53 protein-coding genes, 1 tRNA gene and 2 pseudogenes (1 of these 56 cut by a window edge) are annotated in these 56,563 nt (G+C 63.0%); 29 read left to right on the plus strand and 27 right to left on the minus strand.

The window, feature by feature from the left end; all coding sequences use genetic code 11:
• The first annotated feature begins 69 nt into the window (after positions 1–69).
• From nirC to rraA, 4 genes are all read left to right on the plus strand, one after another.
• A complete protein-coding gene (gene nirC / locus AB5Y89_RS10445) occupies positions 70–882 on the plus strand; it encodes a nitrite transporter NirC (RefSeq protein WP_368223719.1) in 813 nt (270 codons plus the stop codon).
• Between the two features lie 12 nt (positions 883–894).
• Entirely contained in the window at positions 895–2,301 is a 1,407-nt protein-coding gene (gene cysG, locus AB5Y89_RS10450; protein ID WP_368223720.1) for a siroheme synthase CysG, read from the plus strand.
• Between the two features lie 132 nt (positions 2,302–2,433).
• Positions 2,434–3,858 carry a magnesium transporter gene (gene mgtE, locus AB5Y89_RS10455; protein ID WP_368223721.1) on the plus strand — a complete coding sequence of 475 codons (1,425 nt, stop codon included), beginning with the start codon at positions 2,434–2,436 and terminating at the stop codon, positions 3,856–3,858.
• A 154-nt stretch (positions 3,859–4,012) separates the two neighbouring features.
• Positions 4,013–4,498 (plus strand): ribonuclease E activity regulator RraA, encoded by a 486-nt coding sequence (gene rraA / locus AB5Y89_RS10460; RefSeq protein ID WP_005306574.1) that lies wholly within the window; start codon positions 4,013–4,015, stop codon positions 4,496–4,498.
• Between the two features lie 271 nt (positions 4,499–4,769).
• Here rraA and AB5Y89_RS10465 read toward each other — a convergent pair whose 3' ends face one another.
• From AB5Y89_RS10465 to AB5Y89_RS10475, 3 genes are all read right to left on the minus strand, one after another.
• Positions 4,770–5,444 (minus strand): 7-cyano-7-deazaguanine/7-aminomethyl-7-deazaguanine transporter, encoded by a 675-nt coding sequence (locus tag AB5Y89_RS10465; RefSeq protein ID WP_010676046.1) that lies wholly within the window; start codon positions 5,442–5,444, stop codon positions 4,770–4,772.
• Between the two features lie 144 nt (positions 5,445–5,588).
• A complete protein-coding gene (locus AB5Y89_RS10470; protein WP_124245089.1) occupies positions 5,589–5,876 on the minus strand; it encodes a DUF3630 family protein in 288 nt (95 codons plus the stop codon).
• A gap of 10 nt (positions 5,877–5,886) precedes the next feature.
• Entirely contained in the window at positions 5,887–7,314 is a 1,428-nt protein-coding gene (locus tag AB5Y89_RS10475) for a YdiU family protein (protein WP_263309331.1), read from the minus strand.
• A 104-nt stretch (positions 7,315–7,418) separates the two neighbouring features.
• Here AB5Y89_RS10475 and AB5Y89_RS10480 point away from each other — a divergent pair, with 104 nt between their 5' ends.
• A complete protein-coding gene (locus tag AB5Y89_RS10480; RefSeq protein ID WP_368223722.1) occupies positions 7,419–7,721 on the plus strand; it encodes a cytochrome c in 303 nt (100 codons plus the stop codon).
• 99 nt (positions 7,722–7,820) lie between these two features.
• Here the strand turns inward: AB5Y89_RS10480 and recQ are convergent, their stop codons facing one another.
• Positions 7,821–9,656, minus strand: a complete 1,836-nt coding sequence (gene recQ / locus AB5Y89_RS10485) for an ATP-dependent DNA helicase RecQ (RefSeq protein ID WP_039039660.1) — start codon at positions 9,654–9,656, stop codon at positions 7,821–7,823.
• A gap of 131 nt (positions 9,657–9,787) precedes the next feature.
• Between recQ and AB5Y89_RS10490 the strand changes: the two genes are divergently transcribed.
• Both AB5Y89_RS10490 and AB5Y89_RS10495 read left to right on the plus strand, forming a co-directional pair.
• On the plus strand, positions 9,788–10,252 hold the full coding sequence (locus AB5Y89_RS10490) for a thioesterase family protein (RefSeq protein ID WP_039039661.1): 465 nt from the start codon (positions 9,788–9,790) through the stop codon (positions 10,250–10,252).
• A 123-nt stretch (positions 10,253–10,375) separates the two neighbouring features.
• On the plus strand, positions 10,376–10,903 hold the full coding sequence (locus AB5Y89_RS10495) for a hypothetical protein (RefSeq protein ID WP_010676052.1): 528 nt from the start codon (positions 10,376–10,378) through the stop codon (positions 10,901–10,903).
• A gap of 238 nt (positions 10,904–11,141) precedes the next feature.
• Here the strand turns inward: AB5Y89_RS10495 and AB5Y89_RS10500 are convergent.
• From AB5Y89_RS10500 to AB5Y89_RS10540, 9 genes are all read right to left on the minus strand, one after another.
• Positions 11,142–11,218: transfer RNA gene (locus AB5Y89_RS10500), tRNA-Pro, on the minus strand.
• Positions 11,219–11,358: 140 nt separating this feature from the next.
• Positions 11,359–12,084, minus strand: a complete 726-nt coding sequence (locus AB5Y89_RS10505) for an MOSC domain-containing protein (RefSeq protein ID WP_323950913.1) — start codon at positions 12,082–12,084, stop codon at positions 11,359–11,361.
• A gap of 48 nt (positions 12,085–12,132) precedes the next feature.
• A complete protein-coding gene (locus tag AB5Y89_RS10510) occupies positions 12,133–12,975 on the minus strand; it encodes an ABC transporter permease subunit (RefSeq protein WP_010676054.1) in 843 nt (280 codons plus the stop codon).
• Positions 12,972–13,877 carry an ABC transporter permease subunit gene (locus AB5Y89_RS10515; protein ID WP_010676055.1) on the minus strand — a complete coding sequence of 302 codons (906 nt, stop codon included), beginning with the start codon at positions 13,875–13,877 and terminating at the stop codon, positions 12,972–12,974. Before AB5Y89_RS10515 ends, AB5Y89_RS10510 begins: the two co-directional genes overlap by 4 nt.
• Positions 13,874–15,028: a polyamine ABC transporter ATP-binding protein gene (gene potA / locus AB5Y89_RS10520; protein ID WP_010676056.1), complete on the minus strand. Its 1,155-nt coding sequence runs from the start codon at positions 15,026–15,028 to the stop codon at positions 13,874–13,876. The genes AB5Y89_RS10515 and potA overlap by 4 nt, the downstream gene beginning before the upstream one ends.
• A 76-nt stretch (positions 15,029–15,104) precedes the next feature.
• Complete coding sequence (locus tag AB5Y89_RS10525) at positions 15,105–16,190, minus strand: polyamine ABC transporter substrate-binding protein (RefSeq protein WP_043153440.1); 1,086 nt, start codon at positions 16,188–16,190, stop codon at positions 15,105–15,107.
• Between the two features lie 117 nt (positions 16,191–16,307).
• The gene (locus AB5Y89_RS10530; RefSeq protein WP_041214238.1) at positions 16,308–17,405 is read right to left on the minus strand and encodes a polyamine ABC transporter substrate-binding protein; all 1,098 of its coding nucleotides are present in this window, start codon (positions 17,403–17,405) and stop codon (positions 16,308–16,310) included.
• A gap of 54 nt (positions 17,406–17,459) precedes the next feature.
• A complete protein-coding gene (locus AB5Y89_RS10535) occupies positions 17,460–18,821 on the minus strand; it encodes an aspartate aminotransferase family protein (RefSeq protein WP_010676059.1) in 1,362 nt (453 codons plus the stop codon).
• A 291-nt stretch (positions 18,822–19,112) separates the two neighbouring features.
• Complete coding sequence (locus AB5Y89_RS10540; protein WP_010676060.1) at positions 19,113–20,444, minus strand: glutamine synthetase family protein; 1,332 nt, start codon at positions 20,442–20,444, stop codon at positions 19,113–19,115.
• 462 nt (positions 20,445–20,906) lie between these two features.
• Between AB5Y89_RS10540 and AB5Y89_RS10545 the strand changes: the two genes are divergently transcribed.
• The 9 genes from AB5Y89_RS10545 (at position 20,907) to malZ (ending at position 29,573) form a co-directional block, all read left to right on the plus strand.
• Positions 20,907–21,293 (plus strand): TraR/DksA C4-type zinc finger protein, encoded by a 387-nt coding sequence (locus AB5Y89_RS10545; RefSeq protein ID WP_010676061.1) that lies wholly within the window; start codon positions 20,907–20,909, stop codon positions 21,291–21,293.
• A gap of 156 nt (positions 21,294–21,449) precedes the next feature.
• The gene (locus AB5Y89_RS10550) at positions 21,450–22,310 is read left to right on the plus strand and encodes a hypothetical protein (protein ID WP_010676062.1); all 861 of its coding nucleotides are present in this window, start codon (positions 21,450–21,452) and stop codon (positions 22,308–22,310) included.
• A gap of 191 nt (positions 22,311–22,501) precedes the next feature.
• A complete protein-coding gene (locus AB5Y89_RS10555; protein ID WP_113069206.1) occupies positions 22,502–22,948 on the plus strand; it encodes a DUF962 domain-containing protein in 447 nt (148 codons plus the stop codon).
• Between the two features lie 21 nt (positions 22,949–22,969).
• Positions 22,970–23,449 carry a CreA family protein gene (locus AB5Y89_RS10560; protein WP_041214236.1) on the plus strand — a complete coding sequence of 160 codons (480 nt, stop codon included), beginning with the start codon at positions 22,970–22,972 and terminating at the stop codon, positions 23,447–23,449.
• Between the two features lie 77 nt (positions 23,450–23,526).
• A complete protein-coding gene (locus AB5Y89_RS10565; RefSeq protein WP_042878605.1) occupies positions 23,527–24,516 on the plus strand; it encodes a 2-hydroxyacid dehydrogenase in 990 nt (329 codons plus the stop codon).
• A 104-nt stretch (positions 24,517–24,620) separates the two neighbouring features.
• Positions 24,621–25,982, plus strand: coding sequence for a molecular chaperone (gene yegD, locus AB5Y89_RS10570; RefSeq protein ID WP_368223723.1), 1,362 nt, complete (start codon positions 24,621–24,623; stop codon positions 25,980–25,982).
• Between the two features lie 178 nt (positions 25,983–26,160).
• Complete coding sequence (locus AB5Y89_RS10575) at positions 26,161–26,580, plus strand: META domain-containing protein (protein WP_010676067.1); 420 nt, start codon at positions 26,161–26,163, stop codon at positions 26,578–26,580.
• Positions 26,581–26,649: 69 nt separating this feature from the next.
• On the plus strand, positions 26,650–27,498 hold the full coding sequence (locus tag AB5Y89_RS10580; RefSeq protein ID WP_128272652.1) for an HDOD domain-containing protein: 849 nt from the start codon (positions 26,650–26,652) through the stop codon (positions 27,496–27,498).
• A 245-nt stretch (positions 27,499–27,743) separates the two neighbouring features.
• Positions 27,744–29,573 carry a maltodextrin glucosidase gene (malZ, locus tag AB5Y89_RS10585; protein ID WP_368223724.1) on the plus strand — a complete coding sequence of 610 codons (1,830 nt, stop codon included), beginning with the start codon at positions 27,744–27,746 and terminating at the stop codon, positions 29,571–29,573.
• 154 nt (positions 29,574–29,727) lie between these two features.
• Here the strand turns inward: malZ and AB5Y89_RS10590 are convergent, their stop codons facing one another.
• Positions 29,728–30,261, minus strand: a complete 534-nt coding sequence (locus tag AB5Y89_RS10590; protein WP_151028353.1) for an ATP--cob(I)alamin adenosyltransferase — start codon at positions 30,259–30,261, stop codon at positions 29,728–29,730.
• A 94-nt stretch (positions 30,262–30,355) separates the two neighbouring features.
• On the minus strand, positions 30,356–31,477 hold the full coding sequence (locus AB5Y89_RS10595) for a DUF5610 domain-containing protein (RefSeq protein WP_042016467.1): 1,122 nt from the start codon (positions 31,475–31,477) through the stop codon (positions 30,356–30,358).
• A 169-nt stretch (positions 31,478–31,646) separates the two neighbouring features.
• Here AB5Y89_RS10595 and trmA point away from each other — a divergent pair, with 169 nt between their 5' ends.
• From trmA to AB5Y89_RS10625, 6 genes and pseudogenes are all read left to right on the plus strand, one after another.
• Positions 31,647–32,780 (plus strand): tRNA (uridine(54)-C5)-methyltransferase TrmA, encoded by a 1,134-nt coding sequence (gene trmA, locus AB5Y89_RS10600; RefSeq protein WP_368223726.1) that lies wholly within the window; start codon positions 31,647–31,649, stop codon positions 32,778–32,780.
• Between the two features lie 262 nt (positions 32,781–33,042).
• Positions 33,043–33,750: a two-component system response regulator RstA gene (gene rstA / locus AB5Y89_RS10605; protein WP_010676073.1), complete on the plus strand. Its 708-nt coding sequence runs from the start codon at positions 33,043–33,045 to the stop codon at positions 33,748–33,750.
• A 25-nt stretch (positions 33,751–33,775) separates the two neighbouring features.
• A pseudogene (locus tag AB5Y89_RS10610) lies at positions 33,776–33,865 on the plus strand (two-component system response regulator RstA); the annotation flags it as partial.
• 25 nt (positions 33,866–33,890) lie between these two features.
• Positions 33,891–33,980, plus strand: a pseudogene (locus AB5Y89_RS10615) (two-component system response regulator RstA); the annotation flags it as partial.
• 113 nt (positions 33,981–34,093) lie between these two features.
• Positions 34,094–35,419, plus strand: a complete 1,326-nt coding sequence (rstB, locus tag AB5Y89_RS10620) for a two-component system sensor histidine kinase RstB (RefSeq protein WP_368223728.1) — start codon at positions 34,094–34,096, stop codon at positions 35,417–35,419.
• 54 nt (positions 35,420–35,473) lie between these two features.
• Positions 35,474–35,656, plus strand: a complete 183-nt coding sequence (locus AB5Y89_RS10625) for a hypothetical protein (RefSeq protein WP_010676075.1) — start codon at positions 35,474–35,476, stop codon at positions 35,654–35,656.
• 73 nt (positions 35,657–35,729) lie between these two features.
• On the opposite strand, the gene AB5Y89_RS10630 is transcribed toward AB5Y89_RS10625, so the two are convergent.
• The 3 genes from AB5Y89_RS10630 to rpmE form a co-directional block, all read right to left on the minus strand.
• The gene (locus tag AB5Y89_RS10630) at positions 35,730–36,986 is read right to left on the minus strand and encodes a malic enzyme-like NAD(P)-binding protein (protein WP_368223729.1); all 1,257 of its coding nucleotides are present in this window, start codon (positions 36,984–36,986) and stop codon (positions 35,730–35,732) included.
• 179 nt (positions 36,987–37,165) lie between these two features.
• Positions 37,166–38,599 carry a DUF2867 domain-containing protein gene (locus AB5Y89_RS10635; protein ID WP_104454971.1) on the minus strand — a complete coding sequence of 478 codons (1,434 nt, stop codon included), beginning with the start codon at positions 38,597–38,599 and terminating at the stop codon, positions 37,166–37,168.
• Between the two features lie 116 nt (positions 38,600–38,715).
• Positions 38,716–38,931 (minus strand): 50S ribosomal protein L31, encoded by a 216-nt coding sequence (gene rpmE / locus AB5Y89_RS10640; protein ID WP_010676078.1) that lies wholly within the window; start codon positions 38,929–38,931, stop codon positions 38,716–38,718.
• A gap of 147 nt (positions 38,932–39,078) precedes the next feature.
• Between rpmE and priA the strand changes: the two genes are divergently transcribed.
• Positions 39,079–41,286, plus strand: a complete 2,208-nt coding sequence (priA, locus tag AB5Y89_RS10645; protein ID WP_368223731.1) for a primosomal protein N' — start codon at positions 39,079–39,081, stop codon at positions 41,284–41,286.
• Here the strand turns inward: priA and AB5Y89_RS10650 are convergent.
• Positions 41,283–41,822 (minus strand): helix-turn-helix domain-containing protein, encoded by a 540-nt coding sequence (locus tag AB5Y89_RS10650; protein WP_323924547.1) that lies wholly within the window; start codon positions 41,820–41,822, stop codon positions 41,283–41,285. The two genes, priA and AB5Y89_RS10650, sit on opposite strands and share 4 nt — an antisense overlap.
• A gap of 150 nt (positions 41,823–41,972) precedes the next feature.
• On the opposite strand from AB5Y89_RS10650, the gene AB5Y89_RS10655 reads away from it, so the two are divergent.
• Positions 41,973–42,368: an HPP family protein gene (locus AB5Y89_RS10655; protein WP_183150027.1), complete on the plus strand. Its 396-nt coding sequence runs from the start codon at positions 41,973–41,975 to the stop codon at positions 42,366–42,368.
• Positions 42,369–42,420: 52 nt separating this feature from the next.
• On the opposite strand, the gene ompA is transcribed toward AB5Y89_RS10655, so the two are convergent.
• From ompA to ilvG, 6 genes are all read right to left on the minus strand, one after another.
• Positions 42,421–43,551, minus strand: a complete 1,131-nt coding sequence (gene ompA, locus AB5Y89_RS10660; RefSeq protein WP_043153418.1) for a porin OmpA — start codon at positions 43,549–43,551, stop codon at positions 42,421–42,423.
• A gap of 241 nt (positions 43,552–43,792) precedes the next feature.
• A complete protein-coding gene (gene ilvA / locus AB5Y89_RS10665) occupies positions 43,793–45,325 on the minus strand; it encodes a threonine ammonia-lyase, biosynthetic (protein WP_041211987.1) in 1,533 nt (510 codons plus the stop codon).
• A gap of 64 nt (positions 45,326–45,389) precedes the next feature.
• Positions 45,390–47,231 carry a dihydroxy-acid dehydratase gene (gene ilvD / locus AB5Y89_RS10670; protein ID WP_202044772.1) on the minus strand — a complete coding sequence of 614 codons (1,842 nt, stop codon included), beginning with the start codon at positions 47,229–47,231 and terminating at the stop codon, positions 45,390–45,392.
• 146 nt (positions 47,232–47,377) lie between these two features.
• A complete protein-coding gene (locus AB5Y89_RS10675; protein WP_052815778.1) occupies positions 47,378–48,322 on the minus strand; it encodes a branched-chain amino acid transaminase in 945 nt (314 codons plus the stop codon).
• Positions 48,323–48,334: 12 nt separating this feature from the next.
• Positions 48,335–48,592: an acetolactate synthase 2 small subunit gene (gene ilvM, locus AB5Y89_RS10680; protein ID WP_010676086.1), complete on the minus strand. Its 258-nt coding sequence runs from the start codon at positions 48,590–48,592 to the stop codon at positions 48,335–48,337.
• Complete coding sequence (ilvG, locus tag AB5Y89_RS10685; protein ID WP_368223733.1) at positions 48,589–50,235, minus strand: acetolactate synthase 2 catalytic subunit; 1,647 nt, start codon at positions 50,233–50,235, stop codon at positions 48,589–48,591. The genes ilvM and ilvG overlap by 4 nt, the downstream gene beginning before the upstream one ends.
• A 384-nt stretch (positions 50,236–50,619) precedes the next feature.
• On the opposite strand from ilvG, the gene AB5Y89_RS10690 reads away from it, so the two are divergent.
• The 3 genes from AB5Y89_RS10690 (at position 50,620) to AB5Y89_RS10700 (ending at position 54,133) form a co-directional block, all read left to right on the plus strand.
• The gene (locus AB5Y89_RS10690) at positions 50,620–52,137 is read left to right on the plus strand and encodes a YifB family Mg chelatase-like AAA ATPase (protein ID WP_052815775.1); all 1,518 of its coding nucleotides are present in this window, start codon (positions 50,620–50,622) and stop codon (positions 52,135–52,137) included.
• 132 nt (positions 52,138–52,269) lie between these two features.
• On the plus strand, positions 52,270–53,169 hold the full coding sequence (locus AB5Y89_RS10695; RefSeq protein WP_221436309.1) for an acyltransferase: 900 nt from the start codon (positions 52,270–52,272) through the stop codon (positions 53,167–53,169).
• A gap of 7 nt (positions 53,170–53,176) precedes the next feature.
• The gene (locus tag AB5Y89_RS10700) at positions 53,177–54,133 is read left to right on the plus strand and encodes an acyltransferase (RefSeq protein WP_043153397.1); all 957 of its coding nucleotides are present in this window, start codon (positions 53,177–53,179) and stop codon (positions 54,131–54,133) included.
• On the opposite strand, the gene AB5Y89_RS10705 is transcribed toward AB5Y89_RS10700, so the two are convergent.
• Both AB5Y89_RS10705 and AB5Y89_RS10710 read right to left on the minus strand, forming a co-directional pair.
• Positions 54,079–54,564, minus strand: coding sequence for a DUF523 domain-containing protein (locus tag AB5Y89_RS10705; protein WP_368223735.1), 486 nt, complete (start codon positions 54,562–54,564; stop codon positions 54,079–54,081). The genes AB5Y89_RS10700 and AB5Y89_RS10705 overlap by 55 nt on opposite strands.
• Before the next feature lie 100 nt (positions 54,565–54,664).
• A complete protein-coding gene (locus tag AB5Y89_RS10710; RefSeq protein ID WP_368223736.1) occupies positions 54,665–55,315 on the minus strand; it encodes a DNA mismatch repair protein MutT in 651 nt (216 codons plus the stop codon).
• 74 nt (positions 55,316–55,389) lie between these two features.
• Here AB5Y89_RS10710 and AB5Y89_RS10715 point away from each other — a divergent pair, with 74 nt between their 5' ends.
• Together AB5Y89_RS10715 and pncB are read left to right on the plus strand one after the other, a co-directional pair.
• A complete protein-coding gene (locus AB5Y89_RS10715; RefSeq protein WP_368223738.1) occupies positions 55,390–56,025 on the plus strand; it encodes a nicotinamidase in 636 nt (211 codons plus the stop codon).
• 101 nt (positions 56,026–56,126) lie between these two features.
• Positions 56,127–56,563 carry the start of a nicotinate phosphoribosyltransferase gene (gene pncB / locus AB5Y89_RS10720; protein ID WP_010676094.1) on the plus strand. Its footprint extends 742 nt past the window's final position, so the window shows 437 of its 1,179 coding nt (coding positions 1–437); it begins with the start codon at positions 56,127–56,129; its stop codon lies beyond the right edge, outside the window.

The following is a 56,563-nucleotide window of genomic DNA, read 5'->3' on the forward strand; positions in this document are numbered from 1 at the left end:
GGGAGGCTGGGAGGGGGTTGAAGAAACAATCAGGGTTGCCTGCGGGCGGCCCTCTTGAAGGAACCAAAGATGTATACCGAAACCATCAACAAGTGCGCCGCCAACGCGGCCCGCATCAACCGCTTCGAGCGCAGCGACAAGCTCGGCTTCTGGCTCAGCTCCGCCATGGCGGGGGCCTATGTGGGCCTCGGCATCATCCTCATCTTCACCCTCGGCAATCTGGTGGATCCCGCCATCCGGCCGCTGGTGATGGGGGCCACCTTTGGCATCGCCCTGACGCTGGTGATCATCGCCGGCTCCGAGCTGTTTACCGGCCACACCATGTTCCTCACCTTCGGGGTGAAGACGGGCAAGATCACCATGGCCGACCTGCTGCGCATCCTGCCGCAGACCTGGGCCGGCAACCTGATTGGCTCCGTCGTGGTGGCGCTCATCTACTCCTACGGCGGCAGCCTGCTGCCGGATGCGGGCAGTCTGGCCCACAAGGTAGCGCTGGCCAAAACCCAGGCTCCGGCCCTGACCCTGTTTATGAAGGGGATCCTCTGCAACTGGCTGGTCTGCCTCGCCATCTGGATGGCGCTGCGCACCGAGGGTGCCGCCAAGTTCATCGCCATCTGGTGGTGCCTGCTGGCCTTTATCGCCTCCGGCTACGAGCACTCGGTCGCCAACATGACCCTGTTCGCCCTCTCCTGGTTCGGTGCCCACTCCGAGGCCTACACCCTGGGTGGCATCGGCCACAACCTGCTGTGGGTGACCCTGGGCAACACCGTCTCCGGCGCCCTCTTCATGGGCCTCGGCTACTGGTATGCCACCCCCAAGGCCGAGCGCCCGGTTGCGGTGAGCGAGACCACCTCCACTGCCAGCCAGACCCAAACCGCCTGATCAGGAGGCCCCATGGACTACTTGCCCATCTTTTGCCGACTCGACAACAAACCCGTGCTGCTGATCGGCGGCGGCGAGGTGGCGGAGCGCAAGGCGCGCCTGCTGCTGGATGCCGGTGCCCAGCTCACCGTGGTCGCGCCCGAGCTCGACCCCGAGCTGGCAGAACTGGCTGCCAACGGCAGCATCGAGTGGCTCGCCGGTGAATTCGCGCCGCAGCAACTGGCGGGCAAGTGGCTGGTGGTGGCCGCTACAGATCGGCGCGAGGTGAATGCGCTGGTCTACCAGAGCGCCAATCAGGCGCGGATCTTTGCCAACGTGGTGGATGACCCGAAACGCTCCAGCTTCATCATGCCGTCGATCATCGACCGCTCGCCGCTGATGGTGGCCATCTCCTCCGGTGGCAAGGCGCCTGTGCTGGCCCGTCTGCTGCGGGAAAAACTCGAGGCCCTGCTGCCGCAACATCTGGGGGCCGTGGCGACCTTCGCCGGCAGCCTGCGGGAGCGGGTCAAGGCGCGCTTCGCCAGCATGGGAGAACGGCGCCGCTTCTGGGAACGGTTGCTCGGGGCGGATCGGCTCGGGCAGGCGCTGGCCCGCGGTGATAGTGCCTCTGCCAATCAGCTGGCCGACAGCCTGTTTGCCGACGAAAGCCAGACCGGTGGCGAGGTGGTACTGGTGGGAGCTGGCCCCGGCGATCCGGGTCTGCTCACCCTGCACGCCCTGCGCCAGATGCAGCAGGCGGACGTGGTGGTCTATGACCGGCTGGTCTCGGACGAGGTGATGGCGCTGGTGCGCCGCGACGCCAAACGCATCTTCGTCGGCAAGCAGGCGGGCAACCACTGCGTGCCCCAGGAGGGGATCAACCAGCTGTTGCTGGAGGAGGCTAAAAAAGGCCAGCGGGTGGTGCGGCTGAAGGGGGGTGACCCCTTCATCTTCGGCCGGGGCGGCGAGGAGCTGGAGACGCTGGTTGGCACAGGCATCGGCTTTCAGGTGGTGCCGGGGATCACCGCGGCCAGCGGCTGCGCCGCCTACGCCGGTATTCCACTGACCCACCGCGACCACGCCCAGAGCGTTCGCTTCGTTACCGCGCACGGCAAGGGGGGCGCCCGGGATCTCGACTGGCCGCTGCTGGCCAAAGATCGGCAAACGCTGGTCTTCTACATGGGGCTCTCCTCCTGCGCCACCATCCGTGAGCAGCTGCTGGCCCACGGCAAGGCAGGCGACACCCCGGTGGCGCTGATCGAGCGCGGCACCCAGCCCTGCCAGCGGGTCATTCGCGGCACTCTCGATGAGCTGCCCGAACTGGCGGTGGGGGTCGAGAGCCCGGCCCTCATCATGGTGGGTTCGGTGGTGACCCTGGCCGACCAGCTTGCCTGGTTCGGGCAAGGATGCACCGCCGACGCGGCCCTGGCCTCGGCCTGATCGCTGCATCCATTCCAACGCCACCCTCGGGTGGCGTTTCTTTTTCTGCATCTACTGTCATAACCTCTTGTTTTGAGTCTGGTATCCTATGGGGACTGTCCGCCGGATCACCGAATTCAGGAATTCTGCTTCATGTCCCTCCCCGCCAAGAACAGCGCCAAACAGCGTGAACACGACAGAGCCCGCATCCTCACGCTGCTGCTGGCCGATGACGCCCTCACCGAGAGCCTGCTCGACCCGCAAGGGGAGCAGGACGCAGAGCTTCGGGACCAGACCAGCGAGCTGACCCGGCTGGTCAACAGCCTGCCCGCCGCCGATATCGCCGATGCGCTGGAATCCCTGCCGCCGGACGAGCGCCACGTGCTGTGGCAGCAGGTGGATGCAGACAAGCACGGCCAGATCCTGGTGGAAGCGTCGGAGACGGTGTGGGACAGCCTCATCAGCGGCATGAGCGACAAGGAGCTGCTGCACGCCCTGAGCACCCTCGACATCGACGACCAGATCTACCTGGGCCAGCACCTGCCCCGCAACCTGATGGGGCGGCTGCTCACCTCCATGGCGCCGGTGGACAGGGACAAGGTGCGGGAGGTGATCCGCTACGGCAAGCACACGGTCGGCGCCATGATGGACTTCGAGCTCATCACGGTGCGGCCCGACGTGACCCTGGCCACCGTCCAGCGCTATCTGCGCCTGCGCGGCCAGATCCCCGAGAACACCGACAAGCTATTCGTCACCGATCGGCGCAACCGGCTGCAGGGGGAGCTGCCCCTCACCGCCGTGCTGCTGCACAAGCCCGAAACCCTGGTGAGCGACGCGATGGAGAAGGATCCGGTCACCTTCGATCCGGAAGACAACGACGAGGCCGCCGCCCGCACCTTCGAGCGGGACGACCTGGTCTCCGCCGCCGTGGTGGATGCCAGGGGCAAGCTGATGGGACGGCTCACCGTCGCCGAGGTGGTGGACCTGGTTTATGAGGAGAGCGACACCGACCTGCGCCGCATGGGGGGGATCAGCGAGGAAGAAGACGTGTTCGCCCCCGTCTCCAAGGCGGTCAAGACCCGCTGGGCCTGGCTCGCCATCAACCTCTGCACCGCCTTCGTGGCGTCGCGGGTAATCGGCCTGTTCGAGCACACCATCTCCCAGCTGGTGGCGCTGGCAGCCCTGATGCCCATCGTCGCGGGGATCGGCGGCAACACCGGCAACCAGACGATCACCATGATAGTGCGGGCGTTGGCGCTGCAGCACATCCAGACAGGCAACGTCTCCTTCCTGCTGTGGCGCGAGCTGGGGGTGGCCCTGATCAACGGCCTGGTGTGGGGCGGCATCATGGGCATCGCCACCTTCCTGCTCTATCAGGATGCGGCGCTGGGCGCTGTGATGACGCTCGCCATGATCCTCAACCTGCTGGTGGCGGCCCTGATGGGTGTCATCATCCCCATGACCATGAGCCGGCTGGGGCGCGACCCGGCGGTGGGGGCTAGCGTGATGATCACCGCCATCACCGACACCGGCGGCTTCTTCATCTTCCTGGGGCTGGCGACCCTGTTCCTGCTCTAGGGCCCGAGGCTGACCGTCTGCGGCTCCTGCCATGACGCGGGGCCGCTTTCGCGCAAAAACGGCATTTCCCGCCACAGGGCAAGGAATAGTCGTTGAAATGCCAACCCCACTCCTTATACTGGATCCACCTGTTTCCAGCGGTGGATCTGACACAATGGAATACAACACTTCAGAACTGTGCGACATCTATCAGGACATGGTGGATGTACTCGAACCCATGCTCTGCTCCTTCGGCGGCCGCGCCTCTTTCGGCGGCGTCATCACCACGGTCAAGTGCTTCGAATCGAACGGTCTTATCCGTGAACTGGTCAAGGAGAACGGCGTTGGTCGCGTGCTGTTGATCGACGGCGGTGGCTCCATGCGACGTGCCCTGATCGACAGCGAGATCGCCACCACGGCGGCGGAAAATGAGTGGGAAGGGATCGTCTGCTACGGTTGCGTCCGTGAGGTCGATATCCTGGAAGATCTCGACATCGGCATTCAGGCCCTGGCGGCCATTCCGGTGGGCGCCGACAGCAAGGACGTGGGCGAGACCGATCTGCCGGTCAACTTCGGCGGCGTTACCTTCCTGCCGGATGACCACCTCTATGCCGATACCACAGGGGTGATCCTCTCCCCCGATGCCCTCGACATCGAGTAAACAGCGCTGAGTGAAAATGGGAGCCCTGGCTCCCATTTTTTATGCCCGCTGATGGCGGAAAAGACGCAAAAAAAGAGGGCCAGTAAACTACTGGCCCCTTAACTGGAAGCAATGTGAGCAATGTCGTGCCTTCACAAGAAGTCCATCACGTTGGAACAAATGAAGTCTTTCCCGGAAAACAAGTTAACAATAATCATTCTCATTTAACTGTGCAAGCCTTATTTGTGAAGATCACAAAAAAATTGACCACCCATGGGGGTGGTCAATCTCATCAGGCTTGTCGCGTAGCAGCTTGCAGGCCAGCCAATCCGGCCTCCCCCACCAGCTTGCGGCTGAGATAGCGCAGCAGCACACCGTAAAGCGGCACAAACAACCCCAGACTTATCAGCAATTTGAATACGTAATCCACGGTCGCGATCTCGACCCAGTGCTCGGCCATGAAGGGATCCGTGCTGCGCCAGAAGGCGATGCTGAAGAAGGCGATGGTATCCACCAGATTGCCGAACAGGGTGGAGGCCGCCGGAGCCACCCACCAGGCTTTCAGCAGGCGCAGGCGGTTGAACACCACCACGTCCATGAACTGGCCCACCAGATAGGCCATAAAGCTGGCTAACGCGATCCGGGCAACAAAGAGATTGAACTCTGCCAGATTGCCCACCCCCTGGAAGCTCCCTTCGAAGAAGAGCACCGAGAGCACGTAGGACACGGTCAATGCCGGCAGCATCACGGTCTGGATGATCTTGCGCGCCAGGCCTGCGCCGAAGATCCGCACCGTCAGATCGGTGGCCAGGAAAATGAACGGGAAGCTGAAGGCACCCCAGGTGGTGTGGAAGCCAAAGATGGTGATCGGCAGCTGCACCAGGTAGTTGCTGCTGGCAATGATCAGGATGTGGAACAACGAGAGACGCATCAGTGCCGTCTGGTACTGAGCCGGAGTCAGGTTCATATTGTGACCTTTTTGGTTAATGGGGTTAGGGAACCCATATCGCCACCATGGCGATAATCAAGGGGCGAGATTATACGCCCCAAAATTGATAGTTCAATCTTTATGCGGTTATCTCAAGGGATTGACTCGCATCGCACGCCAAGCTTACTCCTGGGACTGCCGAGCCAGCCAGAGCAGCGCCTCCGCGTCGTCCGGCTGCACCGCCGCCAGCCAGCAGCCGCTGTAATGTTCGTACTCGAGCCGAAAGCGGCTGCCTTCAAACTCCAGCAGCCAGCTGTGGCGATCCGCCCCCCACTCCCGCTCGAGTGCCGCCAGCTCCCACTCCTGCAACAGGGCCTCTGCCAGAGTCGGGAAGCTGTCCCAGTCAAGGCCCGGGCAGGTCAGCATCACCACCCCGGCTTCCCTGTCTGTCTGCGTGATACGCCAGTTCATCCGTTGCTCCTCAACTGCTGCACGAGAGCTCGCCCCCGCAATACCATGCGGGGGACGGGGTGGCGAGATCCTCGTATTCGGCTTGCTCATCATAGGGGTGCTGCAGGGCCGCAAACAGCCGCTCGAACGGCGCCATGTCGCCCTGTTCTGCCGCCTCGATCACCTGCTGGGCCAGGGCGTTGCGCAGCACATACTTGGGATTGACTGCGTCCATCTGCCCCTTGCGCACGCCATCCACGCTCCCTTCCCGGGCGAGGCGCGCCCGATAGGCCTCAAGCCACCCCTGCCAGACGGCAGGATCGGGCAGCAGCGCCAGCAGGCGGGCGGGCCACGCTCCCTCTCGCGTCACCTCACCGAGACGTCGCAGGAAGAGGTGGTAATCCACCTTGTGCGCCGCCAGCAGCCGGAACAACTCGCGGAACAGCGCCGGATCCTCCTCTTCCCACACCGCCAGCCCCAGCTTGGCGCGCATCAGCTCGGAGTAGTGCAACATCAGCTGGTGCTCGTACTGGGCCAGGGCCGACGCGAGCGCGTCGCCATCCACATGGCCGGCCAGCGCCTGTGCCAGCTTCTGCAGGTTCCAGTATCCGACCGCAGGCTGCTGATCCAGCGCATAGCGACCGTCCGGATCCGAGTGGTTGCAGACGAAGTCCGGCACATAGGCGTCGATGAAGCCGTAGGGGCCGTAATCCAGGGTCAACCCGAGCAGGGACATGTTGTCGGTGTTCATCACCCCGTGACAGAACCCCGCCGCCTGCCACTTGGCGATGAGCCGCGCGGTGCGGCGCACTACTTCGGCAAACAGCTCGGCGCCATCGGCCAGCTCGGGGAAGTGGTAACGCCGCGCATAGTCGATGAGGGCGGGGATCTTCTCCCCCTGCCTGCTCCAGGCGAAATACTCGAAATGACCGAAGCGCAGATGGCTCGGCGCGGTGCGCAGCACGGTCGCCCCGCTCTCCACCTGCTCCCGGTAGACAGGCTCGTCACTGCCCAGCAGCACCAGAGCCCGGGTGGTGGGAATGCCGAGGGCATGCAGCGCCTCGGAAGCCAGGTACTCGCGAATGCTGGATCGCAGCACGGCACGGCCGTCGCCGAAGCGGGAGAATGGCGTCTTGCCCGCCCCTTTGAGGTGCAGGTCCCAGCGGCTGGCATCAGGCGCCAGCTGCTCCCCCAGCAGCAGAGCGCGGCCATCCCCGAGGCGCGGGCTGTAACCACCGAACTGGTGGCCCGCATAGACCTGGGCCACCGGCTGCATGCCCGGCAGGGGCTGCCCCTGGCCGCAACAAGCGAGCCACTGCGCCTCGCTCACCTCCCCGAGCCCCAGCTCACCAAGCAGCGCACGGTTCAGATGCAGCAATCTGGGGCCATGCAGCGGCTGCGGGGCAACGGGCTCGCAAGCCCAAGGGAGTTCGGTGGCAAAAGTGTTGATCAACTTCATGGTGATGGAGGTTGTCCCTGCGTATGCTCGTGTCACTCTTTATACCGCCGTCGGCTCGTCGAGGCTAACAGGCGATCACGATTATTCATTTCAAGGAGAAGACGATGCCAAAGTGGGTCTATACCCTGCCCCTGCTGGCGCTTGCCTGGGGCCATCAGGCCAAGGCGGCCGACATAGACGCAGGCAAGGCCAAATCCTTGGTCTGTGCCGCCTGTCATGGCGCGGATGGCAAGGCGAGCGTCCCGACCTACCCCCACCTCGCGGGCCAGAACCAGGCCTATTTGCTCAAGCAGATGAAAGCGTTCAAGGAGGGTTCCCGTACCGAGCCGCTGATGGTTCCCTTCATGGCGATGCTGACCGAGGCGGACATGGAGAATCTGGCAGCCTATTACGCCAGCCTGAAATAATGCATGGCGCCGACCAACGGGCGCCTTTCCACTGTTTGTTGTGCCAGCCTACCGGCCTGGGCCTGCAGCGGTCGATGACAAGATCTACCTGGGCCGACCCTACCGGCGGCAGTAGTCGATGATCAGGTCCATAAAGGCCTCACCGAAGCGCTCCAGCTTGCGGTGACCGACACCGTTGACCGCCAGCATTTCCTCCTCGGTCATCGGCATCAGCTGCGCCATCTCAACCAGGGTGGCGTCGTTGAACACCACATAGGGCGGCACCTCTTCATCCTCGGCGATCTGCTTGCGCAGGGCGCGCAGCTCCTTGAACAGCCGCTTGTCGTAGTTGGCGTTGTCGAGCAGGCCGTTGCGCTTCTCCTTGCGACTGGAGATGGGCTGCAGGCGGGGGACTGCCAGTTCAAGCTTCATCTCGCCACGCAGCACGGGTCGAGCCGCTTCGGTCAGCTGCAACACCAGATTGCGGGTGATGTTCTGGGTCAGCAACCCCTTGTGGATCAGCTGGCGGATGACGCTCATCCAGTATTCGTGGCTCTGATCCTTGCCGATGCCGTAGGTCGACAGCTTGTCGTGACCGTGATCCTTGATGCGCTGGTTCAGCGATCCGCGCAGCACCTCCACCACATAACCCACCCCGAAATTCTGTCCCACCCGCCAGACGCAGGAGAGCGCTTTCTGGGCGTCTTCGGTGCCGTCATAACTCTGGGGCGGATCGAGGCAGATGTCGCAGTTGCCGCACGGCTTGTCGTTGTACTCGCCGAAGTAGTTGAGCAGCACCTGACGGCGGCAAGTCTGCGCCTCGGCGAAGGCCGCCATCACGTTGAGCTTGTACTGCTCCACCTGCAACTGCTGTGGGTTTTCGATGTTGTCGAGCAGCCGGCGCACCCGACCGATGTCGGCGGGATCGTAGAGCAGCAGCGCCTCGGCCGGGGTGCCGTCGCGCCCGGCACGGCCGGTTTCCTGATAGTAGGATTCGATGTTCTTCGGGATGTCGTAGTGCACCACGAAGCGCACGTTGGGCTTGTCGATGCCCATGCCGAACGCCACCGTCGCCACCACGATCTCGATGTCATCCTTGAGGAAGGCCTCCTGGGTCTGCTGACGCAGCTCCAGCGGCAGACCGGCATGATAGGGTGCCGCCTTGCAGCCGTGACGGGATAGCCGCTCGGCCACCTCCTCCACCCGATTGCGGCTGGAGCAGTAGACGATGCCGCAGTTGCCCTTCTGGCTCTGCACGTAGCGCAGCAGCTGCTCCGCCGCCTTGAACTTTTCCACCAGGCTGTAGCGGATATTGGGCCGATCGAAGCTGGCGGTGTGGATGAAGGGATCGTTCAGTTCCAGCCGGTGCAGCATGTCGCTGCGGGTCGCCTCGTCGGCGGTGGCGGTGAGCGCTACCACCGGCACCTGGGGGAACCACTGCTTGAGCCGTCCCAGCGCCGCGTATTCCGGCCGAAAATCGTGCCCCCACTGGGAGACGCAGTGCGCCTCGTCGATGGCGAACAGGCCGAGGGGCAGCTCCGCCAACCGGTCCATGAACTCGTGCTGCAGCAAACGCTCGGGGGAAACATAAACCAGCTTGATCTCGCCCCGGCGCATGGCGGCGAAGTTCTGGATCATCTCTTCCCGGCTCAGTGCCGAGTTGATGTAGACCGCCGCCACGCCGTTGGCGCGCAGGGTGTCGACCTGATCCTTCATCAGCGAGATGAGGGGGGAGACCACCACACCGAGCCCGGGTCGCAGCAGCGCCGGGATCTGGTAGCAAAGCGACTTGCCGCCGCCGGTGGGTTTGAGCACCAGGGCATCGCGCCCCGCCACTATCTGCTCGATGATCTCGAGCTGGCCCGGCCGAAACTGCTGATAGCCAAACACCGCCTGCAACAGGGCAAGGGGATTCTCTGGCTGAGGGTCAGGCAGGGTTTCGGCAATGACGGTCATGGGCTCTCCTTTGGGGTCGCCATTCTAAAGCAGCCGCCGCCCACAATAAACCTGCCATTGCGAGTGTTAAGGAAGTGTTGCAGACTGGCTGGAGTTTTTACTCGGCTTTGATGACAGGGCGGACTCAAGGAATGAAACAGATGCTCAAGAAGATGGCGCTCAGTGGCATAGCCAACCTGTTCGCCGAAAAGATGCCCTTCAACAAGCTGATCGGCATGCAAGTCACCCACTACGACTTCGATAAAGTGGAGCTGCGCATCAAGATGGAACAGAAGCTCATCGGCAACCCTTTCCACAACATACTGCACGGCGGCGTCACCGCCAGCCTGCTCGACGTGGCGGGCGGCATGATAGTCGCAGCCTCCTGCATCGACGAGCTGGAGGACTTCTCCCCCAGCTATCTCAAGGAGCGCTTCTCGCGGCTTGGCACCATCGATCTGCGGGTGGACTATCTTCGTCCCGGTCGCGGCAACGAGTTCATCGCCACCGCCCACATCATCCGGGCAGGCAGCAAGGTCGCGGTCGCCCGCATGGAGCTGCACAACGAAGAGGGCACTCACATCGCCTTCGGCACGGGGACCTACCTCGTCGGCTAATGGTTTTTATTGCATAAAAAGTGCGCTTCTAAGCTGATTTTAATCATTAGAATTCTTACCCCCTCCTCCGCTCAAGGTCCATACTGAAAGTCGGGATTCTGTGCAGAGGGAGGATTGCAGACGATGAGCGCGATACTGGCTACCCAACCATCCAGAGCCTTGCTGACACGACTTGAGGCCATGCGCGAAGAAGTGCAGACCCCAGAGTGCCGTCACTGGTTGGAGCAGGAGCTGGAGGGGTATTCTCTCTGTTCACCCCTGCCTTGGTATCGCATCATTGCCTGTCGGCAACGCGGTCACTTCCTGAATCTGAAGACGGGAAAATATCTGACTTGCCATATCGGCAGCCAAACGCTAAGCCAACGCGACCTGGCCCAAGTTCAGTTCATCTATGCCCGTGAACCCGCCGCCCACTATTTACTGCGTCACGATTCCCATATCGAGCCCTGGCCGGAATCGCTGCTGGAAGCGTATCGAGAGCAGCTGATCCCTGGTCATCTCTGCCTGCAAGCCTGGCATGAGCCCGTGTCTTCGCTGCGTTCACAACTGATGGAGGGAATAGCACATTTCATTAGTGAGTACCCCAAGCATGCGGCCCTGCAAACCCAACACGGTTTCAAGGCATTGCGGCATCAACACTGGCATATCTGAATGAGCGCCTGGGGCGCAAGGAGGGCACCATCGACAAGACCCATAACGAGATTGTCACAATCTAGAGTGCCGGAGTCAGGATCAGACTCCACCAGTGGGGCCACCGAGCGGTGGCCCTTTTAGTTGGGCAAATGAGGAAGATCGGAGCAGCAGCTGCAGCAATCGACAATGGAAATGTCAGCTTTTCTTCAACAGACCAAATGCGAAAAGGCCGCTCATTGAGCGGCCTTTTCAAATGTGGTCGGTGTGAGAGGATTCGAACCTCCGACCCCTTCGTCCCGAACGAAGTGCGCTACCAAGCTGCGCTACACACCGATGTCTGCGGGGCGAGAATTTACCGAAAGCCCCGACCCGACACAAGCCTTTTTTTTCATTCACTCTAAAAAAATGGCTTTACGCTCAATAATTCAGCGAGTCGCAGCAAAAATCGCCACAAGGCATCTTTCCGCCTGCCTTCAGCCCTGTCGAGGCAACCTGAACTCGGTCGGCCCCAGCAAACGCCGGCTCCAATCCGCCACCACTCCATGTTCCAGCCAATGAGCCGCATGCTGGCGCCAATTGGGAGAGAGCGCCGGGTTCTCCAGCAGCAGTTGCAGGTCTTCCTCGTTGCGAACCTGGTTGAACAGGATGTCGGCAGTGCGCTTCACCGTCAGCTCAGGGTAGGGTCTGTCCACCAGTGTCAGCTCCCCCTGCGGCTCCACCCTTCCCTCTTCCAGCACCCGCAGCAGCCAGCCACAGCGGCCACTCAACTGCATCACCTGGGAGAGCTGGCCATAGCCAAAGCGCTGGTTGAGCTTGAAACAGGGGGATCTGGGCTGGCTTATCTGGATAAGCGCCTCTCCAAGTCGATAGACATCGCCGATGCAGGCCTGCGCCTCCGTCAGCCCCGAACCAGAGAGATTCTCGCCAAAGGCAGCAGGCTGCCAGGGTGTGCGTGGTACAGGCAGTCCCAGCGCGGTTTGCCAGGTTTTCCACCAGGCGTAATGCTCCGCAGGGTAATGGTGCAGGGCCCGATCCGGGCCGCCATGATGGCGTCTGTCGCTCTGCTCATCCCCGCGAAGGCCGAGGAAATCGCACCACAGAGGGGCGTTGGCAGGCTGCTTGTGGATGGCACTGATGAGGCCGGGGGCCTGCTCTGGGTTCAGTTCGACGCTCTGGCCGATGAAGAGGGAGATCCGCATTCCATTCTCCTGACGGATGGGGGAATGCGGATCTTATCACGGGGCAAGTCAGGCAACTGCCTGCATCTGGGTGGTCATGGCGATTTCGGCACGGCGGCGTTTCTCCGCCCGGGCCATCAGATACCAGCTACCGAAGGTGAACAGGGATACCGACAGCAGGATCAGACTCGCGATGGCGTTGATCTCGGGCTTCACGCCGAGACGCACCGCCGAGAACACCTCCATCGGCAAGGTGGTCGAACCCGGGCCGGAGACGAAGCTCGCCAGCACCAGATCATCCAGCGACAGGGCGAACGACATCATGCCACCCGCCGCCAGCGACGGGGCGATCATCGGGATGGTGATCAGGAAGAACACCTTCCAGGGCTTGGCTCCCAGGTCCATGGCCGCCTCCTCGATGGAGAGATCCAGCTCCCGCAGCCGCGCCGACACCACGATCGCCACATAGGCGGTACAGAAGGTGGTATGTGCTATCCAGATGGTCAGCATGCCCCGCTCCGCGGGCCAACCCACCAGCTGGGCCATGGCCACGAACAGCAGCAGCAGGGAGAGACCGGTGATCACCTCGGGCATCACCAGCGGCGCCGTCACCATGCCGCCGAACAGGGTCCGGCCACGGAAGTGAGGGATCCGGGTCAGCACGAAGGCCGCCACTGTCCCCAGCGCCACCGCCGCGATGGCGGTGTAGAAGGCGATCTCCAAGGAGCGGAACACGGACCCGATCAACTGTTTGTTGTCGAGCAGGCCGAAGTACCACTTGAGCGACCAGCCTCCCCACACCGTCACCAGCTTGGAGGCGTTGAAGGAGTAGATGACCATGATGATCATGGGCAGGTAGATGAACAGCAGCCCCAGCCACAGCATCAGCTTGGCAAAACCGAAACGTCTCATGCCTTGCCCTCCAGCTCTTTGGCCTGGTTGCGGTTGAACAGGATGATGGGAATGATCAGCACCGCCAGCATCACCACCGCCAGGGCGGAGGCCACCGGCCAGTCACGGTTGTTGAAGAACTCCTGCCACAACACCTTCCCGATCATCAGGGTCTCTGGGCCACCCAGCATCTCGGGGATGACGAACTCGCCCACCACCGGGATGAAGACCAGCATGCAACCGGCGATGATGCCGTTCTTGGAGAGTGGCACCGTGATCTGCCAGAACCGGGTCAGGTTGCGGGCACCCAGATCGGAGGCCGCCTCCAGCAGGCTCTGGTCGTGCTTGACCAGGTTGGCGTAGAGCGGCAGCACCATGAACGGCAGGTAGGAGTAAACGATGCCGATATAGACCGCCAGGTTGGTATTGAGGATCTGCAGCGGTTCGTCGATCACCCCGATGCCCAGCAGGACACTGTTGAGCAGGCCGTTGTTGCTGAGGATCCCCATCCAAGCGTATACCCGGATCAGGATCGCCGTCCAGGTCGGCATCATGATGAGCAGCAGCAGAACGGTCTGGGTCTCCTTGTTGGCCCGCGAAATGGCGTAAGCCATGGGATAACCGATCAACAGGCAGAGCAGGGTGCTGACCAGGGCTATCTTGAGGGACCCCAGATAAGCCGCGATGTAGAGCTCATCCTCCTGCAGCAGCAGGTAGTTGCCCAGGTTGAGCAGTATGGTGAGCTGATTGTCTGCCCAGCTCACCACGTCCGTGTAGGGCGGGATGGCCACGTCCGCTTCGGCGAAGCTGATCTTCACGACGATGATGAAGGGCAGCAGGAAGAAGAGGAACAGCCAGAAGAAGGGGATGCCGATGACCAGCTGCCGCCCTCCCACCTGTTTGAGTCGTCTCAATGCCTTCATGATTGCAGCACCACGCCGCTGTCATCTTCCCAGTAGAGGAACACCTGGTCATCCCAGGTCGGCCGTTTGCCGTGGCGTTCGGCATTGGCGATGAAAGCCTGAACGATTTTGCCCGAGGGCAACTGGATGTGATACACGGAATGGCCGCCCAGATAGGCGATGTCATAAACCTCGCCCTTGGTCCAGTTGAAGTCCGGATGCTCGATCTCTTCCGGCTTTTGCAGGCTCATCAGCAATTTTTCCGGACGCAGGGCATAGGTGACCTTCTTGTTCTCCGCCCGGGAGCTGATGCCGTGACCCACATAGATGGGCTGTTCCAGATCCGCACAGGCGATGATGGCGTGGTCCTGCTCATCCTCCACCAGCAGGCCGTCAAACAGGTTGACGTTGCCGATGAACTCGCACACCAGCCGGCTGGCCGGGGTCTCGTAGATGTCCATCGGGCTGCCGATCTGCTCGATGCAACCGAGGTGCATGATGGCGATCCGCTCGGCCATGGTCATGGCTTCTTCCTGATCGTGGGTCACCATGACGCAGGTCACGCCCACCCGCTCGATGATCTCGACCAGCTCGAGCTGCATGGTGGAGCGCAGCTTCTTGTCCAGCGCCCCCATGGGCTCGTCCAGCAGCAGCAGTTTCGGACGCTTGGCCAGGGAACGAGCCAGGGCCACCCGCTGACGCTGACCACCGGAGAGCTGGTGCGGCTTGCGGCGGGCGTACTGGGTCATCTGCACCAGCTTGAGCATCTCTTCCACCCGGGCATCGATCTCCGCCTTGGGCAGGCCATCCTGCTTGAGGCCGAAGGCGATGTTCTGGGCCACCGTCATGTGGGGGAATAGGGCATAGGACTGGAACATCATGTTGATGGGGCGTTCATAGGGCGGCATGTCGGTAATGTCGACGCCGTCGAGGAACAGCCGTCCTTCCGTGGGTCGCTCGAACCCGGCCAGCATCCGCAGCAAGGTGGACTTGCCGGAGCCGGACCCACCCAGCAGGGCGAAGATCTCGCCCTTGTGGATGTTGAGAGACACGTTGTCGACCGCCAGCGTTTCGTCGAACTGCTTGCTTACCCTGTCTATTTTGACCAGCACTTCTTTACGCTGCTGGCTGCCCTCGAGGGCTTTCTTGTAGGCACTGGAGGCTATCGCCATTACCAAACTCCCAAAGGTGATTCCGGCCTGGGCCGATCCATCAATACAATCTGGCGCCCCGGGATGGGCGCCAAGGTTAGGTTCCGGATTTGATTTTGGTCCAACTCCGGGTGATCAGGCGCTGCACCGAACGGGGATGTGCTTCCTGCACATACAGACGCTCAAGCACCGCCTGGGGGGGATAGACTGACTCGTCCTCGCGAACGGCCTTGTCCATGAACTCTCCCGCCTTGATGTTCGGGTTCGCGTAACCCACATAGTCGCTCACCTTGGCGATGACCTGCGGTTCGAGAATGTAGTTGATCAGGGCGTGAGCCTCTTTCACGTTGGTGGCATCGGCCGGGATCGCCATCATGTCGAACCAGAGATTGCCACCCTCCTTGGGGATGCTGTAGGCAATATTGATCCCCTTGCCCGCCTCCTCGGCCCGGGACGCCGCCTGCAGGATGTCGCCGGAGAAACCCGCCGCCACGCAGATGTTGCCGTTGGCGAGGTCACCGATGTACTTGGAGGAGTGGAAGTAGGCCACGTAGGGGCGCACCTTGAGCAGCTGCTCTTCGGCCCGCTTGATATCCGCCGGCTCATGGCTGTTGGGGTTGAGCCCCAGGTAGTTGAGGGCAGCCGGGATCATCTCGTCCGCCGAATCGAGGAAGGCCACGCCGCACTGGGAGAGCTTCTTCATGTTTTCCGGCTCGAAGATGGTCGCCCAGGAGTCAATCTTGTCGACACCCAGCACTTCCTTGATCTTGTCGACGTTGTAGCCGATGCCGTTGGTGCCCCAGAGGTAGGGCACGGCGTACTGATGGCCCGGATCCACCTTCTCGAGCTGCTTGAGCAGCATGGGGTCCAGGTTGCTCAGGTTTGGCAGCAGGGTGAGGTCCAGCTTCTGGAAGGCCCCCGCCTTGATCTGCTTGGCCAGGAAATTGTTGGAGGGCACGACCAGATCGTAGCCGGTGCGTCCGGTCAGCAGCTTGCCTTCCAGCGTCTCGTTGGAGTCAAACACGTCGTAGACGGTCTTGATCCCGGTCTTCTGCTGAAAGTCACTGAGGGTGGTCTCGCCGATATAATCGGACCAGTTGTAAAAATGAACCACAGGGGCTGCCTGGGTCAGATTTGCAAACCCCAGGGTCAGGGCCAGCGTTGCCATCTTGGTCATGTGCACTTATCAGTCCTCATTTGTGTGATTTTGCCAGTCGCGCATCCATACGCGCCGTCCAACCTGTCGGGTGGTCACCACCCTCCCGGCCGAACTGCGGACCGGGAGGGGTACTCGTCACTCTTACTTGCCTGACTTGATCTTGGTCCAGCTGCGGGTCATCAGACGCTGCACCTTGGCCGGCAGATCCGGGAAGGTGTAGATCTTCTTGAGGGTATCCGGCGTCGGGTAGATACCCGGGTCGGTACGGATCGCCTCGTCCACCAGCGGCGTGGCCGCCTTGTTGCCGTTCGGGAACTGCACCACGTTGGTGATGTTCGCGATCACGTCCGGCTTCATCAGGTAATTGATGAAGGTGTGGGCCGCCTCGACGTTCTTGGCATCCGCCGGGATGGCGATCATGTCGAAGAAGCTGCCTGCCCCCTCTTTCGGAATGGTGTAAGTCAGGCTGACACCGTTCTTGGCCTCGGCGGCACGCGCCTTGGACTGCTGCAGGTCACCGGAGTAACCGACCGCCACGCACAGGTTGCCGTTGGCCAGATCCGAAATGTACTTGGAGGAGTGGAAATAGGCGGTATAGGGACGGATGGAGAGGAACAGCTCCTCTGCCTTCTTCAGTTCATCCGGCTTCTGGCTGTCCGGCTTGAAACCCAGGTATTGCAGGGCGGCCGGCAGCATTTCGGTCGGCGAGTCGAGGAAGGAGACACCGCACTCCTTCAGCTTGGCCATGTTCTCCGGCTTGAACACCAGATCCCAGGAGTTGACCGGCGCATCGGCCCCCAGCACGGCCTTCACCTTCTCGGCGTTGTAGGCATAGCCGATGGTGCCCCACAGGTAAGGGATGGAGTATTGGTTGCCCGGATCGCTCGGTTCGAGCGCCTTGAGCAGGTCGACGTCCAGGTTCTGCCAGTTGGAGAGTTTGGACTTGTCCAGCTTCTGGAAGACACCTGCCTTGATCTGCTTGGCCAGGAAGGGGTTGGACGGTACGACGATGTCATAGCCCGACTTGCCTGCCAGCAACTTGGCTTCCAGCACTTCGTTGCTGTCGAACACGTCGTAGACCACCTTGATGCCCGTCTCCTTCTGGAAGTTTTCCAGCGTATCCGGCGCGATATAGTCGCTCCAGTTGTAGACGTGCAGCACCTTCTCGTCGGCCATCGCCCCGGTACTCATCATGACCAGCGCCACGGAAGCAGCCATCATTCCCTTTTTAAAAGACATAGTCCTTGTCTCCTAAGCAAATTGTATGCGTAAGCCAACCTGCCCGGTTCCCGCCTATTCCCGCAGCTTTGCAGCCGTCAGGTCCAGACTGAGCCTGGCCAGTTTGACCAATTCATCCACCTGTTCCTCGGTGATCACCAAGGGGGGCGATATGATCATGGTATCGCCGACAGCCCTCATCACCAAGCCATTGTTAAAACAGAACTCCCGACAGGTCATCCCGGCATGGAGCTCGGCCGGGAAGCGACGTTTCGTCTGCTTGTCCTGCACTATTTCCAGCGCGGCGACCAGGCCTTTTCCACGGGTTTCCCCCACCAGCGGATGGTCCGCCAGCTCAGCCCAGCGGCGCTGCAAATAGGGGCCGATACTATCATGAACTCGCTTAACTATGCTCTCCCTTTGCATAAGCTGGATGTTGGCAATGGCCACGGCGCAGGCGACCGGATGGCCGGAATAGGTGAAGCCATGGTTGAACTCCCCCCCCTCTTCCACCAGCACCCTGGCGACCCTGTCCCCCACCATCACGGCGCCCATCGGCAGATAGCCGGAGGTAATGCCCTTGGCCAGGCACATGAGGTCGGGTTTGATGCCAAAACCTTCACTGGCAAACCAGTGACCGGTGCGGCCAAAGCCGCAGATCACCTCGTCGGCGATAAGCAGGATGCCGTACTGGTCGCAGATGCGCTGGATCTCGGGCCAGTAGCTCTCGGGGGGAATGATGACCCCCCCCGCACCCTGGATAGGCTCGCCGATGAAGGCGGCCACCTTGTCCACCCCCAGTGCCAGGATCTTCTCTTCCAGCTGGCGGGCACGGGCCAGACCGAACTCGTGGGCGCTCATGCCCTCTCCCTCACCGAAGTGATAGGGCTGGTCGATGTGTACTATGCCGGGAATGGGCAAGCCGCCCTGGGCGTGCATCCCCTTCATGCCGCCCAGACTGGCCCCCGCCACGGTGGAGCCGTGATAGGCATTGTGGCGGCTGATGATCACCTGCTTGTCAGGTTGTCCCTTGCTGGCCCAGTAGTGGCGCACCATGCGCAGCACGGTGTCGTTGCACTCCGAGCCCGAGCCGGTAAAGAAGACGTGGTTGAGGTGGGAAGGCGTGATCTCGGCCAGCAGGGTGGCCAGCTCGGCAGCAGGGGGGTGGCTGGTCTGGAAGAAGAGGTTGTAGTAGGGCAGTTGCTGCATCTGGCGAGTGGCGGCATCCACCAGCTCCTGACGGCCGTAGCCCATGTTGACGCACCACAGACCCGCCATCCCGTCCAGAATGCGCTTGCCTTCGGAGTCTTCCAGATAGACGCCTTCGGCCTTGGTGATGATGCGACTGCCCTTCTTGTTCAGGGCCTGAAAATCGGTAAACGGATGCAGATGATGGCTGGCTTCCAGTTGCTGCCACTCACGGGTGGTGTGCTGCATTGCTTGCTCCTCGGTTCCTTCGATTCGGCGAATCTTGTCGCCATTCATGAGGGCACGGGTGGCCTGCCCGGTCACTGCCATTCACGGGGCTGGCGCTCTCTTGCCTGCTCGATGCCTTTCCATGGGGCGAACATCGTCGCCAGTTGATTGCAGGTGACGCCCCTCTCCATTGCGGGAGCGGGCCTCACCTATACTCGGTGCCTTCCGGGTCGCGGGCGCCCCCGCCAGACGGGCCTTCGGCCCCTTGCTTGCGATATGACGGGGAGAGGCCTCGCCTCCCCCGGGGACAGATCAGACGTTCAGCAGCAGGAATTCCCGTTCCCAGCGGCTGATCACGCCGAAATAGGTCTCGTACTCCTTGCGCTTGACGGCCACGAAGGCGCGGATGAAACGCTCCCCCAGCATGTCCTTGATGGGTTCACACTGCTCCAGGTGGCTCAGCGATTCCTCCAGGGAGCGGGGCAGGCTGTAGGGCAGGTCATAGGCACTCGCCTTCATCTCCTGCATGGGTTCGAGCTTCTCCAGCATGCCGAGGTAGCCGCAGGCCAGGGTGGCGGCCAGGGCCAGATACGGGTTGGCATCGGCCCCGGCGAAGCGGTTCTCGACCCGACGTGCGCTCGGTTCGGAGAAGGGGACCCGCAGGCCGCAGGTGCGGTTTTCCACACCCCACTGCACGTTGCGCGGCGCACTCTCGCCAAAGGTGAGGCGGCGGTAGGAGTTGACGTTCGGCGCCAGCAGAGCGGTCACTGCCGGGGTGTATTTCTGCAGGCCGGCGATGAAATGCATGAACAGATCGGAGTTGCCCCCTTCGCTGGTACCAAACAGGTTGTTGCCATCCATGTCTTCCAGGCTCTGGTGGATGTGCATGGCGGAACCCGGTTCGTTGCTCATGGGCTTGGCCATGAAGGTGGCATAGATGCCGTGGCGATGGGCGGCCTCGCGCATGGTGCGCTTGAACAGAAACACCTGGTCGGCGAGATCGATGGCATCCCCGTGCAGGAAGTTGATCTCCATCTGGGCGGCGCCGGATTCGTGGATCAGGGTGTCCACCTCCAGCTCCTGGGCCTCGCAATAGTCGTACATGTCCTCGAAGATGGGGTCGAATTCGTTCACCGCATCGATGCTGAACGACTGGCGGGCCGTTTCCGGGCGGCCGTTGCGGCCCACCGGCGGCACCAGCGGATAGTCGGGATCTTCGTTGCGGGTCACCAGGTAGAACTCCAGCTCCGGCGCCACCACCGGCTTCCAGCCCTGCTTCTCGTAGAATGACAGAACCCGGCGCAGCACGGAGCGGGGAGCGATGTCGATGAGCTTGCCGTTGACGTCAAAGCAGTCGTGGATCACCTGGGCGGTGGGCTCCAGCGCCCAGGGTACGAAACGAATGGTGTTGGGATCGGGATAGAGCTGCATGTCCCGCTCCAGCGGGTCTATCATGCTGTCGTCATCCGGGTACTCGCCGGTCACCGTCTGGGTGAAGATGACCTCGGGCAGCCGCATGCCCCCCTCGCGCAGAAACTTGTTGGCTGGAATGATCTTGCCTCGGGCATTGCCGGTGAAATCCGGAAACAGGCACTCCACTTCCGTGATGCGATTGCTCTCCATCCAGCCCTTGATACTGTCCATGTTAAACCCCGACTTTACGGTTGCCATTGTCAAGGGTGTCTAATATAAGGAACACCCTTGTTAAGAAAATGTAATCGACCACACCATAAAAGCCCGTGATAAAGGCCTTTGTCAAGCAGCGGTGTTTAAAAAACTATAAACAACGGCCTGTATAATGACCAGCGCGGCACCAAATACTAAACACTTTGTGTCACGATCAGCCCACTGCAAGCTCGATGCCAACGGCGGCGGGATCTCGTTCGATACTCAGTCAGACCCTGTCGGAGAAGGCCCATTTCTTTGCAAGGGCGCACACTCCTTATCCAATTTCCTTTGCATGTCTGCATTTTTTTGGTACAAGGCCCGCCCTGATTTGCACTCTCCTGCATGGATTTGGTGCAAAACGGGATACAAGGGCTTGGTCTGACGACAGACAGCCCCCATCAATGGGTAACATTGGGAAACTGACTGGTAGCAAACCGTATGTGTGATTTCATGACAGAAGACCAACTGACCTTCTACAAAGGCCAGATCGAGCGACAAATCCTTGAGCTCGAAGAACGTCTCAACTCCCAGGCCAGCCAGGCTATCGCCACCGATACCAACGAGATGGCGGATGAAATTGACCGTGCCAGTGTCGAGGAGGCCCGTCGCCTGGAGCTGAACCGCATCGAGCACGACAAGTTGCACCTGCGCAAGCTGAAAGGGGCGTTGAAGCGGATCAATGAAGGGGATTTCGGCTATTGCGAATCCTGTGGCGACGAGATCTCTCTCAAGCGGCTGCAGGCCCGTCCTGAATCCCGCTTCTGTGTTGAATGCCAGAGCACCAAGGAATTCAACGACACTCACGTGTTCCGTCGCGTCGCCTGATGCGGCGAACAAGCCCGGCCTCGGTACGAGCCGGGCACAGGGCAGGCCATGCCCGAAGATGACGCGGCCGGGTGATCCCCGGCCCCTTTCACAGCAAGAGCGTGACAACTTCTGTTAGACTCCGGGCAAGTCCCGGATCCTACAGGAGATCAAAGCGTGAAATGGCTCATCAGGCTGTGCTTGTGCCTGCCATTGCTGGCACAAGCACAGACGCTCACCGTCAAGGTCCCCAGCCGACCGATCAACGATCTCGACAACGAATACCAGCTCAAGCTGCTGGAACTGGCGCTCAACCACGCCGGGCAGCCCTACAAGCTGGAGCGGGTCGACCTCAATCTCAACCAGTACAGCCTCCAGCAGGCGCTTGCCAAGGGCAAGGTCATCAATGTGTTCTGGATGGGTACCTCCAGCGCGCTGGAATCCTCCCTCACCGCAGTGCCAATCCCGCTGTTTCGTGGCCTGGAAGGGCTGCGCCTCTCCTTCATCCACGCCGATGCCCAGGAGCGGTTCAACCAGATCAACACCCTGGCAGACCTCAAGAAACTGAAAGCCGCCCAGGGGGTGGGCTGGGCCGACAACAAGATCCTGGAACTGGCAGGCATTCCCACCTATGCCGGGCGCTACAGCAACCTGTTTCGCCTGATGAATGACGGCGACAAGCTGGACTTCTTCCCCCGTGGCCTGGTGGAAATCTTCGCCGAACGCAGCGAGCTGGCGGCACAATATCCCAACCTGGTGATCGATCAGCACCTGCTGATCCGCTACCCCTTCGCCGAGTTCTTCTTCGTCAGCCCGGAGTCGCCGAAGCTGGCCAAGGCGATCCAGACCGGCCTCGAGCGTGCCTATGCCGACGGCAGCTTCATGGCGTTCTTTCGGGAGAACCCCAAGATCCGCGAGGCCCTGGCCAGCGCGAATCTGGAGCAGAGAGTCACCATCGCCCTGCCCAATCCCGACATGACCCCCTTGCTCAAAAGCATTCCGGCCCAATATTGGGAATATCCACCGTCGCAGGAGTAAACGGACAAGATATCCGGCGTTGAGAATATCCACCGCTGCGAGCATAAACGGACACGGTATCCCGGCATTGGGAATATCCGCCGCCGGGAGCGTGATCAGCCGCGGGTCATCCCATCCGGTGGGCGCAGCCCGCTGCAGACGCACAGGAACGCGAGGTCGCCCGGCCTCAATACGCGCACCAGGGAGGTGCCATGAAACGACTGGATGACTGGTTTCGCGACTACGGCCAGAGCCATCAACACCCCGTCAATGTGGCCATCCACAAGGTGGCGGTGCCAGGCATCTACCTCTGCATCCTGGCACTGCTCTGGTGCCTGCCCGCCGGTCCCCTGCCAGCGCCCTTCAACTGGGCGGGGCTGGTGGCCATCCCGGTGCTGGTCTTCTACCTGCGGCTGTCGTTGACGATCTTTACGGGGATGACGGCCCTGACCGCCCTGGGACTGGCCTTCTGCCACGTCTGGCAGGGGCCGCTGCTGTGGCCTGCCCTCATCGGGTTCGTGCTGTTCTGGATAGCCCAGTTCGTCGGTCACCATATCGAGGGGAAACGCCCCTCCTTTCTCACCGACCTGCAATTTCTGCTGGTAGGCCCCGCCTGGGTGCTGGCCAGCCTCTATCGTCGTTTGGGCATCCCTTTCTGAGGGAGGCCAACAGGAGAGACCATGAGACATCTTCAGACCCTTGCTCGCACCCTGCCCCTGCTGCTGGGGGCACTGATGGCCGGCCCGGTGCTGGCCGACAAGGCAGATCCCGTCGGCGAGGTGAGCACCGCTTTCAAGCTGCTCGGACCCAACCACAAGATCCTGGTGGAGGCGTTCGACGACCCTAAAATCGCCGGTGTCGCCTGCTATCTGGCCCGCCCCAAGACCGGCGGCGTCAAGGGTGGCCTTGGGCTGGCGGAAGATCCCTCCCACGCCTCCCTCTCCTGCCACCAGATCGGCCCCATCACCCTGCCCGCCAAGCTGAAGGCGGGGGAAGAGGTGTTCGACGTCAGCACCTCGCTGGTGTTCAAGGAGCAGAAGGTGGTGCGTTTTTACGACGAGAAGCGCAATGCCCTTGTCTATCTGACTTACAGCACCAAGTTGGTGGATGGTTCGTACAAGAGTGCAGTGAGTGCCGTCCCCATCATGCCCTGGGGTTGAAACAGCACCACTTATCCCGTGATGACGGTCACTATTTGTTGTAATTTAACCACATCATTATCTACGGAGAGCGCACCATGAGAGTCGCCGTTTTCAGTACCAAGAGCTACGACAAGGAACATTTCCACCAGGCCAACGCCCAGTACGGTTTCGATCTGGAGTTCTTCGACGTGCGGCTGGAGGCCAAGACGGCCCGTCTCGCCCACGGCTTCCCCGTGGTCTGTCTGTTCGTCAACGATGATGCCGACCGCGAAGTGCTGACCGAGCTGGCGCAGTACGGCACCAGGGTCATCGCCCTGCGCTGCGCCGGTTACAACAACGTGGATCTGGCCGCCGCCAAGGAGCTGGGACTCAAGGTGGTGCGGGTGCCGGCCTACTCCCCCGAGGCCGTTGCCGAACATGCGGTGGGCCTGATGATGACCCTCAACCGCCGCATCCATAAGGCGTATCAGCGCACCCGGGACGCCAACTTCTCCCTGGAAGGGCTGGTGGGCTTCAACATGCATGGCCGTACCGCCGGCATCATAGGCACCGGCAAGATCGGCATCGCCACCTTGCGCATCCTCAAGGGGTTCGGCATGCGCCTGCTGGTGAGCGATCCCTATCCGAACCAGGCGGCCATCGATCTGGGCGCCGAGTACGTGGATCTCGATACTCTGTTCCGCCAGTCCGATGTCATCAGCCTGCACTGCCCCCTGTTCAAGGAGAACTATCACCTGCTGAACAAGGAGGCCTTCGCCAAGATGAAGGACGGGGTGATGATCATCAACACCAGCCGGGGCGGCCTGCTCGACTCCAACGCCGCCATCGAGGCCCTCAAGACCTCCCGCATCGGCGCCCTGGGGCTGGACGTCTACGAGGAGGAGGAAGACCTCTTCTTCGAGGACAAGTCCAACGAGGTGATCACCGACGACGTCTTCCGCCGCCTGTCTGCCTGTCACAACGTGCTGTTCACCGGTCACCAGGCCTTCCTGACACGGGAGGCGCTGCACGCCATCGCCGACACCACCCTCAGCAACATCCAGGCCATCGAGAGCCAGGGCCGCTCTGACAACGAAGTGGAGTGATCCCTGAGACGTTGTCGCCACGCCATTGATCCCGCCGCCGGGTTGTGAGACCCGGCGGCATCGGGTAGGCTACCAGCCCTTTTTTGTACAGGAGTCTGGCCAGCATGTTCATCGGATTTGATTACGGTACCTCCAACTGTGCCGTCGCCGTGATGGAACAGGGCAGCCCCAGGCTGCTGACCCTCTCCGGTTCCCATTACCTTCCCTCCACCCTGCACGCCCCCCACCGGGACGCCATCGCCGGCCTCCTGGCCGAAGGGCTGGCCCCCGTCCAGCAGAGCGAATACCTCAAGCTGCGCGGTCCCATGGTGACCCGGGCACAGGCGGTGCGCCGCCAGATGCGCGAAGAGGGACTCATCGACGAGCTGAGCTTCGGCGGTGCGGCGCTGGCGCGCTATCTGGAAGAACCGGACGAGGGCTACTACATCAAGTCCCCCAAATCCTTTCTCGGGGCCTATGGCCTCAAGGCTCCCCAGATCGCCCTGTTCGAGGACATCGTCTGCGCCATGATGCTGCACGTGCGCCGGGAGGCGGAGCAGCAGACGGGCAGCACCATCCGCCAGGCGGTGATCGGCCGACCGGTCAACTTCCAGGGACTGGCGGGGGAAGAGAGCAACCGCCAGGCCATCGCCATTCTGAGCGAGGCGGCACGCCTCGCCGGGTTCGAGCGGGTGGAGTTCCTCTATGAGCCGGTGGCCGCCGGCTTCGAGTTCGAGGCGCGCCTCACCGAGGATGCGGTGGTGCTGGTGGTGGACATCGGGGGCGGGACCACCGACTGCTCCGTGCTGCGCATGGGCCCGAGCCACCGTGACCAGCTGGATCGCAGCGGCGACCTGCTCGGTCACAGCGGCCAGCGCATCGGGGGCAACGACTTCGACATCCGCCTGACCGTTGAGGGCATGATGCCGCTGCTCGGCATGCACGAGACCCTCAAGACCGGCAAGCCACTGCCCCATCCCCTGTTCTGGGACGCCGCCGCCATCAACGACGTCAGCGCCCAGAGCCGCTTCTACAGCCTGGACACCGCCCGCCAGCTGCAGGATCTGCAGCTCGACAGCCAGCCGGGCAGCAAGCTCTCACGGCTCGCCAGCCTGCGGGCCCACAAGCTGAGCCACCAGCTGGTGTGGCGCGCCGAGCAGGGCAAGATCGCCCTCTCCGACCACGAGCTCAACCACCAGACCCTGAACGAGCTGGAGAAGGGGCTGGCAGCGGAGCTCACGCGCCCTCAGCTGGCCAGTGCCTCGGCGCCGCTGCTGGAGAAGATTGGCGAGCTGATGGACGAGGCGATCGCCGCCGCCGGCGTGGCGCCGGATCGGGTCTTCGTCACCGGTGGCAGCGCCCGCTCCCCCCTTATCAAGGCCTTCATCCAGCAGAAACTGCCCAAGGTACCGCTGGAGGGGGGTGATGACTTCGGTTCGGTGGCCTCGGGCCTCGCCCGCTATGCCGAGCGGCTGTTTGCGGACTGAAACAGCCAGGGGAGCCATGGGGGACCTGTAGACAGGTTCGCTCGGGGCGGGTGTTGCCATTTGCCGACACCCCCTCTTCCCCCGGGGCGACAGAAGCGGTCGGGCTCCTCCCCCCTCGCCCTGCCGCCTGGGCCCGGGGACGGGTATGCTTGTCATACCCACCACCGGAGCCCCTTCAATGCCCAGATACCTGCTACTGTTGCTCGCCCTGCTTCTGCTCAGCGCCTGCAGCAGTGCTCCCCGCTTTGCCTCGCAAGACCTGCAACACCATCACTGGGTGCTCGATCGGCTGGATGGCCAGGCCATCGCCAGCCGCCGCAGCAATCCCCCCGACATCGAGATCGGTGAGCACTTCACCGTCAACGGCATCGCCGGTTGCAACCGCTACTTCGGCCAGGGTCACCTCAAGGGGAACAAGCTCTGGGTCACCAGCCTCGGCAGCACCGCCATGGCCTGCCCCCCCGAACTCGATCTGATAGAGCAGGCCGTGCTCGCCACCCTGACGGAGGGGGCCACACTGAGCGGTTCCACCCAGACCCTGATCCTCCAGGGAAAACGGCACCGTTTGGAATACAGGCTGCAAGACTGGGTGTACTAGGGCTCACAAAACCGCTCGCCAGCAGGAACAACTGGCCAGGCTGTGGCACAATATGAGGCATTGTTAGCAATGGAGGCTGCCTCAGCCATGTCGATGGATCGCCTGTTTGGCAAGATCAAGCAACTGCCCACAATTCCGAAACTGCTGCACGAGCTGATGCAGAGTTTCAACGACGAGAATGCCCGCATCGACGAGATCGCGGCCAAGATCGCCATGGACCAGGTGATCAGCGTCAAGGTACTGCGGATGGCCAACTCCGCTGCCCTGCGCCGTGGCAATGAAATCACCTCCATCGAACAGGCGGTGATCCGCCTCGGTTTCAACCGCCTGCGCTCCGTGGTGGTCGCCTCCGGCATCATCAGCAGCTTCAAGGCCCCCCCCGGCTTTGACAAGCTCCACTTCTGGACCCAGACCTTCCAGGTCGCCACCATTGCCCGCACCCTGGCACAGCAGACCACCTCGGTGGATCCCGAGACCGCCTTCACCTGCGCCCTCATTCACAACATCGGCGAGCTGCTGATCCAGAGCACCCTGCCGGAAGAGGCGGGACTCATCAATCTGGCCATCGAGAAAGGCAGCAGCCGGGTCGATGCCCAGCGGGAGATGCTGGGTTACGACTATGCCCAGCTCGGCGCAGAGCTGGCGCGGCGCTGGAGCCTGTCGCCCGCCTTCGTGGATGCCATCGCCCAGCAGCTCGACCCCCTCTCCCACGATCCGGTCAGCAAGGAGGCCGTGCTCATCCGGCTCGCCGTCTTCGTCTCCTTCGCCTGGCAGGCCGGCGTACCGGCCCAGGCCATCATCGCCCGTTTCCCCAGAACCCTGGCTGACCAGCTGGGGCTGGATCCCGCCAGCCTGGCGGATCAGCTGGAGCAGCTCCACGAGCAGGGCAATGCCCTGGCCGATTTGCTGACCCAGTAGATGTACAACGGCCGATCAGCAGGAGCCGGATCCCCGTCTCATTCTGGCGGATCAGCTCGAACAGCTGCACGAACAGGGCAACGCCCTTGCCGATTTGCTGACCCAATAGCGTCACGGCAGACCGCCCAGCCAAGCCGGAAGCACCGTCTCATTCTGGCCGGTCGTCACATACACACGCCCATGGACGGGATAAGATGGCCTGCGCCCATCCCCCACTCCTGAGCCTCTCTGACACAGTAGATACCATGACCCATCCCTTCCTGTTTCACCCCCAGGCGGCACCCTGGTTCAAAGAGAGTGCCGACACCCTGCAGCTCACCCTGTTCAGCGAGCTGGACGCCCCCATCCGCGAGGTGTGGCTGCGCCACGAGCCGGACAACGAGGAGTATCTGGTCGCCATGACGCCGGTCGCCACCCGGGACAGGCTTCAGGTCTGGCAGGTCGAACTGCCGCTGGCCAGGGGGCAGGAGATCCACCTCTACTGCTTCAAGTGCCTCACCGACAAGGAGCAGTGGTGGCTGCACGGGGCGGGCGTCAGCGCCGCCATGCCGCCGCGGGAGCAGCATTTCCGCTTCAACAGCCATCACCAGCCCCCGGCCTGGGTACAGGATCAGGTGTTCTACCAGATCTTCCCCGACCGCTTCTGCAACGGCGACCCGTCGCTGAGCGTCAAGCATCACGAGTACGAGTACAGGGGCAAAGCGGTCATCAGCAAGGCCTGGGGCGAGCCGGTCAGCCGCCACGAAGAGGGGCACGGCGCCTGTGAATTCTACGGCGGGGATCTGGCGGGCATCGACGCCAAACTGCACTACCTGCAATCCCTGGGGGTGACGGCGCTCTACCTCAACCCCATCTTCGATTCGCCGAGCAACCACAAGTACGACACTCAGGACTACTTCAAGGTGGATGCGCACCTCGGTACCAATGCCCAGTTTGCCGAGCTGACCCGCAACCTGCACCAGCGCGGCATGAGGATCATCCTGGATGCGGTGGTCAACCACACCTCCACCGAGCACCCCTGGTTCTGCCCACCGCTGGGCGCCCAGAGCAACCCGGACTCCCCCTGGCGCAGCTTCTACACCTTCGATCAGGAAGGGGATTATGTTAGCTGGAAAGGGATCCGCAGCCTGCCCAAGCTGGATTTCTCAAGTGAACAGGTGCAGGACGCCGTTTATCGGGCAGATAACGCCATTCTGCGCTACTGGATGCGCGCCCCCTACCAGATCGATGGCTGGCGCTTCGACGTCATCCACATGCTGGGGGAGCGAGGCACAGCCGAGGGCAATCGCGGCCATGTGCGCGCCATTCGCGGCGCGGTGAAGCAGGAGAATCCGGACGCCTACGTCCTCGGCGAGCACTTCTTCGAAGCGAGCCAGTGGCTGCAGGGGGATCAGGAGGACGGCGCCATGAACTACTACGGCTTCGCCCACCCCATCCGCGCCTTCCTGGCGGGGCAGGACATCGCCTATCACCCCATCAAGATCAGCGCCACCGAGCTGGATCACTGGCTCAAGCTGGCGCGGGCCCATATTCCGTTCAAGAACCAGCTGGCCCAGTTCAACCTGCTGGACAGCCACGACACCGCCCGCTTCCTGCACCTGCTGGGAGAAGACAAGCAGCGGATGCGACTCGCCGCCACCCTGCTCATCACCTACATCGGCGTGCCCTCCATCTACTACGGCGACGAGGTGGGGCTCTCCGGCGGCAATGACCCGGACTGCCGCCGCTGCTTCCCCTGGGATACCACCGACTGGGATCACGTGCTGCACGACCACTATCGCCGCCTGATCCAGCTGCGCCGCCAGCGCCCGGCCCTGCGTCGGGGAGACATCCAGACCCTCTACGCCGGCCCTCACAGCTATGTGTTCGCCCGTACCCTGCAAAGCGATCAGGTGGTGGTCGCCTGCAACCGCCACCCCACGGAGCCGCGCACCATCAGCCTGCCCCTGTGGCAGACCGCCAGCCCCGCCAGCCGCTTCACCGACGCCTTCAACGGCGACAAGTTCGAGGTGGTGCTGGGGGAGGTGCAGCTCACCATCCCGGCCAACTCGGCCAGGGTACTGCTGTCGAGCTAGGGATCGCGGCAATAGAAAACCGGCGCTCGGGGCGCCGGTTTTTTTATGCCTGCATCCCCCGAAGTGGCGGATGCTGCCTCATCGCTGTTTTTCGATCCGATACCTCTACATCGCCATGTGTGATGCGACGAATACATCAAACATCATCTCTTCATCAGTAGTTGATGCTGACATAGGGGACTTCGGTCACATCCCACGCCTGCTTGAGGTAGACGGTGAGCACGAAGAAGAAGTTGGCCAGCAGATTGGCGAAGCGATAGAGGATGGGATCGAAGCGCACGCCGCTCTCTTCCAGGCGTACCAGCAGACGCACCACCTTCTTGCTGCCACAGCGGCACAGGTGCAGGGTGGGAATGGGCTGGGGCCCCTGGGGCAGCACGAAGCCGGTCACCCGGCCGCGACTCGCCTCGTTGTAGTGATCGTACCGTCCCTTCAGCCAGTCCAGATCCTCCTCGAAGATGCCGAGCCGTCCCCGCACCGAGCCGTTGAGGTTGTAGATGAGCCGCTGCAGGGTCGCCAGATCCGCCATCACGGGCCGGGTATCCTCATCCGGCACCAGATGAGAGAGCACGGCCCCCACCTGGCAGCAGAGCTCGTCGGTGGCGATCTCGTAATCGCACTGGAACTGGGTTTCGAAGATGAAGGGGTAGCAGAGCTCGCGCTTGTCTCTTGGCTTCTTGGGGTTCATGGCATCGCCGGGCTGGGGAAAAGGGCAGTGTGCCAGCCCGGGGACGGGCTGGCAAACACCCCGCCCCCGTCGGCATCACGGGGGCGTCGCCAGACTAGCCGGTCGCCATCTGCTGGCCAAGCAGCCTCATGGCTTCCAGCATCCGCTGGTTGAAGCCCATGAAGCCTGCCCCCTGGGTCGCCCCGTCCTGACCCCGCGCCGCCAGCACGGTGGGCGTCAGCGCCTCCTGCTGGGAAGGGGGCAGCAGGGCGTCGGCCTGCTGCTGCAACCGGCTGAGCCTCGGCAGGTAGTCCGCCAGGGGCTTGAGGCTCTCCTGCAGGGAACTGGCCCCCTGGTAGGTCTGACTCAACTTGGCCGATTGCTTGAGCTTGAGGGAGTAGGAGACCAGCTGGCTGTCATCCAGTTGCAGCCCGTTCAGCCCGTCCGCCAGGGTCTTGCCGTCGCCCCCCTTGAAGAACTGCCCGGCCAGCTCGTCCAGCCCCTTGACCAGGGTGCCGATGGCATCCATCTCGGCACTGTCGAGATCCCCCTCCAGGGAGAAGTCGAAGCTCTGGCTCGACTTGAGGCTGAACTGGCTGCCGCCCCCATCGCTCTGGGACTTGAACTGCCAGCTGTCGCTGAAGCGCAACATCACCTTGTCCCCATCCCGGGTCTCGATCTCGAGGAGGGCCTGCTGGCGGCTGGCCATCCTGGCATCCCCCAGATCCGTCGTCGACACCTTGCCGAAGAACTCCTTCTCGAACTCGTCTAGCCCCTTCTGGATCAGCTTGTAGCTCTGATCCATGCCGGTCTTGATGTCCTCGTTGTCCGCCCAGTCACCGAGCTGCTTCCTGGCGTCACCGAAGCCCTTGTCCACCCCCTTGCGGGCCTGCTCCATCATCTTGGTCAGGTCGTCGTCGGACTTGCCGTCCGCACGGGCCGCGCCTATCCGCCCGGTGACGAACTGCAACACGTTGTCCGCCACCGACTGGAAATCGAACAGGGTCTCCGGAGTGACCTCCTGGGGTTCCTGCACCTTGGGTGCCTTGTAGCCCTGGCCGTTGATCTCCAGCGCAAATTGCAGCGCCTGCTGGATCAGCACCTGGGCCCATTTCGGGGGCTTGTTCAGGGAGACCTCATCCCCCTTGTCCGCCGTTTTCGACTCCGTCTGTTGAGGCGATTTGGGAGCAATGCCCACTCCCTTGGGTTGGGCTGCGCCCATGCCATCAATTTGCATCATTACTCTCCCGCCTATAGTGGTGGATCGGTTATCGGCCCGACTGGCCACTTCTTGACCACAAAAAACTTGGACAATCCGCAACGGCCTTTTAAAATCCCCACCCTTTGGTTGGCTGCGGCCTTCCCCCGGTCTTTCCCCGGCTCAGCCCGGTGCATGCGAGGTATCCATGACTCAATCCCAGCCCTCTTCCGCCGACGCCCAGGGCAGACGGACTCCTGCCGACTACCAGGCCCAGCTCGACGAGAAGCGCGATCGCCTCACCCAGCTGTTCGCACCCTTCAATCCGCCCGCGCTGGAGCTGCACGCCTCCCCCGCCGAACACTACCGGATGCGCGCCGAGTTCCGCATCTGGCACGAGGGGGATGACCTCTTCCACTGCATGTATGCACCGGCCACCAAGGAGATTATCCGGGTCGACAGCTTCCCCACCGCCAGCCTGCTCATCAACCGGCTGATGCCGGTGCTGCTGGCCGGGCTGCGCCCGCACCCCGTGCTGCGCAAGAAGCTGTTCCAGATCGACTACCTCTCCACCCAGTCCGGCCAGATCTGCGTCAGCCTGCTCTACCACCGCAAGCTGGAAGCCGAGTGGCAGCAGGCCGCCGAGGCGCTGCAGACCGACCTGCGTGCCAAGGGGTTCGAGCTGCAACTGATTGGCCGCGCCCACAAGCAGAAGATCTGCCTGGGGGATGACTTCGTCATCGAACGCCTGACCGTGCAGGGGCGCGAGCTGGTCTACAAGCAAGTGGAAAACAGCTTCACCCAGCCCAACGCCGCCATCAACGAACAGATGCTGGGCTGGGCCCTGGACGTGACCAAGGGGAGCGAGGGGGACCTGCTGGAGCTCTACTGCGGCAACGGCAACTTCTCCATCGCTCTGGCGCAGAACTTTCGCAAGGTGCTGGCCACCGAGATCGCCAAGCCGAGCGTGGACTCCGCCCAGTTCAACATCGCCGCCAACGGTGTCGACAACCTGATCATCCTGCGCATGTCGGCGGAGGAGTTCACCATGGCGATGCGCGGCGAGCGGGAGTTCAACCGCCTCAAGGGGGTCGATCTTCGCGCCTACCAGTGCAACACCATCTTCGTCGACCCGCCCCGGGCCGGTCTGGACGACGCCACCGTCAAGCTGGTGCAGGATTACGACAATATCCTCTACATCTCCTGCAACCCCGAGACCCTGCAGGCCAACATGGCCGTGCTCGGTGAAACCCACGAGATCGCCCGCTTCGCCCTGTTCGACCAGTTCCCCTGGACCCACCACATGGAAGCCGGGGTGTACCTGAAGCGCAAGGGCGGCTGATCCGGGCGGTTTCCCGGCTGACCCATGGCAGCCGGGGCCACTTTGGCCCCTGAAGGGTGTGGATCCTGCCTCATCACGCCGCCCCGACCCGCCATGGGACAAGTGGGGCGGCCCGATGCCAACCGGTTCATTCTGCCCCCCATCCCCCCGGGAGAAGGGGCAAAAACCCCCGCATTGATTAGTTATCCCGGTGCAGAGCGCGGACGCAGCCGTTATGCTGGCGACACGCCCACTCACGCCATGACCGGGGAACCACGCCACCATGCCACGCGTTCTGTTTGTTGAAGACGATCCCGAGATAGGCCAGCTCATCAGCAGCTGGCTCGGTCGCCACGACATCGAGGTGCTGCTGGAGACCCGGGGTGACCGGGCACTCGACAGGGCCCTGGCCGAGCAGCCGGATCTGGTGCTGCTCGACATCATGCTGCCGGGGCAGGATGGCCTCTCCCTGTGCCGGGATCTGCGCCCGCGCTTTGCCGGCCCCATCGTCATGCTCACTTCGCTCGACAGCGACATGAACCAGATCCTGAGCCTGGAGCTGGGGGCCAACGACTACATCCTCAAGACCACGCCCCCCCCGGTGCTGCTGGCCCGGCTGCGAGTCCAGTTTCGCCAGCAGGGGCAGAGCCAGCAGGCTGTGGTCCCCGCCGCCCCGCCCCAGCGCCTGCAGTTCGGCCGCCTCCAGATAGACGGCCCGGGTCGGGACGTGCGCCTCGATGGAGAGAGCATTCCCCTCTCCACCGCCGATTTCGACCTCCTGTGGGAGCTGGCCTGCCACGCCGGCCAGATCCTGGGGCGGGAGGCGCTGTTTCGCAGCCTGCGGGGGCGCGACTACGACGGCCAGGATCGCAGCATGGACGTGGCCATCTCCCGTCTGCGCCGCCGGCTCGGGGATGACAGCAACAACCCGACCCGCATCAAGACGGTGCGCCAAAAGGGTTATCTACTCGTACCCCAGGCCTGGGAATGAGCTGGTGTCTCACACGCCTGCACACCAGAAGCCAGGGAATGACAGCAACAACTCGATCTGGATCAAGACGGTGCGCCAGAAGGGTTATCTACTCGTACCCCAGGCTTGGGAATGAGCTGGTGTCTCACACGCCTGCACACCAGAAGCCAGGGAATGACAGCAACAACTCGATCTGGATCAAGACGGTGCGCCAAAAAGGTTACCTGCTGGTGCCCCAGGCCTGGGAATAAGCCCCGCCGAATGACCTTGATGCACTCAGCCTTCTCCCCTTGCGGGAGAAGGGTTGGGGATGAGGGGCAACAAGGCAATGTCCAGACGCAATCCAGGCAAGAGGAGAGCCCCCATGCGACGCCTGTTTATCCAGTTCTATCTGTTGCTGATAGGCTGCTTCACCCTCGCCATTCTGCTCATCGGGCTGGTCTATCAGGTCAGTGCAGAGCGGGCGGGGGACCGTTATCTGGAGCGGATGATGCAAGGCTCCCTCGGCCTGCTCACTGGCGAGCTGGCCCGGCTGCCGCCGGAACACTGGGCCACCCGCACCGGCGAGCAGAGCCGCCAGCTCAATCTGCCGCTGCAGATCGGCGTCCTCGCCAACCAGCCCCTGGCCAGCGAGGATCAGGCCTTCCTCGAGGCGGGAAACATCGTCATCGTCGAGGAGGATGACACCTTCCTGCAGCGCATCCCGAACACCGACAAGGTGCTGATCGTCGGCCCCGTCCCCTACCTCTCCTACCTGCACGAGCTGCACTGGGTGGACGTGGGGCTGCTGCTGCTCATCGGCCTTTCCCTCGGCCTGCCCATCCTGCTCTGGCTGCGCCCCCACTGGCGCGGCCTGCAACAGCTCGAACAGACCGCCCGCCGGGTCGGCGACGGGGATCTCTCCTGTCGCACCCGTTTGCCGCCCGGCAGCAGCCTGGGCCGGGTCGGCCGCACCTTCGACCAGATGGCGGAGCAGTTGCAGGCCATGCTGGCCAGTCGCAAGCAGTTGACCGACGCCATCGCCCACGAGCTGCGCTCCCCCCTGGTGCGGCTGCGCTATCGCCTCGCCATGCTGGCCGAGCCTCCCTCACCCGAGGAGCAGCAGGGACTGGAGCGGGACCTCGGCGCCCTCGATGCCCTCATCGAGGAGATGCTGACCTATGCCAGGCTCGATCGCCCCGAACTGCCGCTGCAATGCAGCGATCTGGAGCTCGGCAGCTGGGCCGGCAGCCGCCTGGCCGACTGGCAGGCCCTGCGACCGGACAAGCGGCTCGACTTCGTGCGCCCGGCCATGGCTCTGCCCTGGCGCGGCGACACCCGATTGCTGGACCGGGCGCTGGAAAACCTCATCGGCAACGCCCTGCGCCATGCCACCAGCCAGGCAAGCCTCTGCATAGCGCGACAGGGGGACGACTATCTGCTGGAGGTCGCCGACGATGGCCCCGGCATCGATCCCGCGCTGGCCCCGCAAATCTTCGAGCCCTTCGTGCGCCTGGATCAGAGTCGGGACAGACGCACCGGCGGCGCCGGGCTGGGGCTGGCCATCGTGCGCAGCATCGCCCACCACCACGGCGGCGAGGTGCAACTGCTGCCCGGCAGCAGCGGTGCCCGTTTCTGCCTGACCCTGCCCGTACATTTGGATACAAACCGTCACCAGTCGCTCACTGAACCGCAGGTCGAACAGCCCTAGGATGAAGTCATGGAGAAACGCTCCATGTCATCAAACCGAACGAGGAACTGGAATATGAACAAGCTGATCCCCCTGACTCTGGCCGCTGTCTTCGCCCTGACCTCCGGCTTCACCATGGCCGCCACCCCGACCAAGGCCGCCGCTCCCCACGCCACCCAGACCAAGGTCGTGAAAAAGCATCACAAGGCTGCCCACGCCAAGGCGCCGGCCGTCAAGGTTGCCCCCAAGACCAAGTAAGCTGCCCGCTTCCGCCATGAAAAAGGGGCCCCCGACAGGGGGCCCCTTCTGTTTTTTACGCGCTTGCCGTGACTCAACCCAGCATGTAATCCGCCGGCAGTTCGATGCGGGCCACCCCGGAGGCAACCGCCGCCAGTGCCACCGCACGGGCAACCCGCGGCAGCAGGCGGGCGTCCATGGGCTTGGGAATGACGTAGTCCTTGCCGAAGGCGAGTTCACTCACGCCAGCAGCGGTCAGCACCTCGGCGGGCACCGGCTCCTTGGCCAGAGCCCGGATCGCCTCCACTGCCGCAATCTTCATGGCATCGTTGATGCGGCTGGCACGGGCGTCGAGGGCGCCGCGGAAGATGAAGGGGAAGCAGAGCACGTTGTTGATCTGGTTCGGGTAGTCCGAGCGGCCGGTACCCATGATGAGATCCCCGCGTACTCCGTGAGCCAGGGCAGGCTTGATCTCGGGGTCCGGGTTGGAACAGGCGAAGATCACCGGGTTGGGGGCCATCAGGGCCACCGTCTCGGCGGGCAGTACGTCCGGGCCGGAGACGCCGACGAAGACGTCAGCCCCGTCGATGACATCCATAAGAGTGCGCAGAGGGGTGTCGTTGGCGAAACGCTGCTTGTACTGGTTGAGATCGGTGCGGCCGCTGTGGATCACACCCTGGCGGTCCAGCATGAAGATGTTGTGCGGCGCAGCCCCGCACTTGATCAGCAGATCCATGCAGGCGGTGGCGGCGGCGCCGGCGCCCATGCAGACGATGCGGCTGGTGCCAATCTCCTTGCCCTGCACTTCCAGCGCGTTGAGCAGCCCGGCGGCGGTGACGATGGCGGTACCGTGCTGGTCATCGTGGAACACCGGGATGTCGCAGCGGGCGATCAGTGCCTCTTCAATCTCGAAGCACTCGGGGGCCTTGATGTCTTCCAGGTTGATGCCGCCGAAGGTGTCGGCGATGGCGGCCACCGTATCGATGAACTGGGCGCTGGTCTCGTGCTTCACCTCGATGTCGATGGCGTCGATGCCAGCAAAGCGCTTGAACAGCAGGGCCTTGCCCTCCATCACCGGCTTGGAGGCCAGCGGGCCCAGATTGCCCAGCCCCAGGATGGCGGTGCCGTTGGAGATGACGGCCACCAGATTGCCCTTGCCGGTGTAGCGGTAGGCATCGGCCGGATTGGCGGCGATCTCGCGTACCGGTTCGGCAACGCCCGGGCTGTAGGCCAGCGCCAGATCGCGAGCGGTCTCGGCGGGCTTGGTGAGGGCGATGGCGATTTTGCCCGGAACGGGTTGGGCGTGGTAATCGAGTGCCTGTTGGCGGAGATCGTGCTGCTGATCGGACATGGGGGACCCCGATACGGAAATGAATGAGTGATGCGTTGGCTCGCCAGCGGGCGAGGGCTGAGGATCATAAAGAAATCCCCCGCCCTTTCACAGCATAAAATATCGCTGGATAGCAATGACAGACTAGTCAGCAGCATGTCATGCCACCCAAAACTACCCAATTAGTTATAGATTCGATTTCAATCCATGACTGGAATGCCGGCTTTTGCCTCTGCCTGCCGGGCGATGGCCTCCGTCATCCCCTGGAAGATGAAGAGGTGGAACGGCAGCATGGCGAGCCAGTAGGCCAGCCCCCAGGCCCCCTGCGGATGCCAGTGGGCCGTCACCCGCAGCCGGGTCAGGCCGGACTCCAGGGGCTGGATGTTGAACTCCAGCCGACCGACGCCGGGGGCCTTCATGTTGAACAGCAGATCCAGCCTGCGTCCTTCATCCACCCCGAGGATCTGCCAGGAGTCCAGCATGTCCCCCTTCACGAAGCGATCCGGGTTGGTGCGTCCCCGGGTCCGGGCCGGGCCGCCGATCAGATGATCCATCCATTCGCGCACCACCCACAGCTCGTTCATGTAGAAGTAGCGCTGCTCACCCCCCAGTTGCTGCAACACCTGCCACACCACCTCGGGGGCGGCGAGGCAATCCGCCTCCCCGCTGGCGGTGCGGTCGTAGAAGCCATATTCGGGATGGCGCCAGCGCAGACCAAGGGGCGTCTCCTCCCCGTGCTGCTCGGCACCGAGCCTCTGCTCCAGCGCCAGGCTCTCCGCCAGCGCCTCATCGAAGCTGAGCAGATGCTGGGGCAGCAGGGCGCGCAAGGGGCCGTCATCCGCCGGGATGTCGTGCTTGAGCCCCCCCACCAGCGCCTTGGCGATGGGCTGGGGAACCGAGGTGGCGAACTGCAGCCACCAGGCGGAGAGCCGGGGGCTCAAAAAGGGGATCGGAATGATGGGGCAGCGTTTGCCGATATGGGCGGCGAATTTCTGGAGCTGCCGCTGGTAGCTGAGCAGCTCGGGGCCCGCCGCATTGAAGATCTGGCCATCCACCCCGTCGGCTTCCACCAGCCCGCCCAGATAGTGCAAGAGGTTGGAGAGGGCGATGGGGGGCGTGCGGGAACGCACCCACTTGGGCGTCACCATCATGGGCAGGTTGTACACCAGATCCCGCATCACCTCGAACGCCGCCGAGCCGGGGCCTATGATGATGCCGGCACGCAGCTCTACCGTGGGTACCCCTGCGCTGCGAAACAGCTCCCCACAGTAGCGCCGGGAGTTGAGGTGGCGACTGTTGCAGGGCTCGGGCTGGATGGCGCCGAGATAGACGATGCGGCGCACCCCGGCGGCACGGGCGGCAGCAGCGAAGTTCTTCACTCCCTGCTGCTCCAGCCGGTGAAAACCGGCCCCCGCCCCCATGGCGTGTACCAGATAGAAGACGGTGTCGACCCCCGCCAGCGCAGGGGGCAGGGTGGCAGGCTTGAGGCTGTCGGCGAGGCGAAACGCCACCCCCTCCGGCAGACGGCAGGGACGACGGGCCCCGGCGATGACCCTGTACCCCAGACCCTGCAGATGGGGCACCAGGTAGGATCCTATGTACCCGGCAGCTCCCATCACCAGACATGTACGCATCGGCTCTTCTCCCTTGGTTGAGCCAACACCATAGGGCAAAGCGGGGAATTACAGAATGGCGGCCAATAAAAAAGGCACCCGATGGGCGCCTTTTTCAGAATTCTTCAGAAGCAAGATTACTTCTTGGAGGTCAAGCCACCGAAACGCTTGTTGAACTTGTCTACGCGGCCGCCGCTAGAAACTTCTTTCTGCTTGCCGGTGTAGAACGGGTGGCACTCGGAGCACACGTCCAGGTTCAGATCTTTACCGATGGTAGAGAAGGTGTTGATGACGTTACCGCAAGAGCACTTGGCGGTGATGGCTACGTAGTCAGGATGGATACCAGCTTTCATGGACAACCTCAATTATCAGGCCGTGTCGCCATCCGATCTCTTGTCGGACACCACACGATTGTTGAACACAGTTTCAAAGGCTGCGAATAATATAGGAAACGCCTGAGATCAGGCAAGTGGCTTCGCAGAAAAAATAGGCAACCCCTGGTGAATTCTTCCCAAACGCTGGATCTGGTTCGTGTGGCTGTGCCGGTGCCGTTACGCCGTCATTTCGACTATCTCTCTCCCCTGCCCTTGCCTGCCCCCGGTTGCCGGGTCGAGATCCCGTTCGGCCCGCAGACCCTGGTCGGTCTGGTGGTGGATCACCCGACCGAGAGCCAGGTCCCCCGCAACAAATTAAAGCCCTTGAAGAGGGTGCTCGACAGCGCCCCCGTGCTGGGGCCCGACATCCTGGCGCTGATGAACTGGAGCGCCAGCTACTACCAGCACCCGTTGGGAGAGGTGCTGCCGCACGCCCTGCCAGTGCTGGTGCGCAAGGGGGAGCCGGCCGCCTATCGCGAGCTGGAGTTCTGGTTCGCCACCGAGGCCGGCATGGCCATCGACCTCAACGAACTCAAGCGGGCAGCCAAGCAGCAGCAGGCGCTTGCTCTGCTGCGCAAGGGGCCGCAGACCCCCTCCGCCCTCAAGCAGGAGGAGATCCAGAGCGCCGCACTCACTGCGCTGGAGAAGAAGGGGCTGCTGGAGAAGCGCTTGCTGGAGCCGAGTCACGACGGCGACTGGGCTGCCCGTTTTGAACCGGGGGAGGGGCTACGCCTCAACGGCGAGCAGGCGCTGGCCGTTTCTGCCGTTACCAGTCAGAGCGACAAGTTCGGTGCCTTCCTGCTGGACGGCATCACGGGCTCCGGCAAGACCGAGGTTTACCTGAGCATCCTCGAACCCCTGCTCAAGGCGGGCAAGCAGGCGCTGGTGATGGTGCCGGAAATCGGCCTCACCCCGCAGACCATCAACCGCTTCCGGCGCCGCTTCAACGTGCCGGTGGTGGCAATGAACTCGGCCATGAACGATCGGGAGCGGCTCGACGCCTGGCTCGCCTGCCGCGACGGCGCCGCCGCCATCCTGATCGGCACCCGCTCCGCGGTGTTCACCCCGTTTCACAACCTCGGCATCATCATCATCGACGAGGAGCACGACGGCTCCTTCAAGCAGCAGGACGGTTTTCGCTACCACGCGCGGGATCTGGCGGTGATGCGGGCCCATCGCGCCGGCATTCCCATCCTGCTTGGATCTGCCACCCCGTCGCTGGAGACGCTGCACAACGCCCGCAGCGGCAAGTATCACCACCTCACTCTCACTCGCCGCGCCGGCAACGCCCAGACCGCTCGCCAGGTGATCCTCGACATCAAGAGCGTGCGGCTGCAGGCGGGGCTCTCCCCCCAGCTGGAGCAGCTGATGGCCGAACACCTGGCTGCGGGCAACCAGGTGATGCTGTTTCTCAACCGCCGGGGCTATGCGCCGGCACTCATCTGCCACCAGTGCGGCTGGAGTGCCGCCTGCGAGCGCTGTGACGCCTGGTACACCTGGCACCAGGCCGGGCGGCGGCTGCACTGCCACCACTGCGACAGCGTGCGCCCCCTGCCCCACCACTGTCCCGAGTGTGGCAGCAGCGAGCTCATCGGCTCCGGGGTCGGCACCGAACAGCTGGAGCAACTGCTTGGCACCGTGTTCCCCCAATATCCGGTGGTGCGCATCGACCGGGACAACACCCGCCGCAAGGGGGAGCTGGAGACGCACCTCGGCGACATCAAGGCGGGCAAGTACAAGATCCTGATCGGCACCCAGATGCTGGCCAAGGGCCACCACTTCCCGGATGTGACCCTGGTAGGGCTGCTGGATGTGGATGGCGCCCTGTTCAGCGCCGATTTTCGCGCCGCCGAGAAGCTGGCCCAGCTCTACACCCAGGTGGCGGGCCGTGCCGGTCGCGCCAGCAAACCGGGGCTGGTGGTGCTGCAGAGCCACCATCCCGAACACGCCCTGCTGCAGGATCTGACCCAGAACGGTTACGGCCACTTCGCCGACACGGCGCTGAAAGAGCGCCGCCTGCTGGGGCTGCCACCGTTCAGCCATCAGGGACTGTTCCGGGCCGAGGCCAACGGCCGCGACGAGGTACAGCTGTTCCTCAGTCGTCTCGCCGATACCCTGCGCAGCGCCCGCTATCCCCAGGTGCAGGTGCTGGGACCCATCAGCGGCTTCATGGAGCGCAAGGCGGGCAAGTTTCGCATGCAGCTGCTGGTGCAGGGGCCCAGCCGGGCGCCACTGGCCCAGTTGCTCGACTGGGCAGTGACGGAGCTGGAGGGGTGGCCCGAGACCAAGCGGGTGCGCTGGAGTCTGGATATCGACCCCACGGAACTGAACTAGCGCGGCTCTGCCAGCACGGCCTCCGCCAACACCCTGGCCTGTTCCAGAGCCAGGGGCTGCTCATAGCTGTGGGCCATCACCACGGCCCCTTCCAGCAGCAGGCATAACCCGGTGGCCTGCACCTCGGTGCATTCGAGGGCCTCCCTGACCCAGTTCAGCAACGCCCGCTTGTGGGCCACCACCAGCTTGCGTACCGGGTGGCGAGGATCGGAGAACTCGGCGCTCGCGTTGATGAAGTTGCAGCCGTAGAAGTCGCTGCGGCCAAACCAGTCCGCAAAGCCATCGAGCAGCGCGAGCAACCTGGCCTCCCGCCCCGATACCCCATCCATCCTGGCATCGAGCAGGGCAAAGAACTCCGCATCCCGCGCCATCAGCACCGCTTCGATCAAGGCATCCTTGGTGGGGAAGTGGCGATAGAGGGTGCGTTTGGTACTGCCCGCCTCGGCCCAGATGCGATCGATGCCGGTGGCGTGAAAGCCGTGACGATTGAACAACCGATAGGCTGTCGTCATCAGCTGTTGCCGTTTGTCGCTCATGGTGACTTTCCTCTTGAAGTACACCGATCTGTCTACCTAATGTCGCAGGCTGGATCAAGTGATCCAGCACAGACAAGGAGACAGGAGATGGAAACAAGACGATGGCGAAGTGCCTGGCTGGCAGGGCTCGGTGCCTGCCTGGCCATAATGTTGCTCGGCTGGCTGGAGATGAGCTGGCAGTCAACCCTGTTGATGGCACCGTTCGGGGCAAGCTGTGTGCTGCTCTTCTCACTGCCGGACAGTCCGCTGGCCCGTCCGCAGAACGTGCTGGGAGGCCACCTGTTATCGGCCACCGTGGGATTGGTGGTGCAATTGCTCCCGCTACCGATGGAACTCAAGCTGGCGCTGGGTGTGGGCCTGTCCATTGCACTCATGCAGGGACTGGGGCTGATCCACCCCCCCGCCGGAGCCAATCCACTGTTGATCCTGCTCACCACCCAGTCCTGGCCTTTCCTCTGGCAAACAGTGCTGCCCGGCGCCTTGCTGCTGATCATGGTGAGTCATTGCGCCAGGCGGCTGCAAACGTCACGGCTCACACCCACATAAACAACGAGGGGGCCTTGGCCCCCTCGTTGTTTAATAGCAAGGCAAAGATGGCTTATTCGGCGATCTGGGAGACCCCGGTCAGGCGTACCTCGACCCGGCGATCCGGGGCCAGACAGGCGATCATCTGCGCCTTGGCGCCATCCGGGCAGCTGCCCCCGGTCACGGGCGAAGACTCTCCCCGCCCTTCGGCACGCACCTTGTCGGCAAACAATCCCTTGGCGATGAGATAATCCGCCACCGTGCGGGCACGCTGTTCGGAGAGGGACTGGTTGTAGGCCTCCGAGCCGATGCGGTCGGTATGACCGATCACCGTCGCCACCCCGTCTTTCGGATTGGCCGCCAGGATCTGGGCAAACAGGTTGTCGAGGGCCTGGCTGGCGGCCGGCTTCAGGGTCGCCTTGTTGAACTCGAACAGCACATCGGAATCCAGGCTGAACTGCTTCTCCACCAGCACAGGGGCCGGGGCGGGCGCAGGTTCGGGCGCAGGCGTTGGTGCCACCGGCTCGTCGCCGATCTGGCCGAAGCGATAGAGCATGCCGACCGACAGCAGGCCGTTGTCCATCTCGATGCCTGACTCGTCGAGGGAAGTCTTGCCCAGGGGTGTGGTGTACTGGTATTCGAGGCGGGCGGCCCAATCCTTGTCGATGGCGTATTCGACCCCCAGCGCCCCGACAAAGGCGGCACCATGATATTTGTTGCCCTCATGGGATTCGGAGAGGCTGCTGGTGCCATCGCTGGCCCTGACGTTGAGTGAGCTCTCGGTCCAGGCATAGGCCCCCCCGAGACGGCCGTAGATATCCAGTGCCGAGGTTGCAGGCAGGATAATCTTCATGGTGGCCTGCACCATCTGGGCCTTGGCCTCGCCATCGAGTGCGAAATCAACCCCGTTGCCCGAGTAGTGCTTGTCCACCTGATACTTGCCGAGCCAGTCATAACCGAGCTCAACCGCCACGTTTCTGTTCACCTGATAACCGGCAAACAGCCCCAGACCGAGATCATCGCTGTTCTCGTTCACCTTGGTCGCATCGAACAGCTCTTCGACCTGAGCGTTGTAATCCACCCCGTAATAATTTGACCAGCCGGCCTTGCCGCCGACATACCAGGTGTTGTCCTGGGCGGCAGCCTGCACCGTCCCTGTTGCCATCAAAGCGCCGATCAGGACGGCGAGCATAGATCTGTTCATGGATGAGCCCCTGCAATGAATTGTTATGACGCGGCTGCGTCTCTCTTCCCTGACGGGGCCCTGAACCCAAGCCCCGCATTCAGATTATCCCATCTGCAACCAGCCTCAAACGACCAGGGACTCAGGAGTGTGATATTGGCGACATTATCAGCCACCGTGCCCCCAATCATGGGGGCCGACGCGTTGCCCATAAAAAAACGAAGAGCCGGGCTCTTCGTTTTTCATCTGGCAAGGGGATGGCTCACTGACTGCCCTGGCTCGCCAGGAACAGCCGGTAGGCGGGATCCTCGCTCACCTCTTTCCAGCCGTAGCCAATCTCGTGCAGGTAATCGTGGAAAGCCGCCACGTCCTCGTCCGGCAGCTCGAAGGCACAGAGCACCCGGCCGTAGTCGGCGCCGTGGTTGCGGTAGTGGAACAGGCTGATGTTCCAGCGGCAGCCCAGGGTCTCGAGGAAGCGCATCAGGGCCCCCGGCTGCTCCGGGAACTTGAAGCTGTAGAGACGCTCACCGAGGGGCCGGGCCGGGCGGCCGCCAATCATGTAGCGCACGTGGTTCTTGGCCAGCTCGCTCTCGGTCATGTTGACCACCGGATAACCGTTGCCGCCGAGCTGATCGATGATCTGGCCCAGCTCCTCGTCACCGCCGGTGAGGCGCACCGAAACGAACAGCGACGCCTGCTCGGCATCCGCATAGCGGTAGTTGAACTCGGTCACCATGCGCGGCCCCAGCTGACGACAGAAGTCGAGGAAGGCCCCCTTGCGCTCGGGGATGGTCACCGCCAGCATGCCCTCGCGCTTCTCGCCGATCTCGCAGCGCTCGGAGACGTAGCGCAGGCTGTGGAAGTTCACGTTGGCGCCGGACAGAATGGCCGCCATCCGTCCCCCTTTCACCTGCTCTCGCTCGCTGTAGGCCTTGAGGCCTGCCAGGGACAAGGCCCCCGACGGCTCGGCGATAGCGCGACAGTCATCGAAGATGTCTTTCAGTGCGGCGCAGATCTGGTCGTTGGAGACGGTCACCACCTCGTCCAGATACTGGTTGCACAGGCGGAAGGTCTCCTCGCCGATGCGCTTGACCGCCACCCCGTCCGCAAACAGGGAGACCCGCTCCAGATTGACCGGCTCGCCGGCCGCCAGCGCCGCCTTGAGGCAGGCGGACCCCTCCGCCTCCACCCCGATCACCTTCACATCCGGCAGCAGCTGCTTGATGTAGACCGCCACCCCGGCGGCCAGGCCGCCGCCGCCCACCGGCACGAAGACGTGGGTGAGGTGGGTATCCTGCTCCAGCAGCTCCTTGCCGATGGTGCCCTGGCCCGCGATCACCTCGACGTCGTCGAACGGCGGGATCAGGGTGTAGCCCTCCAACTCGGCGAGTCGGCGGCTCTCGCCGTAGGCCTCATCGAAGCTGTTGCCAAACAGCATGACGTTGCCGCCCTGACGGCGCACCGCGTCGATCTTGATGTCCGGCGTGGTCTTGGGCATCACGATGATCGCCTTGATGCCGAGCTTGGCGGCCGACAGGGCAACCCCCTGGGCGTGGTTGCCGGCAGAGGCGGCGATGACGCCGCGTTCTTTCTGCTCCTGGGTCAGGGTGGCGATCTTGTGGTAGGCGCCGCGCAGCTTGAAGGAGTGAACCGGTTGCAAATCCTCCCGCTTCAGGCTGACGTGATTGCCGAGCCGCTCGGAGAGTTTCTTCAGGGTTTGCAAAGGGGTGACCCTCGCCGCCTCGTAGACGGGGGAGAGCAGTACCTTGCGTAGATAATCCGCCGCAGAGACCATGGTTTATACCCCCGTCTCGTGGCGAAGGGCGTGCAATGCGCCCATATCATGACAGTTCATCCTCTCACTCCCCCAGCAGGGTGCGATCGCGCACCGCGCCCTTGTCGGCGCTGGTGGCGAACATGGCGTAGGCGCGCAAGGCAAAGGAAACCTCGCGCTGACGATCGACCGGCTTCCAGCCACGGGCAGAGACGGCGGCGCGACGAGCAGCCAGCACGCTGTCTGCCACCTCCAGCACCATGCTGCGGGCCGGGATGTCGATGTTGATGATGTCGCCATCCTCCACCAGACCGATAGTGCCACCGGAGGCCGCCTCCGGGGAGACATGACCGATGGAGAGACCCGAGGTACCGCCGGAGAAGCGACCGTCGGTGATGAGGGCACACGCCTTGCCCAATCCCATGGACTTGAGATAGGTGGTGGGATAGAGCATCTCCTGCATGCCGGGGCCCCCTTTCGGGCCCTCGTAGCGGATCACCACCACTTCACCGGCTTTCACCGTGCCGTCCAGAATGCCGCTCACCGCGCTCTCCTGGCTCTCGAATACCCGGGCCGGGCCGCGGAAGGTGAGGTTCTCCTCGTCCACCCCGGCGGTCTTGACGATGGCCCCGTTGAGGGCGAGGTTGCCAGCGAGGACCGCCAGGCCACCTTCCTGGCTGTAGGCGTGCTCGAAGGAGCGGATGCACCCCTCGGCGCGGTCCAGATCCAGCTCGGGCCAGCGGCAATCCTGACTGAACGCCTTGGTGGTACGGATGCCGGCAGGGCCTGCACGGTAGAAGTCGTGAACCCCCTTGTCATTGCTGCGGCTGACGTCATATTCGGCCAGCAGCTCCACCAGGGAAGTGCCCAGCACGTTGCGGGTATCCCCGTGCACCAGGCCCGCTTTTTCCAGCTGACCCAGGATGGCGACCACGCCGCCGGCGCGGTGCACGTCTTCCATGTGGTACTTCTGGGTGGAAGGCGCCACCTTGCACAGCTGGGGCACCTTGCGGGACATGCGGTCGATGTCGGCCATGGTGAAGTCGACGCCCGCCTCCTGGGCTGCCGCCAGCAGGTGCAGCACGGTATTGGTGGAGCCGCCCATGGCGATGTCGAGCGCCATGGCGTTCTCGAACGCCGCCTTGGTGGCGATGTTGCGCGGCAGTGCCGAGGCATCGTCCTGCTCATACCAGCGCTTGGCCAGAGTGACGATGCGCTGGCCCGCCAGCTTGAACAGCTGCTCGCGATCGGCGTGGGTCGCCAGCAGGGAGCCGTTGCCCGGCTGGGAGAGACCCAGTGCCTCGGTCAGGCAGTTCATGGAGTTGGCGGTGAACATGCCGGAGCAGGAGCCGCAGGTGGGGCAGGCGCTGCGCTCGATCTGATCGCTCTGTGCATCGGAGACCTTGGGGTCGGCGCCCTGGATCATGGCGTCCACCAGATCCAGCTTGATGATCTGGTCGGAGAGCTTGGTCTTGCCCGCTTCCATGGGGCCGCCGGAGACGAAGATCACCGGGATGTTGATGCGCAGGGCAGCCATCAGCATCCCCGGGGTGATCTTGTCGCAGTTGGAGATGCAGACCATGGCGTCGGCGCAGTGGGCGTTGACCATGTACTCCACCGAGTCGGCGATGAGTTCGCGGGACGGCAGGGAATAGAGCATGCCACCGTGACCCATGGCGATGCCGTCATCCACGGCGATGGTGTTGAACTCCTTGGCGACGCCGCCGGCGGCCTCGATCTCCCGGGCCACCAGCTGGCCGAGATCCTTGAGGTGGACGTGGCCCGGCACGAACTGGGTGAAAGAGTTGACCACGGCGATGATGGGCTTGCCGAAATCCTGATCGGTCATGCCGGTGGCACGCCAGAGGGCGCGGGCCCCGGCCATGTTACGTCCGTGGGTGGTGGTGGCGGATCTCAACTTCGGCATTGTCTCTACTCCCTGAATGCCCCTGGGGCGCATTGTCTTTCAACATGAATGTGTGATTCGCGGATCGGGAATCGATCCTGGTGAAGGCACCTCGGGGAGCCTTCACCGGAAGCGACTCGGGGAGGCGTGACGCCTCCCCGCTATCATCAGTCGTTGACCGGCGTCAGCCAGCCCCACTTGTCTTCGGTCTTGCCGTTGAACAGGCCGAAGAAGGCGTTCTGCAACTGCTCGGTCACCGGGCCACGGCAACCGGCGCCCACCTTCATCCGATCCACCGAGCGCACCGGGGTCACCTCGGCCGCCGTGCCGGTCATGAAGATTTCGTCTGCGACATACAGCGCCTCACGGGGCAGCGCCTGCTCGCGCACCTCGTAACCCAAGTCGCGCGCCAGCGTCATGATGGTGTCGCGGGTGATGCCGGGCAGGATGGCAGCGGTGGCGGGCGGGGTGAACAGCACGCCGTTCTTCACCAGAAACAGGTTCTCCCCCGCCCCTTCGCTCAGATAGCCGTTCACATCCAGCGCCAACCCCTCGGCGAAGCCGTTGCGCTTGGCCTCGCGGCTGATGAGCTGGGAAGAGAGATAGTTACCCCCCGCCTTGGCACCGGTCGGGATGGTGTTGGGAGCGAGCCGGTTCCAGGAGGTGACGCACACATCCACCCCGTTTTTCAGCCCCTCTTCTCCGAGGTAGGCGCCCCAGGGCAGGGCCGCGACCATGAGGTCGGCCTTGGCATCCAGCGGCGGATGCAGCCCCAGCCCCACGTTGCCGACAAAGGCCAGCGGGCGCAGGTAGCCGCTCTTCAGGCCGTTCTCGCGCACCACGGTGCGGCAGGCTTCATTCACTTCGGTCTCGCTGTAGGGGACGTCCATCCAGTAGATCTTGGCGGAGTCGAACAGGCGGCGGGTGTGCTCCTGCAGGCGGAAGATGCAGGTCCCCTTGGGAGTGTCATAGGCCCGCACCCCCTCGAACACCGAGGAGCCGTAGTGCAGGGCATGGCTCATGACATGCACCTGGGCATCCTGCCAGGGGACCAGCTTGCCGTTGAACCAGATGTATTGGGGGTGGGCGGCGGATTGGGAAGGCTGTGACATTGGCTTGGCTCCTTAAGCTCTGATCCGGGGTTGCTGTTCCAGTGCATCGACCCGGGAGACATCCACCAGCTTCACCAGCTGGCTCCACAACTGCTGGATGGGACGTACCGATTCGACAGTAACCGTGATCCGCAGCTGTTGGCAATCCTGCTCCATGTTGAGGGCGCAGAGATTGAAACCGCGGTGACGGACCACCCGCAGCACCCGTTCCATCACTTCGGGTCTGGGTTGGGCATGGATTTCCAGGGTGCTGGTATTGAGCTGGTTCATGGGCGTTGCTCCATCATCTTGTGGTTGGCGACTCCTGGCGGAACCAGGGGCCAGACATTTTCTTCCTCTGAAATAGCCACATGCAGCAGATAGGCACTCTCGCTCGCCAGCAGGCGATCCAGTGCCGGACCTATCTCTTCCTTGCATGTGATGGTCTCGCCGGGAATGCCGAAGGCGGCAGCCAGGGCGACGAAATCGGGGTTGTCGGACAGATTGGTCTCGCTGTAGCGACCGTCGAAGAACAGCTCCTGCCATTGGCGCACCATGCCGAGGCGCTGGTTGTCCAGCAGCACCATCTTCACCTTGAGCCGGGCCCGGCGGATGGTGCCGAGCTCCTGCACGTTCATCATGAAGGAGCCGTCGCCGCTCACCAGCACCACCTCGTCATCGGGGCGCGACATCTTGGCGCCGATGGCGGCGGGCAGGCCGAAGCCCATGGTGCCTAGGCCGGCACTGGACAGGTGGTTGCGCGGGCTGGTGAAACGCATGTGCTGGGCCACCCACATTTGGTGCTGACCCACGTCGCAGGCCACCACGCTGGTGTCAGGCAGCTGGCTTGAAAGCTCTTTGAGCAGGGCCGGGGCGTAGATGGCCTGACCCGGATGGTCGTAGCGGAAGGCGTATTCCCGAGCCATGATGGCGCAGTGCTCGCGCCAGGGGTCGAGGGTCAGCGTCATCGCCAGGGCGGGCAGCACACGCTTGAGATCCGTGGTGATGCCCACATCGGCGGCGCGACGCTTGCCGAACTCGGCGGCGTCCACATCCAGGTGGATCACCTTCGCCTCGGGGGCAAATTCCTCCAGCTTGCCGGTCACCCGATCATCGAAACGGGCGCCTACCACCACCAGCAGATCGCACTGCTGTACCGCCAGGTTGGCGGCCTTGGTACCGTGCATGCCGAGCATGCCCAGATAAACGGGGCTGTCGGGGTCGAGGGCACCTATCCCCTTGAGGGTGGTGACCGCCGGCATCCCCGTGGTGGCGGCAAAGTCGCGCAGCTGCTGCTCGGCATTGGCCATGCCCACCCCGCCGCCGACGTAGAGTACCGGACGCTCAGCTCCGGCCAGCAGGGTACGGGCGACCGTCAGTTCGGCCGGATTCAGGGGGTCGGGTTCCTCCACGGCAAACAGCGGGCTTTGAGAGGGAACGGCGGCCAGTTGCACATCCTTGGGCAGGTCGATGAGCACGGGGCCCGGACGCCCTTCGGTGGCGATGGCGAAGGCTTCGGCAATGACCCGTCCCAGATCCGCCGGGTCCGTCACCATGAAGGAGTGCTTGGTGCAGGAGAGGGACATGCCGAGCACGTCCACTTCCTGAAAGGCATCGGTACCGACGGAGGCGCAGGGCACCTGGCCGCTGATGGCCACCAGCGGTACAGAGTCGAGCAGTGCCTCCGCAAGGCCGGTGACCAGGTTGGTGGCGCCGGGGCCAGAGGTGGCGATGCAGACCCCCACCTGACCGGAAGCGCGGGCATAACCCACCGCAGCCATGGCGGCACCCTGCTCGTGGCGGCAGAGCTGATGGGCCAGGCCACCGTCATACAGGGCGTCGTAGACCGGCATGATGGCCCCGCCCGGGTAACCAAACACCTGGGTCACACCCTGTTTCTTGAGAGCCTGTACCAAAAACTGCGCGCCGTTCATGTGGAAAATCCTGTCCTTTGGTCGAAAAAAAACCCCCGGGCCGTGAGGCTCGGGGGTCGCTTGTTTCGTTCTGTCCGGTGGTGGGTCTATCCCTTGTTCCGTGCAGCCAAACGAGCCCCGAGCGGTGAGATAATAATCACCACTAGGACCACAATAATGCTGACGAAACGGGAGGCCATGTTCATAGTTACAACCGGAAATCCTGTGAAATGGGAGCGGAGCTTGCCGCGAATGGCTATTAGAACTAGCACGGTGATTTTTATTGGGCAAGCACTTTTTACCTGACAAGACTCTGATTTTAACTGCTCTGAAACCTGACAACTGGAACAAAAAACTAATAAAAAACGGTTAACCAGCATATACATCAAACCAAGGACGGTATTTATGTCATTAGCTGTTGTTTATAGCCGTGCCAGCCTGGGGATAGCGGCGCCGCAAGTCACGGTGGAGGTGCACCTCTCCAACGGCCTGCCCGCCTTCAACATGGTGGGGTTGCCGGAAACCTCGGTGAAGGAGTCGCGGGATCGGGTGCGCAGCGCCCTGCTCAACGGCAATTTCGAATTTCCGGCCAAGCACATCACCGTCAACCTGGCCCCTGCGGATCTGCCCAAGGAGGGGGGCCGTTTCGACCTGGCCATCGCCATCGGCATTCTCGCCGCATCCAAGCAGATACCTGCAAAATACCTGCTCGATCACGAATTTTTAGGGGAATTGGCCCTGACCGGCGAGATCCGCCCCGTGCTTGGGGTGCTCCCCTCGGTGCTCGCCTGCCGCGACGCGGGGCGCACCCTGCTGGTCCCACGGGAGAACGGTCCGGAGGCTTCCCTCATACAGGATGCCGAGGTGCGCACCGCCCACCAGCTGCTGGCGGTCACCGCCTGGCTGGCGGGCCAGTACGAACTGCCGCTGCCGGAACCCCAGAGCGCGGAGACCCTGCCCGACGTGCCGGATCTACAGGACGTAATCGGTCAGTCCCAGGCGAAGCGGGCGCTGGAGATCGCCGCAGCTGGCAGCCACAACCTGTTGTTCATCGGCCCCCCCGGCACCGGCAAGAGCATGTTGGCCAGCCGTCTGCCCGGCATTCTGCCACCGCTGAGCGAACAGGAGGCGCAGCAGACCGCCGCCATTCACTCCATCGGCGGCCTCACCCCCCGCGCCGGCCACTGGCACCACAGGCCGTATCGCACGCCCCATCACAGCGCCTCGGCGGTGGCGCTGGTGGGCGGGGGTACCCATCCCAGGCCTGGCGAAATTTCCCTCGCCCACAACGGGGTCCTGTTTCTGGATGAACTGCCGGAGTTCGAGCGCAAGGTGCTCGACTCCCTTCGCGAGCCGCTGGAAACCGGGCACATTACCATCAGTCGTGCCGCCCGCCAGGTGGATTTTCCCGCCCGCTTCCAGCTGGTGGGTGCCATGAATCCCAGCCCCTGCGGCCATTATGGCGACGGCCAGACCCGCTCCAGCCCGGATCAGATCCTGCGCTATCTGGGCAAGCTCTCCGGCCCCTTTCTCGATCGGTTCGATCTGACGGTAGAGGTCCCGCTCTTGCCCAGGGGAAGCCTGACCGGCAAGGCGGAGCGGGGGGAATCGAGCCAGCAGATACGCGAACGGGTGCTGGGGGCGCGAGAGCGCATGCTGAGTCGCAGCGGAAAACTCAACAACCTGCTGGATAGTCGTGAAATCGAAGATGTTTGCAGATTATCGCCACAGGATGCCGAGTTTCTGGAAGGTGCCATCCAGAAGCTGGGGCTCAGCATCCGGGCCTGGCACCGCATCCTGCGGGTATCGCGCACCATCGCCGATCTGGCGGGGCACGCCACCATCGAGAGAGCGCATCTGATCGAAGCCCTGGGCTATCGTGCCATGGACAGGCTGTTGTCACGGCTGCGCGGGGGCCAGTGAGCGGGGGAACGGCAGCAGCCACCTCCCGACCCGGAAAGGGCGCCACCATGGTCTAGTCGTGGGCCGGCTGATATTATGGCCACAGATCTGACCACTTGGTTGCCATCCACCGATACGAAGACGGATTCCACCATGCCCAACAAGCTGATAGAGCGACTGCGCGGCAGCCTCTCGACCCTGCTCTATTTCATCAACACCCTGTTCTGGTTTGTCCCCGTCCTGCTGCTTGGCCTCATCAAGCTGCTGCTGCCCTTCAAGGGGGGGCGACGTCTCTGCAACACGCTCCTGGACGGTTGCGCCACCCACTGGATAGGTTTTAACAATCTGATCCAGAAAACCATCATCAACACCCCTTTCGATGTGGTCGGAGTGGACAAAGGGCGCCGGAATGAGTGGTATATGGTGATTGCCAACCACCAATCCTGGGTCGACATACTGGTATTGCAGCGGATTTTTAATCAAAAAATCCCCTTCCTGAAGTTTTTCCTCAAGAAAGAACTGATTTGGGTACCTTTTCTCGGTCTGGCCTGGTGGGCGCTGGATTTCCCCTTCATGCGGCGTTATTCCCGAAAATTTCTGGAAAAGCACCCGCATCTGAGGGGAAAAGACATAGAAACCACGCGCAAGGCGTGTGCCCGCTTCCGCCATATGCCGGTGAGTGTGATGAACTTCGTGGAAGGGACCCGCTTCACCGTCGGCAAGCACGACAAGCAAGGGGCACCCTATCGTCATCTGCTGCACCCGAGAGCAGGGGGCATCGCCTTCACCCTGGCGGCCATGGGGGATCAACTGCACAAGCTGGTGGATGTGACCATCGCCTATCCCGGCGGCGTCCCCAGCTACTGGGACTTCATGTGCGGTCGGGTCAAGGAGATCAAGGTTCGGGTCCGCTTTCTGCCGATCGAACGCAATCTGGTGGGGGATTACTTCAATGACCCCGAGTTCCAACAAGAGTTTCAACAGTGGTTGAACGGGATCTGGCACGAGAAGGACCAGACCCTGGATAAGCTGCTGGCGGACAAGACGCAGTAAGACACTCATGCCAAACCTGCTCCCGGGCCCCCTGGTGCTGTTCATCAGCGCCGGCCTGACCATACTGTTTACCGCCCTGTGCGCCAGCCTGATCCTGCTGGTGTCACTGGCCAAACTGCTGCTGCCCGTGCCGGCCTTTGGTCGCGCCTGCAGCCGGCTCAACAACCGCTTCATGGGCCTGTGGCTCAGTTGCAACGCCCTGGTGATCCGCCTCACTACCCGCATCGACTGGCAGATTGAGGACAATACCCGGCTGCGCAAGGATGGCTGGTATCTCATCATCAGCAACCACATGAGCTGGACCGATATCGTGGTGCTCGGCCACCTGTTTCGCAATCGGCTGCCGGTGCCCAAGTTCTTCATGAAGCACGAACTCATTTACATCCCGCTGCTGGGGCTCGCCTGCTGGGGGCTGGACATGCCCTTTATGCGCCGCTATTCGAGAGAGTTTCTGTTAAGAAATCCGCATCTGCGGGGCAAGGATATCGAGACCACCCGCAACGCCTGCGAGAAGTTTCGCCACATTCCCACCACCGTCATCAACTTCGTGGAGGGGACCCGCTTCACCGATCAGAAGCGCGAGGCCGCCCGCTCCCGCTATCGCCATCTCATGCCCCCCAAGGCGGCAGGACTCGCCTTCACCCTGGCAGCCATGGGCGATCAGTTCGACAGCCTGATCAACGTCACCATCAGCTACCCGGACAACCCCGACACCCCCTTCAAGGATTTCCTGATGGGGAAGATGAAGCGCATCCGGGTGCGGATCGAGGAGCTGCCGGTGGACGAGCAACTGGTGGGGGATTACTTCAACGACAAGCAGTTCAAACGTGGTTTCCAGGAGTGGCTGAATGCACGCTGGAAGGAAAAAGACGAGGTGCTGGCGCAGTGGCAGGCGGCCGATGCGGCGGCTCAGACCGATCCGCAGGCAGCCAAGGCGAGCGCCGAGGCCAGCTCGGGCAGCTGATCCTCGCTGAACACCGCGATGCCGTGGCGGCGCAGCAAAGCCGTGGCCTTGCCCTCTCCCGCCAGTGAAACCCCTTCGAAGCGGCCATTGTAGATGCGGCCGCTGCCGCAGGAGGGGCTCCCCTCCTTCAGAAGGGCGAAGCGAATGTCCTGCTGCTGACAGAGGGCCAGCGCAAGGGCGGCGCCCCGATCGAACTCCTCCGTCACATCCAGCCCGCTTTCGGTAACCACCCGCTCCCCCTGGCGCTCGGCAGGGGGGCGTGGCGTCGGCAGGCCACCCGCCACCTCGGGGCAGAAGGCCAGTGCCCGCCCCTCGGCTCCCAGCGCCTGCAGCCAGTCGCTGACAATCCCCTTGCTCTGGCCGTCGTAACGCACTGGCTGCCCCAGCAGACAGGCGCTCACCAGCACCTTGTGCACGCTGGTCCCACTCATGCTTTGCTCCCCCGCAGGCTAAAACCTGGGCCCTCATAGCGCAACGAACATAGGCCCAGCAGACAGGCACTTACCAATACCTTGTGCACGCTGATCTCACTCACGCTTCCGCACCGTGCATCACCTGATCGAACATGACGCAACAGGGGGTCTCCAGCCGATAGAGGATGGCGGGACGTTGCTTGCCGGTGCGCTTGCGCCCTGTGTCCACCAGGATGTCGGCACGGTGGAGCCGCTTGCGAAATGCGGCCGTGTTCATGGGGGTCTGCAGGACGATCTCGAACGCCCGTTGCACCTCGGAGAGGGTGAATTCTGCCCTCAGCAGATGCAGCGGCAGGGTGCTGTAACGGCTCTTGATGCGCAGCCGCTCCAGCCCCATGGCGACCAGCTTGCCGTGATCGAAGGCGAGTTGCAGGCCGGGCAGATCGTCCAGAGGATGCCAGCGACCGCGCACCGCCCCCCCATCGGGATCCGCCAGACAGAGATAGACGAGGGTGGTGGACCAGCCGCGGGGATCCCGCTCCAGGTTGCCGAGGGTACAGACCTGCTCGCTGTAGCAGTGCTCCAGCCCCCACTCTGCCAGAAGGCGATGGCGAGCCGCGTCCAGATCCCGATCCCGGGTCTCGTCGATGCGCAGGGCCGGCAACTGCCAGCAATGGGCAAAGGGGGGGCGATCCCGGGTCTCGAGAAGCAGCTCGAGCCGCTCCTCGCGCAACCGCAGCACCACCATATCCAGACTCATTCTCGGCATCCTGGTCGACCTGCTCGCCTTCTAATAATGTTTGGTAGATAATATCACAAGAATATTATGTGAAGGAGCCATCCATGGGAACCGTCGCCAGCCTGGATATTGATGCGCAGAAGGGATTCACCCCCCTCTGCCCGAACGAGCTGCCCGTCGCTGGCGGGGATACCATAGTGGCGGCGCTCAATGCCCAGGCTGCCCTCGCCACCCTGCGAGTCGGCAGCAAGGATGCCCACCCTGCGAACGCCCCCTGGGTGGTGACCGAACCCGGCGCCATGTTGCAGCCCCTTGCACTGGCGAATGCCGATCTCACCTGGCCGGCCCACTGCGTGCCCGGCACACCTGGGTTCGAGCTGCTCGACGGCCTGCCCGCCCCCATCGACTACGATTTCTTCGTCTGGAAGGGGGTCGAGCCGGACCTGCATCCCTATGGCGCCTGCTATCACGACCTGGCGGAGCGGCGCAGCACCGGGCTTATCGAGTTTCTGCAAGCCCGCGGCGTCACTACCGTGCTGGTCGGCGGCCTCGCCACCGACTATTGCGTCAAGACCAGCGTGCTGCAACTGCGTCGCGCCGGTTTCCGGGTCATCGTCCACCTCGACGCCTGCCGCGGCATCGCCCCCGAGACAATCGACCAGGCCCGCACCCGGATGATCGAGGCCGGCGCCGAGCTGGCCCAGACCCTGGCCGACATTCAACGCCTGCTGGATGCCTGACATGCCTTCCATTTTCCACTGCCCACCCGACACCGGCGCCCACCCGTCACAGATGCAGCCAGAGTGCGTTGCCCGCGCAGCACTCATCACAGGAGCCTGATATGCCTCCCATCCTCCACAGCCTGCTCGACACCGATGCCTACAAGCTGCACATGCAGCAGGCGGTGTTCCATCGCTATCCGGATGCCGACGTCGTCGCCGAGTTCCACAGCCGCAACGAAGAAGACCTGCTGCCCATGATGGGCCAGATCGAGGAACAACTGCGCCTCGCCGGCTCCCTGCGCCTGACCCGGTCCGAACTCGACTTCCTGGCCGAACGCCCATTCTTCACGCCCGACTACCTGGACCACCTGCGCCGCAAGCCGCTGGACGCCTCCCTGCTCAAGGTGTTCGAGCAGGATGGCCGCATCAATGTGCGGGTCGAAGGCCCCTGGCAGGACGTGATCCTGTGGGAGATCCCGGTGCTCGCCATCATCAGCGAGATGCGTAACCGCTTCCGTTATCCCCAGTTCGGTGTCAGCCAGGCACTGGAGCGGCT

Origin of the sequence: Aeromonas sp. s4, assembly GCF_040907855.1 — a bacterium.
In the GTDB taxonomy this organism is placed as follows: Bacteria; Pseudomonadota; Gammaproteobacteria; order Enterobacterales; family Aeromonadaceae; genus Aeromonas; species Aeromonas caviae.

Coding starts and splice junctions, on each gene's coding strand:
- nirC (WP_368223719.1), top strand. CDS start 70: ATGTATACCGAAACCATCAACAAGTGCGCCGCCAACGCGGCCCGCATC.
- cysG (WP_368223720.1), top strand. CDS start 895: ATGGACTACTTGCCCATCTTTTGCCGACTCGACAACAAACCCGTGCTG.
- mgtE (WP_368223721.1), top strand. CDS start 2,434: ATGTCCCTCCCCGCCAAGAACAGCGCCAAACAGCGTGAACACGACAGA.
- rraA (WP_005306574.1), top strand. CDS start 4,013: ATGGAATACAACACTTCAGAACTGTGCGACATCTATCAGGACATGGTG.
- AB5Y89_RS10465 (WP_010676046.1), bottom strand. CDS start 5,444: ATGAACCTGACTCCGGCTCAGTACCAGACGGCACTGATGCGTCTCTCG.
- AB5Y89_RS10470 (WP_124245089.1), bottom strand. CDS start 5,876: ATGAACTGGCGTATCACGCAGACAGACAGGGAAGCCGGGGTGGTGATG.
- AB5Y89_RS10475 (WP_263309331.1), bottom strand. CDS start 7,314: ATGAAGTTGATCAACACTTTTGCCACCGAACTCCCTTGGGCTTGCGAG.
- AB5Y89_RS10480 (WP_368223722.1), top strand. CDS start 7,419: ATGCCAAAGTGGGTCTATACCCTGCCCCTGCTGGCGCTTGCCTGGGGC.
- recQ (WP_039039660.1), bottom strand. CDS start 9,656: ATGACCGTCATTGCCGAAACCCTGCCTGACCCTCAGCCAGAGAATCCC.
- AB5Y89_RS10490 (WP_039039661.1), top strand. CDS start 9,788: ATGAAACAGATGCTCAAGAAGATGGCGCTCAGTGGCATAGCCAACCTG.
- AB5Y89_RS10495 (WP_010676052.1), top strand. CDS start 10,376: ATGAGCGCGATACTGGCTACCCAACCATCCAGAGCCTTGCTGACACGA.
- AB5Y89_RS10505 (WP_323950913.1), bottom strand. CDS start 12,084: ATGCGGATCTCCCTCTTCATCGGCCAGAGCGTCGAACTGAACCCAGAG.
- AB5Y89_RS10510 (WP_010676054.1), bottom strand. CDS start 12,975: ATGAGACGTTTCGGTTTTGCCAAGCTGATGCTGTGGCTGGGGCTGCTG.
- AB5Y89_RS10515 (WP_010676055.1), bottom strand. CDS start 13,877: ATGAAGGCATTGAGACGACTCAAACAGGTGGGAGGGCGGCAGCTGGTC.
- potA (WP_010676056.1), bottom strand. CDS start 15,028: ATGGCGATAGCCTCCAGTGCCTACAAGAAAGCCCTCGAGGGCAGCCAG.
- AB5Y89_RS10530 (WP_041214238.1), bottom strand. CDS start 17,405: ATGTCTTTTAAAAAGGGAATGATGGCTGCTTCCGTGGCGCTGGTCATG.
- AB5Y89_RS10535 (WP_010676059.1), bottom strand. CDS start 18,821: ATGCAGCACACCACCCGTGAGTGGCAGCAACTGGAAGCCAGCCATCAT.
- AB5Y89_RS10540 (WP_010676060.1), bottom strand. CDS start 20,444: ATGGACAGTATCAAGGGCTGGATGGAGAGCAATCGCATCACGGAAGTG.
- AB5Y89_RS10545 (WP_010676061.1), top strand. CDS start 20,907: ATGTGTGATTTCATGACAGAAGACCAACTGACCTTCTACAAAGGCCAG.
- AB5Y89_RS10555 (WP_113069206.1), top strand. CDS start 22,502: ATGAAACGACTGGATGACTGGTTTCGCGACTACGGCCAGAGCCATCAA.
- AB5Y89_RS10560 (WP_041214236.1), top strand. CDS start 22,970: ATGAGACATCTTCAGACCCTTGCTCGCACCCTGCCCCTGCTGCTGGGG.
- AB5Y89_RS10565 (WP_042878605.1), top strand. CDS start 23,527: ATGAGAGTCGCCGTTTTCAGTACCAAGAGCTACGACAAGGAACATTTC.
- yegD (WP_368223723.1), top strand. CDS start 24,621: ATGTTCATCGGATTTGATTACGGTACCTCCAACTGTGCCGTCGCCGTG.
- AB5Y89_RS10575 (WP_010676067.1), top strand. CDS start 26,161: ATGCCCAGATACCTGCTACTGTTGCTCGCCCTGCTTCTGCTCAGCGCC.
- AB5Y89_RS10580 (WP_128272652.1), top strand. CDS start 26,650: ATGGAGGCTGCCTCAGCCATGTCGATGGATCGCCTGTTTGGCAAGATC.
- malZ (WP_368223724.1), top strand. CDS start 27,744: ATGACCCATCCCTTCCTGTTTCACCCCCAGGCGGCACCCTGGTTCAAA.
- AB5Y89_RS10590 (WP_151028353.1), bottom strand. CDS start 30,261: ATGAACCCCAAGAAGCCAAGAGACAAGCGCGAGCTCTGCTACCCCTTC.
- AB5Y89_RS10595 (WP_042016467.1), bottom strand. CDS start 31,477: ATGCAAATTGATGGCATGGGCGCAGCCCAACCCAAGGGAGTGGGCATT.
- trmA (WP_368223726.1), top strand. CDS start 31,647: ATGACTCAATCCCAGCCCTCTTCCGCCGACGCCCAGGGCAGACGGACT.
- rstA (WP_010676073.1), top strand. CDS start 33,043: ATGCCACGCGTTCTGTTTGTTGAAGACGATCCCGAGATAGGCCAGCTC.
- rstB (WP_368223728.1), top strand. CDS start 34,094: ATGCGACGCCTGTTTATCCAGTTCTATCTGTTGCTGATAGGCTGCTTC.
- AB5Y89_RS10625 (WP_010676075.1), top strand. CDS start 35,474: ATGAACAAGCTGATCCCCCTGACTCTGGCCGCTGTCTTCGCCCTGACC.
- AB5Y89_RS10630 (WP_368223729.1), bottom strand. CDS start 36,986: ATGTCCGATCAGCAGCACGATCTCCGCCAACAGGCACTCGATTACCAC.
- AB5Y89_RS10635 (WP_104454971.1), bottom strand. CDS start 38,599: ATGCGTACATGTCTGGTGATGGGAGCTGCCGGGTACATAGGATCCTAC.
- rpmE (WP_010676078.1), bottom strand. CDS start 38,931: ATGAAAGCTGGTATCCATCCTGACTACGTAGCCATCACCGCCAAGTGC.
- AB5Y89_RS10650 (WP_323924547.1), bottom strand. CDS start 41,822: ATGAGCGACAAACGGCAACAGCTGATGACGACAGCCTATCGGTTGTTC.
- ompA (WP_043153418.1), bottom strand. CDS start 43,551: ATGAACAGATCTATGCTCGCCGTCCTGATCGGCGCTTTGATGGCAACA.
- ilvA (WP_041211987.1), bottom strand. CDS start 45,325: ATGGTCTCTGCGGCGGATTATCTACGCAAGGTACTGCTCTCCCCCGTC.
- ilvD (WP_202044772.1), bottom strand. CDS start 47,231: ATGCCGAAGTTGAGATCCGCCACCACCACCCACGGACGTAACATGGCC.
- AB5Y89_RS10675 (WP_052815778.1), bottom strand. CDS start 48,322: ATGTCACAGCCTTCCCAATCCGCCGCCCACCCCCAATACATCTGGTTC.
- ilvM (WP_010676086.1), bottom strand. CDS start 48,592: ATGAACCAGCTCAATACCAGCACCCTGGAAATCCATGCCCAACCCAGA.
- ilvG (WP_368223733.1), bottom strand. CDS start 50,235: ATGAACGGCGCGCAGTTTTTGGTACAGGCTCTCAAGAAACAGGGTGTG.
- AB5Y89_RS10690 (WP_052815775.1), top strand. CDS start 50,620: ATGTCATTAGCTGTTGTTTATAGCCGTGCCAGCCTGGGGATAGCGGCG.
- AB5Y89_RS10695 (WP_221436309.1), top strand. CDS start 52,270: ATGCCCAACAAGCTGATAGAGCGACTGCGCGGCAGCCTCTCGACCCTG.
- AB5Y89_RS10700 (WP_043153397.1), top strand. CDS start 53,177: ATGCCAAACCTGCTCCCGGGCCCCCTGGTGCTGTTCATCAGCGCCGGC.
- AB5Y89_RS10705 (WP_368223735.1), bottom strand. CDS start 54,564: ATGAGTGGGACCAGCGTGCACAAGGTGCTGGTGAGCGCCTGTCTGCTG.
- AB5Y89_RS10710 (WP_368223736.1), bottom strand. CDS start 55,315: ATGCCGAGAATGAGTCTGGATATGGTGGTGCTGCGGTTGCGCGAGGAG.
- AB5Y89_RS10715 (WP_368223738.1), top strand. CDS start 55,390: ATGGGAACCGTCGCCAGCCTGGATATTGATGCGCAGAAGGGATTCACC.